The sequence below is a fragment of the Fluoribacter gormanii genome (genome assembly GCF_900156395.1).
GTDB classification, from domain to species: domain Bacteria; phylum Pseudomonadota; class Gammaproteobacteria; order Legionellales; family Legionellaceae; genus Legionella; species Legionella gormanii.
The window spans coordinates 1-57671 of the sequence record NZ_FTNL01000003.1 but is presented as its reverse complement, the minus strand read 5'-3'; the positions used below and the strand labels follow the sequence as shown (position 1 = coordinate 57671).

Below are 57671 nucleotides of genomic sequence, written 5' to 3'. Positions count from 1 at the left end.
TGAATGCAATTTGTTTAGGAGTAATACAATGGCTGTACAACAAAATAAAAAGTCACGCTCACGTCGTGACATGCGTCGTTCGCATGATGCTTTGACCAAGCCAACACTGTCTGTTGATGAAACTACTGGTGAAACTCATCTACGTCATCATATGACACCAGATGGTTATTACCGTGGTAAAAAAATTATTGACACTGACACTGTTTACGAACAAGAGTAATTTTCTTGAAAAATATCACCATTGCAATTGATGCGATGGGTGGGGATCATGGTTTGAATGTTGTGATTCCTGCCTGTATTCGCGCAGCAAAGAATGATCCTGATTTGAAACTTATTCTTGTCGGAGTTCACGACAAGATTAGTGCTATTCTAAAAAAACAGGGCGTAGCGTCTTCAAATCAATTTTCCATAGTTCATGCTTCTGAAGTAGTTACTATGGATGAGTTGCCTTCACATGCTTTGCGAAATAAAAAAGATTCTTCCATGCGTGTAGCCATTAATTTGGTGAAAGAAGGTATGGCCCAGGCTTGTGTTAGTGCTGGGAATACTGGTGCTTTAATGGCTACAGCACGTTATGTCTTAAAGACGCTGCCTGGAATCGATAGGCCCGCAATTGTTTCCGAACTACCAACTATGAAAGGTAGAACATGGGTGATTGACTTGGGTGCTAACGTTGATTCATGTGCAGAACATTTATTTCAGTTTGCAGTCATGGGATCTGCGCTAGTACAAGCGGTGGCGAATAAGCCTAAGCCTAAAATCGCCCTATTGAATATTGGCGTGGAAGAAATGAAGGGAAATGATCAGGTAAAACGCACAGCCCACATGCTTGCTGAATGCGAGATTATGAACTATGTAGGTTATGTGGAAGGTGATCATTTTTATACCGGAGATGTGGATCTGGTTGTTTGTGATGGTTTTGTGGGTAATGTCGCCTTAAAGGCGAGTGAAGGTCTTGCAAAGTTGTTTGTAAGTTTACTCATGGAGTCATTTAACAGAAACTGGTTTACCAAACTTTCTGCTTTAATTGCGCGTCCGGCATTAAAGCATCTTAAGAAGCGCTTTGATCCTTCTCGTTATAATGGCGCAAGTATGCTCGGTTTAAATGGCATTGTAGTAAAAAGCCATGGTGGCGCAAATGAATTAGGATTTCAACATGCTATTGAACAAGCAGTTCTTGAAGTTAAAAATAACGTAGTAGATTTAGTACGTGTCCAAATAAATGATTTTATAAATCAGGGATTGCTGTTATGAATAATGCTGTAATACGTGGTACCGGAAGTTATATTCCTGAAAAACAACTTACCAATCTTGAAATTGAGTCAATGTTGGACACTACCGATGAGTGGATTGTTACCAGAACCGGCATCAGCAGCCGTAGCATCGCGCAACCTCATGAAACAACCTCGTATATGGCTTCCAAGGCTGCTGAGCAGGCGTTGATTGCTTCAGGTTTGAATGCTGATGAAATCGATTTAATATTGGTTGCTACGTGTACTCCGGATCATTTTTTTCCCGGAGTGGCGTGTTATGTGCAGCATGCTTTAAAAATCAAACGACCTATACCTGCTTTTGATGTCGGTGCTGCATGTAGTGGTTTTGTTTACGTGATGGATATTGCAAAACAGTATATTACATCCGGTACAGCAAAAAATGTTCTTGTTATTGGTAGTGAAAGCATGTCCAGAGCAGTAGATTGGACTGATCGATCAACCTGTGTTTTATTTGGCGATGGTGCTGGAGCAGTGGTTTTAAGCGCCAGTGATAAACAAGGAATTATGGGAAGTGTGTTACATTCCTCTTATGATGCTGAAAAATTATTAAATCTTAGTAATGCAACATTTGATAATCAACGTGCAACGATCAGCATGCGTGGTAATGAAGTGTTTAAAATTGCTGTCAAAATTATGGGCGATGTTGTTGATGAGGTTCTACAGGCGAGCCATTTGAAAAAATCTGATATCCAATGGTTAATTCCTCATCAAGCAAATATGCGTATCATTCAGGCCATTGCTAAAAAGCTTGACCTTCCTATGTCACAAGTGATTGTTACTATCGGTAGCCAGGGTAATACTTCGGCTGCATCTATTCCCTTGGCTCTGGATCATTCTATTCGGACCAATCAGATTAAAAGAGATGAGTTATTATTGATTGAGTCCTTCGGTGGTGGAATGACTTGGGGAGCTATGGTAATTCGCTATTAATAATTTATTTGAGTCAACTTTTTGAATTAAATTCTTAGTTCGGAGCTATTTTTAAATGGTAAAAACAGCATTTGTATTTCCTGGGCAAGGTTCACAATCAGTTGGTATGTTGGCTGATTTTGAGTTGCAGTATCCTATTGTTGTAAAAACTTTTGCGGAGGCATCAGAAGCAGTAGGTTATGATTTATGGAAACTTGTGCAACATGGACCGGAAGAAAAACTAAATCAAACAGAGCATACACAAGTCGCAATGCTTACTGCCGATGTGGCCGTATATAGAGTATTGATGGAACAAGGTGTTGCCCAACCAATTATTATGGCTGGCCATAGTCTGGGTGAATACGCTGCATTAGTTTGCGCTGATGCATTGTCATTATTTGATGCCGCATGTTTAGTAGCTCGTCGAGGACAGGTAATGCAAAATGCAATACCTTTGGGTCTTGGTGCTATGGCTGCAATTGTGGGCTTAACCGATGAGCAAGTAAAATCTCTCTGCGAGCAAGCCAGTCAAGAAAATGAGGTTGTAACACCAGCTAATTATAACGCAATTGGACAAGTCGTTGTTGCGGGACATACACCAGCCGTTACGCGAATACTCGGATTAGCTGAGGAAGCTGGAGCTCGTCTGGCCAAAGTGATTCCAGTAAGTGTTCCATGTCATTGCCCCTTATTATCTGAAGCTGCCGCATCTTTTGCTGAATATTTGACTAAAATTGAATTTAAAAACACAAAGACTGATGTAGTAAGTAACGTTGATTTAAGCATCTACCATTCTGTACAACACATACGTGAAAAGTTAAAAGAACAATTATATAGCCCCGTTCGTTGGGTTGAAACAATCCAGCTCTTTAAAAATAATGGTATAGAACTTATTTTGGAGTGTGGCCCAGGAAAAGTGTTGGGCGGATTAATTAAAAGAATAGACAGAAGTTTAACTACTATTAGCGTTTACGATACTATTAGTCTGGATCAGGTTGAAGAGCAATTTGCATAGTTTGTCCAAAGATATAACCTATAAAAAATAAACATTTTCTATTGAGGAAATACATGATGAGTCTAGAGGGAAAGATTGCCTTGGTTACAGGTGCAAGCCGAGGAATAGGTCAGGCTATAGCCCTTAAATTGGCGCAGCAAGGTGCTTTTGTATTTGGTACAGCTACTACAGAGCAAGGTGCTCAATCGATTAATGCCTATTTTGAAAAGGAAAAACTATCTGGAAAAGGCTTGGTCCTTGACGTTACAAATTCGGAGCAAATAGAACAAGTAATCGGTGAGTTGTCTCATGAGAATCAATCTCCGTCGATATTAGTGAATAATGCAGGGATAACATCTGACAATTTATTACTGCGCATGGATGATGACGAGTGGTATAAGGTAATTGAAACGAATTTGAATTCAATATACAAAGTGTCTAAAATTTGTATAAAGCCCATGTTTAGAGCACGATGGGGACGTATAATTTCTATTGGATCAGTGGTTGGTTCAAGTGGAAATTCAGGTCAGGTGAACTATACTGCAGCAAAAGCAGGTATTGTTGGTTTCAGTAAGTCCTTAGCTCAAGAAGTTGGGAGTAGAGGGATCACTGTTAATGTTGTTGCACCTGGTTTTATTGATACAGATATGACTGCTGCATTGCCTGATATGGTAAAGGACGAAATGTTAAAGAGAATTCCTATGCGTAAGCTAGGAGAGCCCAAGGATATAGCTGAAGCAGTAGCATTTCTAGCATCAGACAGTGCTAAATATATCACAGGTGAAACAATTCATGTCAATGGCGGTATGTATATGGACTAAATGCACTTGCGTTATCTGTATAAATGAATAAACTATACCACTTCCATTTAACTTTGGTTGTTTGGGATTACTTAAAAATATAATTGATTGATTAGGCTAAAAATGTATTTTGGTTTATTGACCAAGTAAAAAAAATTAAGTGGAAGTAGTATGTTAAATAATCCGAAGTTTTTTTAAATTTCTATCAACCGAAAGAGGAAAATCAAGTTATGAGTACAGTTGAAGAGCGTGTTCGCAAAATTGTTGTTGAACAACTAGGTGTTAAAGAAGAAGAGCTAAAGAATGATGCATCATTTGTCGATGATTTAGGTGCTGATTCTTTAGATACTGTGGAATTGGTTATGGCTCTTGAAGAAGAATTTGAAACAGAAATTCCTGATGAGAAAGCTGAAAAAATCACCACGATTCAAGAAGCGATTGATTATATTGAATCTAATTTAAATAAAGAAGAAGCATAACTATTTGCTTTTATCTCGTTCTCTCCCTTATGTACGAGGGAGAGAAATGGGAGCGTTTTACGAGGAGCTTTCATTGAATAAGCGGCGTATAGTCATTACTGGTATGGGTATGATTACCCCTGTCGGTCTTAATGTAGAAGAAACTTGGCGAAATATATTAGCTGGTGTAAGTGGTGTTGTTTTGGCAGATGAGTTTGATGCCAACGAATACAGCTCTCGCATTTGGGCTAAGGTTAAGAATTTTAATATTGAGAACTACGTTGCGCTTAAAGATGCGCGTAAAATGGATGCATTTACCCAATATGGTATTGCTGCAGCTGATGAAGCAATGCTGGATTCGGGATTGAAGATTGACGCAAATCTTTCAAATCGTATTGGTGTAGCTGTGGGTGCAGGTATTGGTGGCATCCAGACAATTACCAATAACCAGGATAAATTGATGGCGGGTGGCCCTCGAAAAGTTTCTCCATTTTTTATTCCAGCAGGTATCATAAATATGGTTGCTGGACAGATTTCAATTAGGCATCAGCTTAAAGGTCCCAATATTTCTGTTGTTACTGCCTGTACTACAGGAACACATAATATTGGTCTAGCTGCACGAATGATTGCTTATGGCGATGCCGATGTTATGTTATGTGGTGGGGCTGAAATGACCTTAACCCCACTTTGCTTAGCTGGATTTTCTGCAGTGCGATCTCTATCTAAACGTAATGATGAACCTGAAAAAGCATCAAGACCATTTGATAAAGATAGGGATGGTTTTGTTATGGGTGAGGGGGCAGGTGTTCTTGTGTTGGAAGAATACGAACATGCCAAAGCTCGAGGCGCAAAAATTTATGCTGAACTAGTAGGGTTTGGTATGTCTGGTGATGCTTTTCATATCACTGCTCCTGATGATGATGCTGATGGTGCTGCTCGTGCAATGGAAGCAGCCATACATGATGCAGGTATTGACCCTGAACAAGTTGATTATATCAATGCACATGGTACTTCGACCTATCTTAATGATTTAAATGAAACAAAAGCGATTAAGCGCATATTTAAACAACATGCTTATGATTTAGCTGTCAGTTCTACAAAATCAATGACAGGTCATTTATTGGGTGCTGCTGGTGCTGTGGAAGCAATATTTAGTGTTTTAGCAATTAGAGATCAAATTGCTCCGCCAACTATTAATCTGGATAATCCAGATGAGGGATGTGATTTGAATTATGTACCCCATACGCCCCAAAAACGATCTATAAATTATGTTCTGAGTAACTCACTCGGTTTTGGTGGAACAAATGGTAGCTTAATATTTAAGCGTGTATAAATGACGTTACCAAGACATAAAAAACTGGTACTTTATGTTCTAATGTTTTTTATGTCTTTTTTTATTTTCTTTTTGTTTACCTATATTCAAATTACTAAACCTATTGTTCCCAAGCAGAATTCTCCGGTCATTATTACTCTTGACCGAACTGCTTCGGCTTCACAATTTGTAAAAATATTAAAAGATAAAAATTTAATCCGTTCAAGTACAGTGCTTCTAACGATGATTCGTTTTTCAGGCTTGTCTTCTCAACTCAAAGCTGGCGTGTACCAAATAAATCCAGGTGAAACTGCAATGCAGTTAGTGCATCGAGTTGTAGCAGGAGATGTTTTAACGCAAAATTTTACAATTATTGCAGGGACAACCCAGCAAAAAATATCCCAAGATTTACTAAAAGCATCTTATTTGAATTATCGTCCAGAGGATTGGAATTTCATTAAAGATAATCATCCTAATGCTGAAGGACTATTGCTTGCTGACACCTATCAATATCGCGGTGGTAGTACAGGTAAAAGTTTGTTAGAGCATGCTCATCGTAATTTAATTAATTATTTGACTATGAGTTGGGTCAATAGAGCACCGAACTTGCCCTATAAAAATCCGTATGAATTGCTAATAGCGGCTTCAATAATTGAAAAGGAAACCGCTATTCCACAAGAACGCAAGCTTATTTCTGGCGTCATGATCAACCGTTTAAATAAAAATATGCCTTTGCAGATGGATCCGACGGTAATCTATGGTTTAGGAGCTGCATATAAGGGAAAATTATCTCATAACGATTTACTAATCGATTCACCTTATAATTCATACCATCATAGAGGATTGCCTCCAACACCGATTGCTATGGTTGGCAAAGAGTCATTAGATGCCGCAGCCCACCCTCAATTATCTAATTATTTATATTTTGTTGCTAAAGGGGATGGAGCTCATCAGTTCTCAGAAACTTACCAGCAACAAAAACAAGCAATTAATCAATATAAACGGAAGGATTTCTAATGTTGTTTTCAACCGGGAAGTTAATTGTTATTGAAGGATTGGAGGGGGCTGGTAAGTCCACTGCAATAAAGACGGTTATAGAACTGCTTGAAAAAAGACATATTAAAACCCTAACAACTAGAGAGCCAGGTGGTACAGTAATAGGTGAGATTCTACGTGATCTAATTAAAAATCCAGAATATAGGGATATTTTGGATGATCGAAGCGAGTTGTTATTACTCTATACAGCCAGAATTCAGCTTCTCGAGGAAGTTATTAAGCCTTCATTGCGTCAGGGAATTTGGGTTATTGCAGACCGGTTTGAATTATCAACTATGGCATATCAAGGTGGTGGAAGGGGATTAGATCAAGAAGTGATTAATCAATTATCTTCTTTTGCACTGCGGGGATTTAAACCGGATTTGACTTTATATTTGGATATTGGCCCTGAAGAAGGAATGACTCGAGTTAAATCTAGAGGCGAGATTGACAGGATTGAGCAGCAATCGATTGATTTTTTTCATCGAGTCCATGAAAGCTATATTCGGCATGTTGAAATGAGCTCGAATACGGTAACTATCGATGCGCGACACTCATTACAGGAAGTGCAACAGGCTATTCGACATACAATGAATGAATTTATAGAGCAGCAGCAATGAGTGATAGCAAGGAGCTGCAGAACCTTTCCTCACTTGATGAAAAGAACAGGTATCAATCACAATGGGACCAGATTCAATCTGCGTGGGTAAATCATCGTATTCCTCAATCGATGTTATGTGTTGGAGCATTTGATTATGCCTTTAAAGATTTTGTCAGAAAGTTAACTCAATTGATTTTCTGTAAAAAGAAAGAAAAGGAACCTTGTTTTCAATGTGCCGATTGTCAAATGGTTGCTCGTGGCGAACATCCTGATGTGCAGTGGGTTAAACCAGAAAAAAGTGGTGGACCAATTAAAATCGATCAAATCAGAGAATTACAAAGTTATGCTTATTTAACTCCCCAGCGAGCCCAATATCGTCTGATTGTGATTGAATCTGCCGAACGAATGAACACCGCTGCTGCAAACTCATTACTAAAAATTTTGGAAGAACCTGCACAACAAACCATATTTTTACTTTTAGCTCAACAATTAAGTACTTTATTACCTACAGTTTTAAGTAGATGTCAGATCGTACGTTTTGCATCGCCTGATGATTTATTACGTACTAATTTTTTGCGATTGGCTGAGTATTTTCCCGAAGAGTCGGAGCAGGCGATGATTATTAAACAATCTGAATTTATTTTGGATGGAATAATAGCTGTAATGGAACAAAGGCAACATCCAAGTATGGTGGCAGCCAAATGGAGTCAGTTTGAGTTTGGTGCATTACTGTGGCTTCTTTATTTAGTGTATGCGCAAATACAGGTGATGCAAATTAATGGCGCAGTAGCAACGGGACCAGCTATTCACCAGTTAAACCATTTAATGTCTAAAATAGATTCCATAACGATTTTTTCTCAAATCGACAAAATAAATACATTACAACGAAAATTAAGCCATAATATGAATGTAAATCAAACTTTGGCATTAGAAGATTTATTACTGGGACTATATAGTGAATCAAAGGTTTTCCGATAAAAAACGGGATGAACATTTGCTCTGATTGGAAATCCAGGATGTTTAAAGGAGATCTGTGATGGAATCTATACAACAGATTAGTTGCTCGTTTATTAATGAATCAGCGCTGTATCTGGCTTATATGCCTTTTGTAAAAGGAGGCGGGCTATTTATCCGAACTAATTCGAATTATGAGTTTGGTTCAATAGTCAAGCTCTTGGTTAAATTAATGGATGAAGATGAGCTCTATGTAGTTGATGGTAAAGTGGTTTGGATTACACCTAAAGGAGCCCAAGGTAATAAAGTGCCAGGTGTTGGAGTGCAATTTATTGGGGAAAATAGCCGTTATTTGTGTAATAAAATAGAGACCTATCTAGCAGGCATGTTAAAATCTTCTCAGTTAACAGATACAATGTAAATTAATTCAGCGTAAAAAAATAATTCCTATTGTCTTATGTTTGAGTTGATCAATATTTTATGAGGTTACTCCATGTTAGTTGATTCGCATTGTCATTTAAATTTTCTTGATTTATCTGATTTTAAAAATGATATGGCTAATGTCCTAGCGCAAGCAAAAGAAAATGACGTGCAGCATTTTTTATGTGTTTGTGTTGAACTAAATGACTATCCCAAATTAGAACAACTTGCCGCTGAATACCCTGATATCAGTATTTCAGTGGGAGTTCATCCAAATACTGAAATGGAATTTCCAGTTACGTCGCAAATGTTATGTGATTTAGCAGCGAATCCAGCATGTATTGCGATAGGTGAAACAGGTTTGGATTATTATCGAACCCATACTGAAGAAGCACGAGAGGTGCAGCGCAACTTATTTAGAGAGCATATAAAGGCTGCTTTAAAATCTTCGAAGCCATTGATTATTCATACTCGGCAAGCGGCAGAAGATACAATAGCATTAATGGCAGAGGAAAATGCCCAAAAAATTGGCGGCGTAATGCATTGTTTTGCCGAGAGCTTAGACATAGCACATAAAGCCATGGATTTAAATTTTTATATTTCATTTTCAGGAATTGTTACCTTTAAAAACGCAATTGCACTTCAAGAGGTAGCTCGAAAAGTGCCTTTGGATAGAATACTTATTGAAACAGATGCACCTTATTTGGCCCCTGTCCCATATCGTGGCAAACAAAATCATCCTGCTCTTGTGAAGTATGTAGCCCAGGCTATAGCAGATCTTCGTAATATGACGTTTGATGAGATAGCTGAAATTACCACAAATAACTTTTATACTTGTTTCAGATTGTAGGATATTTTTAGTTTGGATGAGTTTGGGCCTGGGTGCTCGCGACGCGAAACCCGGGTTACTCTATCAAAAATTTTCTAGGTACCGCTTCACTGCGCCCAGGCTAAAATCTACTCGTTCTAATATAATTTAGTGATGATGTGAGGAGCAATTAATGTCTTTGTATATAGGTTTGATGTCTGGAACAAGTATGGATGGTATTGATACCGCGCTTGTCGATGTATCAAAAAATATTCTGCTTTGTGGAATCACTAAAAAATACAGTAAAGAAGTGAAAACTCGTATTGAGAGGCTGCTTTCTGGCTCAGATTTAAGTCTTGCTTCTATTTGCCAATTGAATACATTAATCGGAAAAGAGTTTGCATATGCAGTTAATGAACTGTTGCAAAAAGTAAAATTATCAGCCAATGATATTTGCGCCATTGGAAGTCATGGTCAAACTGTGTGTCATGATACCACTTGCGATATTCCATATACCCTACAGTTAGGATGTGCCCATACTATTTCTGAATTAACGGGAATCACTGTTGTAGCAGATTTTAGGACTCGTGATTTAGTGTTAGGAGGGCAAGGGGCACCATTCGCTCCTCTTTATCATCAGCAATTGTTTAAAGATGAAAATAACTATATTGCTGTAGTAAACATAGGTGGCATTGCCAATATTACTTTTATTAATGCGAGTGAACCAATTAAAGGCTGGGACATAGGACCTGGAAATTGTTTAATGGATGCATGGATTATGAAACACCAAGGATTAGCTTATGATGCAGAAGGGGCATGGGCACAGCAGGGCGAAGTGATTGAACCACTTCTTGAAACACTAATGTCTGATTCTTTTATTATTTCTTCAGCCCCCAAAAGTATAGGTAAAGAATATTTTTCTTTATCATGGCTAGAACGTTATTTAAAAGAAGGATATCGACCTGTAGATATACAAAAGACCCTGCTTGCATTTACTGCTAAAACAATTACAGTTGCAGTATTAAACGAAAAAGAACATGTCAAAAGAATGTACTTGTGTGGCGGAGGCGCCCACAATCTTGCTTTATTACAATTGATTGCTCAATTATTGCCGCAGACTAGTGTAATGAGCATTTCTGAAGTTGGTATTAGTCCCGATTATTTGGAAGCGATGATGTTTGCCTGGTTTGCTGCTCAAACGGTTAATCGAATTCCAGTGGATTTAAGTACTATTACTGGCTCACGACGCCCTGTGATTTTGGGTGCAATTTATCCAGTAACCAAATAATTTTAAAGAAAAAATTTGGGTGCGGTGCAGCAAAACCCGGGTTAAACATAAAACTTGCCCTATATTATCTTCTATATGTCTTTTATGTATTAAGAACGTATTGACAAAATTAATACGTATAGGCTTAAATGTGGAATTTCAAACGGAGTGACCTTAAATTGAGCGAAAACCATTCAGATAAAACACATCAAGGAGCGAGCACAAGTCTTGCAGCCGCTTATTTTATTTTCTTCCTTGCCGCATCTTTTTATTTATACGAGTTTATTTTGCAAGTAGCACCAAGTGTTATGGCTGAATCCATGATGAAAACTTTTGGGGTTACCGGTCAAGGGTTTGGGGTTATATCTGCTTTTTATTTTTACGCATATGCTCCAACGCAATTACCTGCAGGTGTGTTATATGATCGTTATGGTCCACGTAAATTAATGACTTTTGCTATTATCCTGTGTGCGCTTGGGTCCGCTTTTTTTGCATCAACAGACAGTGTGCTAACGGCATGTATTGGAAGGTTTCTTATTGGAATTGGCTCTGCATTTTCATTTATTGGTGTGCTGGTCCTTTTATCACGTTGGTTTCCTCCTTATTATTTTGCCATTTTGGCAGGGGTAGCCCAACTGATGAGTTCGGTAGGTGCTATCTTTGGCGAAATGCCTCTTGCCTATTTAATTCAAGCTGTAGGATGGCGTAATGCAAGTTTTATTCTTTCGATTATTGGCTTTATTTTAGCAGCATTTTTTTGGTTGTATATCAGAGATTACCCACACCAGAAGAGTCAATCAGTTCCTGAGCATTACCTAAGGGATGAATGGAAACGACTTCTTGCTGTATGCAAACATAGTTATACTTGGATAATAGGATCTTATGCTTTTACGATATGGGCTCCCATCGCAGTTTTTGCTGCACTCTGGGGTGTTCCATATTTACAAGAAAAATTGCAAATAAGCGTGGTAGCTGCTTCAGGATTATGCAGTATGATTTGGATTGGAATAGGTGTCGGGAGTCCTCTTTTAGGATGGTTCAGTGATAAGATTGAAAGTCGACGTATTGCTCTGATTATTAGTTCAGTTTTAGGCTTGTTTGCAACATTGGTTCTATTGTATTTGCCTGGATTATCTTATGGATGGACTCCCATTATTCTCTTTGTACTGGGATTAGGAGCAGGTGGACAAACGGTAAGTTTTGCAGTGGTCAAAGAAAATAACGCACCTGATTTGGTTGGTACTGCTTCAGGTTTTAATAATCTTTCTGTAGTGATAGGCGGTGCTATATTCCAGCCATTGGTAGGTTACATATTACAGCATACTAACTTATGGCATGTTGTGAATGGGGCACATGTATATAGTGTTGCAAGTTACCAAATTGCCTTAATGGTAATGCCAATATGTTTTTTAGCCAGTTTGTTGATTGCTACCTTCTTACTCAAAGAGTCTCATCCAGCTCATCGGTAGCATTAACCTTAATTGTCCCAACTCATCTTTTCAATAAAGGAAAAGATGAGTTGGTCTATTCTCAAGATCCTAACTTAAGGTCACATAAAGGAAGTAATAAGTCCGAGTTAGGCGTGTCCTTTTTATCTTTCGGTGTAAACCATAATAAAGCACATTTTTCTTTATAAAAAATATAACTTGCTTCATTCAATCTACTTAAATATTTTTGCTTAGCATATGCATCATAGCAGTTTTCATCATGCGCGATACGATTAAATTTTTCATCAAAAGCATTTAACTTTGTGGCTAAAAATTTTGCTGCGTCCGAAGTGTCCCAAGCGCTGGACAGGATCGTAGTAATATTATTAGGGTAAGTAAAAATATGATCCTCAAAAGAGTCAAACAGAATATCCCATAAACTTAATCCTTCAAAAGGGCCTTTAATTTGTGAGATTGTTTGCACAAATTGGCAAGTTGTCTGAGCATACAATTTCAAAATTCCTTCTTTTCGTGCTTCTTCTAAAAGAAAAAACTGAATGGAGTGAGCCCATTTTCCATGCTTGGGACCTGCACCCGCGTCAGCAGATAAATAACCATTTCTTAGTAGGATGTTATTAAACAGGTCAGCTGTCAACTCACCATACAGAACAGGAGTGTGTTTGGGATATTGGAACTGCGGGCTGGTTTTAAATTCTTTACTAATCTCAAAAGATTCCGGCATGTTAAAATGATTTTTGCTGCCCCATTCATCGAAAAATTGGCGTAACGTTTTCTTTTCATGCTGGGTAAATGCAAAATATGCTATAACAAATTTTTTCAAGCCTTTAAATACCAGGTCTTCATTGCAAAGAAAACTCCAGATGGCAATAATATCTTCTTTAAGATGATTGTCTAGCTCAGTGTAACCTAAGTCTCGTAAGTTTTGTTCGTAATCATTTGTATCTTCTTTTCCTGTTTGTATGAGTTCAACAGTCATAATTTTTACTCCCTTGTAAAATATAACCTAACGAGCCTTGGTCTATTGATACTTAGATTGTTGCACAATGAGAACAAACAAAAACGATTCTCTTTGTTAATTGAAACACAATACTAATCATTAATTTTTATTTATGTAAAATGATTGATCTTATAGTATTTAATTGTTTCCGTAAATTCAATGATTATACTGATTGATGCTTAATTAAAAGCAGTAGATTTTATGCCAGCACAATAGCGCGTACTGTTCCTGCGAACGCGGGGGGTAAATGATTATCCTGACCAGGGGAGGGAATGTATGAAAGTGCCGGTTCTAGGTAAACATTAGCCATTAATTTTGCCTGGTAATAAATTTGATACATTAACTCAGAGGAGCGGTTCGTGATTCTGTGATTGAGCCAAGCAAGAGAAAATCCTGCACCTAAAGAGTCGCCTTCACGGTTTGCAATAAGGCCAAATAGAGTAAAGCCTGCGCCAATGGATCGCTTCATTGATAAAACACTGGAATTATTGATACTCAATTGATAAAACGCAGAAATACCGCTTATGTCATATCCAGGGTGGCGATACCATAAACGTTGAGAACCAAATAAATAAGCACCAGTCGCTCCCATTTCGGATAGATTGTGTTGACGAATCAAACCTGTCTGATGCCATACTCCTATTCCTGCCGTACCAGGTCGATGGTTCTTACCTAGAGTCCAGGCCCCACCAGTTTCACTTACCTGGAAATAGTTCCCATTGAAAGTTGGGCCACTTAAACCTGTTTGTTTGCCACTGGCTAAATTGCCATCATATATTCCATAAGAAAGATACCATTGAGCAATTGGAGCCCAGGTCGCAGTAATGCCATATGCTGTATTCGTATAGCCAGGCATGACTCCATCTACTGCTGGATTAATAAAAATCGGAGTATAAATTAAGCTTGTTACCGCAGGAATATTAGGTTCATCGGAGCTAAGAGGGGCGGGTTTGATTACATTATTAAAATCAAGCGTAGTGATGGTTTTGCCAATTCGAACAAACATTTTCTTATCAAAAAGTTCTTGTCTATACCACAGAGCATAAAGCTCGGAACGATTAAAAGGGTAAACATCGGGTAATGAGTTATAACCTTGAATAATGCCTGCTTGGGCATTTGTATTTTGTGCATTTTGTTGCAGAAACTGGGCACTAAATAACCCGCCTTTCCATCCATTAAATTGCTCCGTGTCTACAGTAAGATCCAATAAAAACACGCTGTTTGATGTGACACGATCAGCATCGGGTATTCCTCCTGAAAATAATTTATTCGTGTCACCAATCCAGGCACCCTGGACCATAATCCCGTGATTATTTTCAATACCTAGTTTTTTCTGTAAGTAACGTTGAATTGCACCCGAACCAGTGGTTACGTTGACTGCAGCAGGGTTGGAGCTGATACTGGAGTTGTTAGTTACATATTTGGGTTTAGTTGATTTTGACGAAATGGACTCGGAGGTTTTTGCATTCACAATATCAATGCAATTTATCAGAATAAACAAGATAAAAAATAGAAATCGAATCATAATTTTTCTTTTAAAAGCATTGATATACACATGTTTTTTTACATCTTTTACCATATCGCTTTCTAAAACCAGATTCAATATCTTTAGGCTAAATCAGATCTTAAAACCATGGTACTTAGTACATATTAATGACTATTTATAAGCCTGCAGACTAAATAGTCCACAAGCTTAGATGAGTATTGATGGACTAACAGCCGGCTCCAGAAACCAGTACTGCTGATGCAAGTTGGTCCTGATTTAAAATATAGGTTTTATTGGGAACAATATTGACCCAGTTTGTAAGTAAGTCGGGCTCCTTTTGGTCTGTTGACCATACTACTACTCTAAAGTACTGTGCCTGATTAGGTAGATTGAGTTCGATTTGCCCTTTTTGAGAAAGAGTCTTTAGGGATCTAGAGTCCAATTTTGAACCATTGATGATGGATCTATTGCGCTCTTGAATGGCCTCTGCTGATGCTGCCCATTGTATTGCAATTTTTCCTTCATTATTTTTTGCAGGGTAATTTGTTTTATTATCAAGCACAATTGGGGTGGCTAAGGCAGCTGAAGCCATCAAATATAAGTATAAGTAAACTGAGATCTTATTCATTATTTCACCTAAATGTTACTCAACAATTTTGCCTTCTTGGGGCTCACAGGTTGCCTTTTCATTGACCTTGGGCACTGTTAGCGGGAACTTGCCTTCAGAGCTAAGCGTGGTTGTCTTCCCATAGCGTATGAAGGCTTCTTTAGGAATATGAACAGCTACGTTTTTAATGACATTAACCGCTTCGGGAATATTGAAATCTCCTACCATACTTAAAAATTGATAACTTTCTTGTGGAGTGAACCCTTGAGTGCGTACTAAAAAGTCAATTGCATTCCTGGAGGCAAGCTGCATCGCTTCAAACAGGTTTTCATGTAACCCCATTATTATCCATTCCTCAGCATTTTCGACAATAGGCCATGTGAATAAATTACTTCCATTTCGTTTGGTTTTATCAAATACTCCTTCGGCTTTTAAGTCTTTTCTTACAATAAATTGCAGGGTTATTCCTTCATAGGAGGTCTCCAGTGCTGTGACATCAATCTCTCCATTACTCTGCATCGCATGCGAATCACCTGTCCAAACCAACGCACCTTTTTGAAAAACGGGCAGATAAAGAATGGATCCAGCTTGCAGGCTTGGCTGATCGAGGTTTCCTCCAAAAGGACCTGGAGGGACTGAGTTAAATTGTCCTGGAACAGGTTGGCCCATATGAGTTTCTAAATTCACAGGCCATCCATCAGGCCAATCTCGAGGCGGGGCAACTGCAATAACTCCTGGAAAAGGCTTTAGGCGTAAGCATATGCCTTTGGTGAACTCGGTGGAGTTTTTTTCTTTGTTATATTTGAAGTACATAATTCTTGGTTTAGTAAACTCTGATAAAATTCCTTGTGTTGGGCTTAAAAAGTTGTATCCAAAATCATTTAATTTGATATCTAATACTCGAATCTCGAGTACATCCCCGGGCTCTGCTTCTTCAATATAAACAGGACCGGTTAAGCTATGCATACCTCGTCTTTTTTGAATGTCATGTTTTGTATAGAATTTTGCAATTTCAGCCGGTGTTGTTTTATTAAAGACCATTTCATGCAAACAACTATTCCAAGTTTCTAAAGACACAGAATCTCCAGAGTGAACTTTAACTACAGGTGTTTTATCCATTGTAAAAAGGCCGAGTGTTACAGTGTCTTTTGTGGCTGCAACTCTGTATGTTTCTGCCGAAACAGTGGAGATAAATGCAGTTGCAATGAATAAAGAGAATAGTTGGATTTTCTTTAGCATTTCTTGTCCTTAAGAATAAATGATGGCAATAAAGAGCATTGGATAACTTAATAGATTTAATATGAATTTAATAAAAATTCAAGTTAGAGTTATCGTTATTAAAACCATTATGAGTTGTCTTCATAATTTAAGCTTGTTTTGTTCTATTTAGCTTATATGGGAGTCTTTGTGCAGATACTTTAAGATCTTTAACTCTATAGTAAAGAGCAACATTAGGATACATAGTGTCTCGACTATGCGTTAAATTGTATCACCCAAATCGGCATTACTTTTATCTGCAACCGGATTTTTGGGTAAAAAAGTTAAACCTATAAATACCAGGAAGATAAACTCGATTGCATTACAATAAAGACCAAAATGAAGGTTATTATGCTGCTTATAAAATAAATTGGCTACTTCTGTTCCTATCGCACCAACAACCATGACACATAGGCTAACTAGTGCAGAGGCAGTACCCTTGCTTACCGGAGTTACAAAAAGGCAGTATCTGTTTAAAGGCGCACTAATAACACTCAGTGCAAAAAAGTAAATAATTGTTCCAGGAAGCAAATAATAATAGGCATTACCAAAAAGATAGGGAAGCAAAGAAGTTAAAACTGCTCCAACCATCAGGATAATACATCCTAGAAAAACTATTTGTTTAATTTTGTACTCATACGTTAATTTGTGTAAAAACCAATTGCCTAAAATGGTTGCACCAAATACTGGAAGTTGCCAAAGCCCATATTGAATTACTGTAAGTTTTGCCTCAACAATAAAAATAATAGGTGCTAATGCAATCCAGGCAATACAGGGAATGCCGACTGTACCTGCCGCTAAAGTTGCAAAACAAAATGTTCTATTGGTAAACAAGTCCTTATAGTTCCGTAGCACTTTATTTGCTGAGAATTTAGTTTTGGGCGTTAACTCACCATTTCTCTTCATTTGGCCTATCGGCTCAGGCATATATCGCCATAATCCCCATAATACAATAAGAGCGCCTAGTGCAATAGCCACAAAGATGTAACGCCATGAAGTATAATGAATGACCATCGCCCCAATAAGAGGTCCAAGTAATGGCGCAAGGATCGCAATATTAGCCATAATGGCTATTAAGCGAATCGCATCCATTTCTTCGAAAATCTCCTGAATGGTTGCATAGCCTATTACTCCAATAAAGCATAAGCCCATGCCTTGAAAAAAGCGCGCAATTAAAAATTGACTCATCGAATTCGAGCAAGCAATAAATAAAGTGAAAATAAAAAATAGAAATGCTCCAAGTATCATCATCGGTCTACGTCCATAACTATCGGATATAGGCCCTAAGAGAATCTGTAAGCTTGCGCCACCGAGAATATAAACGCTCAAAGAGGTAGCTACAGCCGATTCTGGTGCATGAAATGAACGAACTACTTGAACCATGCCAGGCATGATCATGTCGTTTGCTATATAAGTTAGAAACTCATACATGACAAAAAAGCAGGTAAATATAAGCGCCTGTTTTTTTGTTATAGGAATAAGGGGTTCAGTCATAGCAAGAGCCCTTTTTGTTTAATTTTTTCTTTAAGTGTGCTGTCTTGTAATTCTGTGTCTAAATTTTATATACTCGTTTGATGTTCAATTTTGCGAAAAAATCTTATGAAATGGCATTTTTTTGACGAAGATAGTGGCAAACCCAGAATCAATGAACATTTAATCATTTACATCCTTAGTCTACTTGATCCAACCTCGCAGTTCAAGGCGTCATTGGTAAATCACAAATGGAAAAATATGGTGGATTTAACTCAAAAGTATATGAGTTTATTGCCAACGATTCATCGTATTCCATTGCTTTCTAAAGTGGGACTCGATGTATTAAGATTAAAATTAATGTCAGGTGGAATGACAAATATTGTTTATAGAGTACAAACTGAACATAACTATTCTAAATTGCTCTCAAAAATTTCTGGGATCAACCCGGCCCTTATTGAAAGTAAAAAACCGTCACGGTGGGTATTACGAATTCCTGGAGATGTATCGTCATTTTCAGTATCGCGTAAGGATGAAGCAGATAACGCGCGTAAGGCATCCATATTAGGTCTTAATGTTCCTATAGAGCACATTGAACCAGATGGATTACAACTCACGAAATTTATAGAAGGGGTGCAGAATTTAGATAAGGAAACATTACAACGAGTTGATATATTGCACACCTTAGCTGGTATGGCAAAAAAGCTACATACCTCAGAACGCTTTGAGAATGACACTGCTGTATTCGATCGTAATGAGCAATTGCTTGAACAATTAAAAATTAAAAGTTTTGTTTTTCCTGAGAAAGTTGATTTTGTAATAGAGCAAATGTCTTATTTAAAGAAACTATTCTCTTCTTATAAAATTGAAATGTGCCCATGTCACAATGATTCGACGCCTTTAAACTATATGAGAGCACTTGATGGAACAAAGAAGCAAGAAATGTTCTATCAAATTGATTGGGAATACTCAAGTAATAACGATTTTATGTGGGACCTTGCTTATTTTGCTATAGAGGCGAAGCTCAGCAAAGAGCAAGAATTAGCTTATTTAAGCGCTTATTTCGGGAAAGAAAAGCTCTCGGATTCAATATGGGCATGGTATAACGCTTATAAACCTGTTGTTGAGTGGTGGATTACTCTTTGGTCATGGACCCAATTGGCAAATGAAGCAAAATCTGTAAGTATGGATGAGTATAGAAACTTAGGAATAGAGCGTTTTGCAAAGACTTTGGAGCATTTGCAAAGTAAAGAATATAAAGATGCACTGACTATTATTGAGGCAGACCGCTTAGAATCTACCTTTGAGGGGCATCGGCCTTTTTAAAAAATCAATGTAGCCTTGGCTTAGCGAAGTGGAACACGGGAATACAGTGTGTCTCATATCCCGGTTTGGCCATGCGGCACCCAGGCTATGAACACTCTCATCACGACAGTTTTATGCCATGTTATTTAAAAATTCTTGTAGGTGTTTTTTTTCTTGCTCGGATTTTAAATACATTTTAAGTAACTCGAGGGCATGGTTATATTCTTCATTTTGAAGCACACCACGCATTAGTTCAAATCGTAAAAAAACACAGTATGTATTGAGCACATCGGTCTCACAATAATCCCGAATACTTTTTAGTTGACCTAATGAATACTGTTCCCATACTTTAGAACCACTCATACCCATTTTCCCAGGGAATCCAAGCATGCTGGAGATTTCATCCAGGGGAGCAAAGGCTTTATTTTGATATCCTGCAATCACATCCATGAGATCAATATGTCGGTAATGAAATCGACTTAAATAATTGTTCCAACGAAAATTCTGTTGATTTTCACCGATTTCCCAATAGGTAGGTGCTGTAATTCCGTGTAACAAAGCGCGGTAATGCAGCACTGGTAAATCAAAGCCACTACCATTCCAGCTGACTAACGTTGGGGTATGTTTGTCAATTCCAGAAAAAAATCGGGTTATTAATTCTTTTTCATCAGAAAATTCATCACCTAAAGACCAAACTTTTATCTGTGAACCATGACTCATAACTAAAGAAATAGCGCAAATTTTTTGTAAATAGTGAGGTAAGAAATCGTTACCTACCTTAGCTCGACGCAATGCAAACATTGCTTCTGCAGTGTCCTTATCTGATAGTCCATGTAAGTCATATAAATTACGGCCAGCTTCAACATCAGGAATTGTTTCTATATCGAATACAAGAATGGTCATTGGTTTAGCTTAACTTATTTTGAATAAGCTCTATATTAGCATGGGGAAAAGCAGGGCAATAGTAGTTTGTTTTTAGAAACAAAAGCATATCCTGAGTTCATCATGCAAGCGTAGATTGTAGTTATCAAATTTGTTAAAATGATGTTTTTATTGTTTGGTTGCTCATGGACGCTTTATTACAATTTTTTAAGAAATTACGTATCGTTTTTTTGTTGTTTACTTTTTTTCTTACTGCTTGTGTTAGTCATCCCCCTGCAGATATAAACAACCTGTGTAGTATATTTAAGCAGCATCCCAAGTGGTATCGAGATGCTAAGGATGTTGAGCGCCGATGGCGGGTTCCTATTCCTGTACAAATGGCTATTATTCATCAGGAATCAAAATTTAATGCTCGAGCTCGGCCGCCACGTAAGAAACTCTTTTGTGTCATTCCCTGGAAAAGACCTTCGTCAGCTTATGGGTACACCCAAGCATTACATGGAACTTGGAGTCATTACAAACAAAATTGTGGTGGATGGTTTGCTTCACGTGATAATTTTGCTGATGGTGTGGATTTTATAGGTTGGTATGCAAATGAAGCGTATAAAAAAGCAAGAATTCCTCGAACTGATGCTTATGCGCTATATTTGGCCTATCATGAAGGTATAGGTGGTTATCAACGTAGAACTTATATGAGAAAGTCATGGTTAATGCCTGTTGCACGTAAAGTAAAAGCACGTTCACAACTTTATGCAATGCAACTCAATTCGTGTAAAAAATCATTAAAATCAGGATTTTGGTTTTAGAGTTTTAAAAGGTGGTAACCCTGGATTGATGAAATAGAATCCGGGTTGCATTTGAATTTATATAGTTTAATAAGTAATAATATATCAGTAATTAAAACTGATATAGATCACTAAGGAGTTTTTAATGCGATTAATGCTTTTGGGTGGGCCGGGCGCTGGAAAAGGAACCCAGGCTTTGCGTTTGATTGAACGTTATCAAATTCCGCAAATCTCCACTGGTGATATGCTGCGTGCAGCTATTGCGCAGGGAACGCCCTTAGGACTAAGTGCTAAAAAAATTATGGAAACAGGTGGTCTGGTATCCGACGAAATTATTATTGGATTAGTTAAAGAACGTTTAAAAAAGAGTGATTGTACTAAAGGGTTTCTGTTCGATGGTTTCCCCAGGACAATTGTTCAGGCAGATGCTCTGAAACAAGCTGGAATTTATTTGGATCATGTTATTGAAATTGCTGTGGATGATGAGGAAATTATCAAACGAATCAGCGGGCGACGAATCCATCAACCTTCAGGACGTGTTTATCATATCCAAAACCATCCTCCCAAGCGTGAGGGGCTAGATGATATTACTGGTGACCCTTTAATTCAACGTGAAGATGATAAAGAAGAAACGGTAAGAAAACGGCTCGAAGTTTATCGCAGTCAAACGGCTCCCTTAGTTAATTACTATAAGTCATGGGCAGAGAGTGGCGATCAAAGCGCTCCTGAGTTTCATAGTATTAGTGGTACTGGTGATGTAGATGATGTTTTTCAAAAAATTGTTAATTCAATCGAAATTAAGGAAGCAATATGACCAGTCTCAATGTATCCAGTGCGGAATTCCAATCTTTAATTGATGAAAATAGCATTGTATTCATTGATTTTTGGGCTGACTGGTGTGCTCCATGCAAACAATTTTCTAAGGTTTATGAGCAAGTAGCTGAGCAGTTTCCTAATATAAAATTTGCTAAAGTTAATATTGAAGCAGAACAACAATTGTCTGATTTTTTTGAAATACGCTCGATCCCGCATCTGATGGTGTTCAAAGAAGGAATTGTTATTTATTCGAATGCTGGCAGTATGCCAGCTTCTACATTAAAGGAACTGGTTGAGCAAGCAGTAGCAGTTGATGTTAGTGCAATAAAAGAGGAACTTCAACAGAAGGAAACGAAGTAACTCGTGATAAGTAATTTGCGAGTTCTTTCTTGCCTCGTTCATCAATTATTAAATCGAGCTTGGTTCGTCGTTTGAGTATATCATCACAATTTTGTGCCCATTCTTCCAAAATCAAATAATCTACTTCGACCTGATAAAGGTAAGTGCAGTATTTTTTCCCCAAGGACTCCTGACTAGTACAGTTGGCAAGAAATAGCTCCATGCAACTTCCATAAGTATATAGATAACGGTTAAGTAAGATTGGATCCATCCATCTGTATTTCTTTTCAGCATAATGCACATACTGCTCAAAATTCATTCCTTCAAAAATTGCCCCTGGTAGAGGAGTTGATGCGCTAATCGACGGACTAATTTTGGGAAAACATTGATTAAGCTGGTTTATAACTTCTTCAGCCAATTGGCGGTACGTTGTAATTTTGCCGCCATAAATTGTCACGATTGGTGCTGGTTTATGGTGGACTATATATGAATAGTCGCGACTTAAAGTCCTGGCCTCCTTATTCTCATCAGCAAGTAAGGCGCGGACGCCACTCCAAGTATAAATAATATCATCTTTGGATATCTTGCATGTAAAATATGAATTGACTAAATCAACTAAATATTGAATTTCTTGATTGCTAATACTCGCATCATCAGGTTTATCAGTTAATGGGATATCAGTTGTGCCTATCATACTAAATCCGTGATAAGGAATCACAAAGATGATGCGTCTGTCTTGGTGTTGTAATAAATAGGCGTGATTCCCTTCATAAATCTGGGGTACGATAATATGGCTTCCTTTAATTAAACTGACTTTTTGCCGATCTGGAATTTTCGTAAGTTCTTCAACTGATTTAACCCACGGACCTGCTGCATTAATTATTGATTTTGCGTAGAGCTTATAATTTGGACCAGTTTTAGGTTGTATTGTCAACTGCCACAAATTATTAACTACTTCCGTATGAATTACTGTTGATTGAGTTCGTATGCTTGCCCCATGATTTTTTGCTTGAAGTGCGTTAACAATAGTCAACCGAGCATCATCAGTAACTGCATCATAAAATAGAAAACCCATATTGAGTTTATCGATAAGGGAGTCAAAATAACCCTTTTTACTTTTCCTATAAATCATTTTGCATTTAGGTAGACGATTTTTTCCACTTAAATGATCGTAAATGAATAACCCAAAACGCAAAAACCATGCAGAACGCATGTGTTTTTCATAGGGAAGAACGAGAGCCTGGGGATGTACTAAATGTGGTGCCAGATCTAAAAGTCTTTGTCGTTCAATTATTGCCTTTTTAACCAGACTAAATTCATAATTTTCTAAATATCTTAATCCGCCATGAATAAGCTTGGTACTGCTTGAGGATGTTTTAGATGCTAAATCATCCTGTTCCAAGAGCACCACAGATAATCCTCTTAATGCTGCATCTGCAGCACAGCCACAGCCATTGATGCCGCCTCCAATAATTGCAACATCAAAAACCGAATTCATATTTTGGTCTCCAGAAAAAAGGTATACACTTATCAATATACACATAATAGCTGGGACAAGGAACTCTGCAACAATGAATTATTTACTTGCAATTGATCAAGGAACGAGTAGTACGCGTGCCATGATATATAGCGTATCGGGAGAGTTAGTTGCTAGTAGTCAATATCCACTCACTCAATATTATCCTCAAACCGGCTGGGTTGAGCATGACCCAGAAGAAATATGGCAAAAAACCATAACTGCCATGCGTGATGTGGTAGCTAAAATTCCAACAGATCAAATAGTCTGTTGTGGTGTAACAAACCAAAGAGAAACTACAGTAATTTGGGATAAAAGAACAGGAAAATGTCTTGCTCCGGCTATTGTATGGCAAGATCGCAGAACAGCCGAATATTGCCATAGCTTGGCAATTGATGAATCTATGATTCAAGAGAAAACCGGTTTAATTCCGGATCCTTATTTTTCTGCAACCAAACTAAAATGGCTTCTAGAAAATCATTCAGAAGCAAAAGAGCTCGCGGATAAAGGTGATTTAGCGTTTGGTACCATTGATAGCTTTCTGATTTGGCGCTTAACTACAGAGCATTTGCATTTAACCGATGTGACCAACGCCTCGAGAACCATGCTGTTTAATATCAAAAAAGAACAATGGGATTTCGATTTACTTGATTACTTTAAAATACCCGAATCGGTATTACCGAAGGTTTGCGCGAGTGATAGCTGTTTTGGGGTGATTGATAAACAGTGGCTTGGTACTGAGCTGCCGATTACAGGAGTTGCGGGTGATCAGCAAGCCGCTTTAATTGGCCAAGGCTGTTTTAAAACGGGAATGGTAAAAGCAACCTTTGGAACGGGTGCGTTTTTGTTACTTAATACAGGTAGCAAACCAGTATTATCACAACATAAACTTTTAACAACAATTGCTTATAAGATTCAAGGAAAAACAGTATATGGGTTAGAGGGGAGTATTTATCATGCAGGTACAACTGTACGATGGCTGCGTGATTCAATGAAGTTAATAACAAGCTCTGATGAAACTGAGGCCCTGGCAAGCTCATTAAAAGGAAATGAAGGGGTTTATTTAGTTTCAGCGTTTACAGGTTTAGGTGCTCCACATTGGTTATCATCACCTGGTGCATCTATGGTCGGTTTGAGTTTAACTACTAATAGAGCCCATTTCGCCCGCGCAGCATTAGAAGGTGTTTGTTATCAAACGCGCGAAGTATGTTTTTGTATGAGAGAGGATAGCCAACTGGATTTATCGCTATTGCGAGTTGATGGTGGAATGGTGGTTAATAGATGGTTTTTACAATTTTTAGCAGATCAATGTCAACTAGAGATACAAAAACCTAAAGATATCGAATCAACTGCAAAAGGAGCGGCAATATTAGCGGCTTTGGGCTACGGAATTTTTAATTCGTTGGATGAGCTTCATGCAATTTGGGATGTAGAGCAAGCATTTAAACCGCAAAGGTCTTTGGACCAAGTGGAACAGGACTATCGTGGTTGGGGGCAGGCTTTACAAAGAATAAAAGAGTAGACATGCCTAATAAATAGGATCCTACGAGTAGAACGACCCAGAGTTTCAGAACATTGTTTATAGAGAATAGTAGCTTGTAGCTGATGTGGCCAGAGGAAACCCGTTGATCCTTCTTAGGACCTGCATTCACTTCCGGAGTTTTGTCATTCCCCCGAAGGAGGGAATGACAGCTCTTTAACTTAACGACAGTAGGAACCTGAGTTCAGGATATACACCTAAATATCAAGGAACATTTCTAGTTTTTTCACCAGTATAAAGCTGGCGTGGTCTACCAATTCTTGATTTAGTGGCAACCATTTCCATCCAATGGCTCATCCAACCAACAGTACGAGCTAAAGCAAAGACTACTGTAAACATATTTGTTGGAATTCCTATAGCACTTAAAGTCAGACCTGAGTAGAAGTCAACATTGGGATAAAGTTTTTTCTCGATGAAATAATCATCTTCGAGGGCAATACGTTCAAGTTCCATAGCAAGCTTGAATAGTGGAGCATCTTTTGCACCTACAGCTTCCAATACATCATAGCAGGTTTGGCGCATCACTTTTGCTCTGGGGTCGTAGCTCTTATAGACACGATGACCAAATCCCATTAATCGGAATGGATCATCTTTATCTTTTGCGCGCTTGATATAATGTTGAATGCGATCAACGCTTCCAATTTCTTTGAGCATATTGAGGCAAGCTTCGTTTGCACCGCCATGAGCAGGTCCCCATAAGGCACCGATTCCTGCAGAAATACATGCAAAAGGATTCGCTCCCGTTGAACCAGCAAGACGAACAGTGGATGTAGAAGCATTTTGCTCGTGATCCGCATGTAAAATAAAGATGGTGTCCATAGCGCGCACCAGAACTGGATCAGGAGTTGATTCTTCTGTGGGAACGCTAAACATCATATGTAGGAAGTTCTCGGCATAAGACATTTTATTTTGCGGATATATATAGGGTAGTCCTATTGAGTATTTATAGCTCATTGCTGCAAAAGTCGGCATTTTTGCAACCATGCGTATCGCAGAAATAAAGCGATCTTCCGCATTATTTAAATCCATGGTGTCATGATAAAACGCAGATAAAGCACCAACCATTCCTACCATAATTGCCATAGGATGTGCATCACGACGGAAACCATTTAAAAATTGGTACATTTGCTGATGTACCATAGTGTGGTTGTTAATCAAATTAACAAATTTTTTCTTCTCTTCGGCGTTAGGCAGTTCGCCATTGAGCAAAAGATAACTTACATCAAGAAAATCTTTTTTCTCAGCTAACTGTTCGATTGGATAGCCTCGATAAAGTAATATCCCTTTATCACCATCTATGTAGGTTATTTTAGATTCACAGGAGGCAGTCGATAAGAAACCTTGATCAAAGGTAAAAACGCCACGCGCACCGAGTTGAGTGATATCAATTACATCATTCCCTAACGTAGGTGTATATACAGGTAATTCAAGTGGCTCTTGGCCTTCAATGCTAAGTTTAGCTGTTTTTTTTGTCATTGCTTCTCCTGATAAAGGATTCATTTGTTTGTGCCGGCACTATATACAAAATGAGCACTTACAGTCAATTTTATTATGGTTTAGAATTTCAAAGAATAACAGTAAAAAAATAACAAATTTATCTCTGTTATGGCGAGAATCCAAATTTAGCGTGTATTTTATCACTTGTCCCGGAAAAATACTGCTTGTTATGCAGTACTTGGGTTACATTTTAGTATAGATGATTTAATTAAATCCGTCTGTATGGTATCCTTTATCATTAAAATTTATCGTCAAGGATACGTCCAAACTATGGTTTATCTAGCTAAAGAAATCTTGCCAGTTAATATCGAAGATGAGTTAAAACAATCCTACCTAGATTATGCGATGAGTGTTATCGTAGGCAGAGCATTGCCTGATGTTCGCGATGGACTGAAACCGGTTCATCGACGCGTACTTTTCGCAATGAGTGAATTAGGCAATGACTGGAATAAACCCTATAAAAAATCTGCACGTGTCGTAGGGGATGTAATCGGTAAATACCATCCACATGGCGATACAGCAGTTTATGACACCATAGTTCGTATGGCACAACCTTTTTCGATGCGTTATCTTTTGGTTGATGGTCAGGGTAACTTCGGTTCTGTTGATGGCGATGCACCTGCGGCAATGCGATATACCGAAGTAAGAATGTCTAAGGTAGCTCATGCTTTATTAGCGGATCTTGAGAAAGAGACGGTAGATTTTAGCCCTAACTATGATGAGACCGAGTTTGCTCCTGTAGTTTTACCTTCACGAGTACCCAATTTGTTAGTTAATGGTTCTTCAGGTATTGCTGTAGGTATGGCGACGAATATCCCACCTCACAACCTCACTGAAGTAATTAATGCCTGTATTGCTCTTGTTGATGATCCTGAATTAAGTTTGGACGACATTATGGAAATTATCCCTGGTCCAGACTTTCCAACAGCCGCTATTATCAATGGCCGGGCCGGAATTATTCAGGGTTATCGAACAGGAAAAGGGCGTGCAATTATTCGTGCCCGAACAGAAATTGAAACAGATGAAGATACGGGTCGACAATCCATTATTATTACGGAGCTTCCTTATCAAGTAAATAAAGCTCGTCTGGTTGAGCGTATTGCTGAGTTAGTACGAGATAAAAAAATTGAAGGCATTTCTGGTCTTAGGGATGAGTCTGATAAGCAAGGCATGCGAGTCGTTATCGAGTTAAAACGTAATGAAGTAGCTGATGTCATCTTAAATAATTTATACGCTCATACTCAAATGCAAAATGTGTTTGGAATTAATATGGTTGCATTGGTTGATGGGCAACCACGCACATTGAACTTGAAACAAATTCTTGAATATTTCATTAAACACCGTCGTGAAGTCGTAACCAGAAGAACCTTGTTTGATCTGAAAAAAGCCCGTGCTCGAGCCCATTTATTAGAAGGCTTGGGGATTGCATTAGCAAATATTGATGAAATGATTGATTTGATTAAAAAATCACCAACCCCTCAAGACGCTAAAGAAGCATTGCTTGCCAAGCTATGGCAACCAGGCATGGTTAAAACGATGCTGGAAAGGGCAGGTTCTGATGCTTCTCGGCCTGATGATTTGGCGGCAGAATTTGGATTAGGGGCTGAAGGTTATAAGCTATCAGAAGCTCAGGCGCAAGCTATTCTTGAATTAAGACTCCATCGCTTAACAGCTTTGGAACAAGATAAAATTTTAGGTGAGTTTGAGGAATTACTGAAGCTAATTCGTGAGTTAATGGAAATATTGGCATCTCCGGAACGACTCATGCAGGTGATTCGTGATGAATTCCTTGAGATAAAAACTCAGTTTGGCGACGAACGTCGTACTGAAATTACTGCATCACAAGAAGATTTGACAATCGAAGATTTAATTACCGAAGAAAATGTAGTGGTTACTCTATCGCATCAAGGCTATGTAAAATACCAACCGCTAAGTGCATACCAGGCCCAACGTCGAGGTGGTAAGGGTAAATCCGCAACAAATGTTAAAGATGAAGATTTTGTTTCTCGGCTAGTTATTGCAAGCACGCATGACACATTGCTTTGCTTTTCTAACCTTGGAAAACTTTATTGGTTAAAAGCATATGAACTTCCTTTAGCCAGTCGTATTTCTCGTGGTCGTCCGATTATTAACATATTACCACTCGCTGACGGCGAAGAAATTAATGCCATGTTGCCCGTCCGAGAATATCAAGAAGGGTATTATGTCTTTATGGCTACTAAAAAAGGAACGGTTAAAAAAGTACCTTTAAATGCATTTAGCAGACGAAGATCTAACGGAATTATTGCTGTAGATCTGGATGAAGATGACAGTTTGGTTGGTGTTGATATTACCGATGGTAGTAAGGATATCATGCTATTTACCGATGCAGGTAAAGTGGTTCGTTTTGATGAAAATAAAGTTCGACCTATGGGGCGTACTGCTCGCGGTGTACGAGGTATTCGCATCGAAGAGGGGCAAGCAGTAATATCCCTAGTTGTAGCTCATCCAGATGGAACCATATTGACTGCAACAGAAAATGGATATGGAAAACGTACATCAATCGAAGAATATCGGGTTTCTGGCCGCGGTGGACAAGGAGTAATCTCCATTCAGGTAAGTGAACGTAATGGTAAAGTAGTGCGTTCAGTACAAGTTACCGATGCAGATGAAGCAATGCTAATTACGGATAAAGGAACGTTAGTACGATTTAAGGTTGATGAATTGTCTGTAATTGGTCGAAATACTCAAGGTGTCCGATTGATTAACGTTAGCCCAGGTGAAAAAGTAGTGGGCATGCAAAAAATTGAGGATTTAGGCGACGATTCTAACGAGCCCGATGATGTAATTGAACCTGATGATGTAATTGAACCTGAAGAAAATGGCGATGACAACTAGAGTCTATAATTTTGGTGCGGGACCTTCAATGCTTCCTGAGGATATTCTTAAGGAAGCTCAAGAAGAGTTTCTTGATTGGCAAAATCTTGGCGTTTCTGTTCTTGAGGTTGGGCATCGTAGCCCAGAGTTTTCAGCTCTTTTAAATCATGCAGAGCAGTCCTTAAGAGAATTACTCTTTATACCCTCAAATTATCATGTTTTATTTTTGGGAGGAGCTGCCCGTACTCAATTTGCCATGATCCCAATGAATCTCTTAAGTCCAGAGGAGCAGGCAGGCTATCTGGTCACAGGAGTATGGTCACATATGGCTTTATTGGAGGCTCAGCACTTAAAAAAGGCCTATTGTATTGCCAGTGATGGAGACAATGGCTATAAAACAATACCTGAACCCAGAAATTGGGACATAAAAGAAAATACATCCTATGTTTATTACACTCCAAACGAAACCGTTAACGGAGTTCGATTTCCTTATGTTCCTAAAACAAAGGAAATTCCTTTAATTGCTGATATGACATCTGCTTTGCTTAGCGAACCCGTAGACGTCAGAAATTTTGGTTTAATTTTTGCTGGAGCACAGAAAAATATAGCGAACGCTGGGTTAACAATAGTAATTATTAGGGATGATTTATTAGAAAAAGTACCCACCCCTCAAGTGCCAACAATGTTAAATTATAAAATTCAAGCTGAGCATCATTCGCTTTATGCTACTTCACCAGTGTTTAATTGCTATTTAGCTGACAAAATGTTTGATTGGTTAAAAGCTCAAGGCGGGGTTGAAGAAATATACCGTCTTAATTGTCAGAAGGCAGCCAAATTATATCAATATTTAGATAACACAGATTTTTATACAACTCATGTAGATCCTGAAGTTCGTTCTATAGTTAATGTCTGTTTCTCACTTAAGAATGATAAATTAGAGAATGAATTCCTACAATTAGCCCAGCTACGAGGTTTGTACGGTTTAAAGGGGCATCGACTCGTGGGTGGCATTCGCGCCAGTCTTTATAATGCAATGCCCATGAGTGGAGTTGATGCGCTCATAGACTTCATGTCTGAATTTGCAAAGGAAAATAGTTAGTGAGAATACATAATTTTATAAGTAAACCTGCTCGGTCTATAAAAGGTGAAATCACTGTACCTGGTGATAAATCGATTTCACATCGTTCTATTATTTTTGGTTCTTTAGCTAAGGGAACTACCATTATTAATGGATTTCTTGATGGTGATGATTGCATGGCAACCTTAAAAGCATTTCAAGCAATGGGAGTCAACATAGAGGGACCTGATGAACAGCAAGTAGTAATATATGGTGTTGGCAAGTATGGATTAGAAAAACCAGAACAGGTTATTGATTGTGGAAACTCTGGAACCAGTATACGTCTGTTAGCTGGATTGTTAGCTGCACAATCTTTTGATAGTCAGTTAACAGGGGATGAGAGCTTATTAAAACGACCTATGATGCGGATCAGTAAACCATTAACACAAATGGGTGCTGATATCACTACTGTAGATGGCAAACCTCCTATCACAATCAGAGGAGGCCAAAAACTTAAAGGTATTGATTATACAATGCCTGAAGCGAGTGCTCAGGTTAAATCATGTATTTTATTGGCAGGCCTCTATGCTGAAGGTGAGACACGAATTACAGAAGCAGGTGTGAGTCGTGATCATACAGAACTTATGCTCAAAAATTTTTCATACCCTGTTCACCGCTCAGGTAATACTTTGATTGTTAACTCTGAAAGTGAATGTATTGGCACTGAGATAGATATTCCTGGAGATATTTCCTCCGCGGCATTTTTTATTGTTGCGGCCACTATTATTCCTGACTCTGATATTCTTATTCGTAATGTAGGAATTAATCCAACACGTACTGGAATATTGCATATTTTATTGGAAATGGGGGCTAAAATTACCCTTTTAAACCAGAGACAATTGGGAGAAGAGTGGGTTGCTGATTTGCGAGTTCAGTATGCACCATTGAAAGGTATTGATATTGATCCAAATATGGTACCACTAGCAATTGATGAGTTCCCTGTTATTTTTATTGCTGCAGCTTGTGCACAAGGACAAACTACGCTGCATGGTGCAAGCGAACTACGCTTTAAAGAAAGTGATCGAATTGCTGCTATGGTTGATGGTCTAAAAGAATTAGGTATTCATGCGAATGCACTAGACGATGGTGTGCTGATCGAAGGAGGGACCTTACACGGAGGTATTGTTGAGAGCAGAGGCGATCATCGAATTGCCATGTCCTTTGCAATCGCTGGGGCTGTAGCTAAAGAACCTGTTACTATTAAAAATTGTGTCAATGTAGCTACCTCATTTCCTTTGTTTGTAGAAACGGCAAAGGAGCTTCAATTACAAATAGAGGAAACCGTTTATAATGTACAATGACACGGTACCAGTTATAACCCTGGATGGTCCAAGTGGCACTGGTAAGGGCACTTTATGCCAATTACTTGCAAAACATCTTAAATGGAATATGCTTGATAGCGGTGCTATTTATCGTGTTCTCGCTTATGCCGCTAGAAAAAATAAGATTGACTTTCATGATGTGGATAAATTAACCACATTAGCACGATCGCTAAATTTACGTTTTGAATCTTCTGATGATTATGCAGTGCAAGTCATTTTGGATGATATGAATATCAGCTCGGAAATCCGAAGCGAGCAATGTGGTCAGGATGCGTCTCAAATTGCTGCAATTCAGGATGTAAGACATGCTTTACTAGAGCGTCAACGTAATTTTGCTCAACCTCCCGGGCTTGTTACAGATGGTCGAGATATGGGTACTGTGGTCTTCCCTGAGGCTGTTTTAAAGATTTTTTTATATGCCAACGAAGAAGAAAGAGCAAATAGACGTTATTTACAGTTGAAAGAAAAGGGAATTAATGTTAGCCTCGCGCAGGTTGTAGAAGAATTGGCTAAACGTGATGTAAGGGATACAGCTCGTACGCATGCGCCATTAAAGCCTGCAGATGATGCAGTGCAAATTGATACAACCAGATTATCCATTGTACAAGTGTTTAATATTGTATTAAAATTAATAAATGAACGTTTGTATCGTGCGTAAATATTTGTTGGGGGAAAGATGAGTGGAACTCATTCTTTCATTTTTTTACTAAAGAGTTTATTAACATGTCTGAAAGTTTCAAAGAATTGTTTGAGCAAAGTATTGCCGGCGCTCAATTTTATCCTGGTGCTATTATTAATGCCAAAGTTATTGGTATCGATAGTGACTATGTCATTTTAAATGCAGGTCTAAAATCGGAAGGTATTGTACCCAAAGAAGAATTTTATGACAAAGATGGTGCCTTGGAAGTTAGCCTGGGTGATACTGTAGAAGTAGCACTGGATTCTGTGGAAGACGGCTACGGCGAAACGCTCCTTTCAAGAGAAAAAGCAAAACGTCAGGAAGCTTGGCGTAAATTATCTAAATCACATGAAAACAATGAAACAGTTACTGGTCTTATCTCCGGAAAAGTTAAAGGAGGCTTTACTGTTGAAATTGGTACTATACGCGCCTTCTTACCTGGTTCATTAGTAGACGTCAGACCTGTAAGAGATCCTTCTTATCTAGAAGGAAAAGAGCTTGAATTCAAAGTTATAAAAATGGATTTAAAGCGTAACAACATCGTTGTATCGCGCCGGGCAGTTGTTGAAGAAGAAAGTAGTGCTGATAGACAAGCATTGCTTGAGTCCCTGCATGAAGGTCAAGAGCTCCATGGTATTGTTAAAAACCTTACCGATTATGGTGCGTTCATTGATTTGGGCGGCATAGATGGCTTGTTGCACATCACTGATATTTCATGGAAACGTGTAAAACATCCAAGTGAAGTATTGTCAGTTGGCCAAGACGTAAAAGTAAAAGTATTGAGCTTTGATAGCGAAAGAAACCGTGTTTCTCTAGGTATGAAACAATTAGGTAACGATCCTTGGGTTGACCTGGTAGAACGTTATCCAATAGGCAAAAAATTACAAGGTAAAGTAACTAATATTACCGATTATGGTTGCTTTGTTGAAATCGAAGAAGGTGTTGAAGGCTTAGTCCATATGTCTGAAATGGATTGGACCAACAAAAACGTACATCCAAGTAAAGTAGTTTCTCTGGGTGATGTAGTTGATGTTATGGTTCTTGAAATTGATGAGGAACGACGCCGTATTTCTTTAGGCATGAAACAATGTGTTGGTAATCCATGGCAACAGTTTGCTGCCTCTCACAATAAAGGCCAAAAAGTAAGTGGTAAGATTCGTTCAATCACTGATTTTGGAATATTTATTGGCTTGGATGGAGATATTGACGGGTTGGTTCATTTGTCTGATATTTCCTGGACTGTTCCTGGTGAAGAAGCAGTAAAACAGTTTAAGAAAGGACAAGAGTTGGAAGCTGTTATTCTTGCTATAGATCCTGAGCGGGAACGTATTTCTTTAGGTATTAAACAACTTGAAGGCGATAACTTCGCAAGTTTTGTTGATGAATACACTAAAGGTGCCATAGTTAAAGGTACAGTTGTTGCTGTAGATCCTAAAACAGTTACTGTAGCTTTGGCAGATGACATTACTGGTACGATTCGTGCAAGTGAATTGTCTGATGAGCGTGTTGATGATGCGACTACTCTTGTCAAAGAAGGTGATGAGATTGAAGCAAAAATCATAAATGTTGATCGTAAAAACAGGTCAATTACGCTTTCGGTAAAAGCGAAAGATGCTCAAGATGAAGCTGATGCCATCAAGAAATATTCTAGAACCGAAGGTGCTTCAACAACAACCTTAGGTGATTTGCTGAAAGAAAAAATGGCAAGTAAAGAAAGTGATTAATTTCTTTATTGTCAATTAGTTAAAAAAGCGTAGATTTTTCTACGCTTTTTTGTTTGTATATTTTAATACCTTGAGTGGGCGAAGTGGCGCTCAGGTTTATGATAAAGTATCATCCTGGATCGATCCCGGGTTCCGCTTCTAATTGCCCAGTAAACACAAAAGGAAGAATTTATGCGCATATTAATGCTGGTTATTTATATAGCCCTTATCATTATTGGCGTTAGTTTTGCTGCTTTAAATGCAACTTCAGTGGATGTTAATTTATATTTTAAAACGATAACAATGCCTATCTCTGTTCTCATGACAATCATGTTAGGTATTGGAATTTTAGTAGGCTTTATACTTTTTATTGGTCGATACTGGCGTTTAAAAGCTGAATACCACAAAATTAAAAACCAATTAAAATTAACAGAAAAAGAAATTAAAAACTTACGGTCAATTCCATTGCAAGATCAACACTAATTTTTTTATTATTAAGAAGTATAACATGCAGAGAGGAGGGTAATAATGATTGATTTATGGCCATTACTATTGCCTGCTGCTGCGTGGTCTGGATGGTGGATGGCAAATCGTAGTAAACCTAAGGAAGATCCTACTCTTAATAATCGTTTATCTCGTGAGTATGTTGTCGGACTTAATTATCTTTTAAATGAACAACCCGATAAAGCTGTTGATATATTTATTAAATTATTAGAAGTTGACAGTGATACGGTAGAAACTCATCTTGCGTTAGGAAGTTTATTTCGACGTCGCGGAGAGGTTGATAGAGCAATACGCATTCATCAAAATTTAATCGCAAGACCTCAATTAAGTATTTTACAAAGAAAAGAATCATTAATGGCCTTAGGCCAGGATTATATGAGTGCTGGTTTATTCGATCGTGCAGAACGAATTTTTTTGGAGGTTGTGGAGTTAGGTGGTTCGAAAGAAACCAGCAGTTTGCATGGTTTATTAGCGATTTATCAACAAGAAAAAGCATGGGAAAAAGCTTTGGATGTTATTAAAAAATTAGAAATTTCAACGGGGACAAGTTTTCATAACCAAGCTGCCCATTATTATTGTGAAATGGCCAATCAAGCTTTAAAAAGCAATGCGATTGATAGAGCTACATATTGTATTAAACAAGCCATAAGTGTTGATAATGAATCAGTTAGAGCCAGTTTAATGAATGCAAGTCTAGAAATGAAAGAAGGGCGTTACAAACATGCAATTCGTTCGTTAAAACGTGTGCCTCAGCAAGATGCAGATTTTTTAACAGAAATTATTGAACCTCTAGTTGTATGCCATAAAGAATTAAATACAATGGATGAGTGTATCAAGTATCTTGAAGAGACATTAGAGAAGAATCCCAGAGCTTCAGTAATTTTTGTAATAGCGGAATATTTAAGACAACAAAAAAATATGGATGCTGCTATAGATTTCGTAGCGGATAACTTGAGCAAGCATCCATCAATTCGAGGTTTAAATCAGTTAATCTATTGGCATCTTGAGTCTGCTCATGGGAAGGTACGTGACAAGTTGCAAATGCTTTATGATATAACGAGTAAATTTTTAGACAATAAGCCAGTTTATCGATGCGTTCACTGTGGTTTTGGTGGAAAGCATCTCCATTGGCATTGTCCCAGCTGCAAAAACTGGGGAAGAATGAAACCTGTCCATGGACTGGAAGGATATTAATTAATTTTTTTAGAGATTATGATGCAATTTATCGATTTAAAAAGACAATATTCAATAATAGAAAACGAAATTTTAGCCAGTATTAAAAACGTTTTGGATCATGGTCAGTATATTATGGGGCCTGAAATAGCGCAGCTTGAAAGGCAATTAGCTGATTTTATAGGAGTTAAACATGCCATTGTTAATTCAAGTGGAACAGATGCTTTATTAATGGCATTAATGGCTTTGGAAATTCAGCCAGGAGATGAAATAATAACTACTCCTTTCAGTTTTTTTGCTACTGCTGAGGTGATTAGTCTTTGTCAAGCCAAACCTGTTTTTGTAGATATTGATCCACTGACCTATAATATGGATCCTAATAAGTTAGAGGCTGCAATTACCAGTAAAACCAAGGCGATAATGCCGGTTGGATTGTATGGTCAATGTGCTGATCATGATGAAATTAATGCCATTGCGGCTCATTTTGGTATCCCGGTTATTGAGGATGCAGCACAAAGTTTTGGTGCCACTTATAAAGGTAAATATTCCTGTGCTTTATCAACGATTGGATGTACTAGTTTCTTCCCATCTAAACCTTTGGGGGGATATGGAGATTCTGGAGCCTGTTTTACTAATGATGATATTTTAGCCCAAAAGCTTCTTGAAATAAGAATTCATGGCCAAAATGCGCGTTATTGCCATAACCGTATAGGAATTAATGGACGAATGGATACTATTCAGGCTGCTGTTTTAATTGAAAAATTGAAACTTTTCCCTGATGAAATTATTATGCGCCAAAGAGTCGCCAAAGCGTATGATCAGATTCTTTCTCCTTTGGTAAAAACACCTTTTGTTCATAGTTATAATACAAGTGTTTATGCACAATATACTATTGAAGTGAATAATCGAGATGCTTTTCAAAAGGCAATGCAAGAATCAGGAATTCCAACGGCAGTACACTATCCAGTCCCCCTGCACCAACAAGCTGCTATGGCTTATCTTGGTTATAAAATCGGTGATTTTCCTCATGCAGAATATGCAAGCAGCCGTGTTATAAGTTTACCCATGCATCCTTATTTGCAAGAAGCAGAACAAATTAAAATAGTTACAGCAGTTAAAAGTGCTCTAAAAATTCATGAAGAAGAGGCTATGGTATAAATGATGCCCAAATTAATTGTTGCACTGGATTTTGATAATGAGCATGATGCTTTAAATTTGGTTGAAAAGCTTGACCCTAAAAGTTGCGCTTTAAAAGTAGGAAGTGAACTTTTTACATTGCTTGGCACAGATTTTGTGAGTCAATTAGTTAAAAGACAATTTAAGGTTTTTTTAGACTTAAAATTTCATGATATTCCTAATACTGTTGCAAAAGCGTGCAAGGCAGGTGCTGAACTCGGTGTGTGGATGATGAATGTCCATGCTTCTGGGGGGATGAGTATGATGCAATCAGCAAGGAACGCCATTGATTCATATGGTGCTAGTAGACCAATCTTAATTGCAGTAACTGTTTTAACCAGTTTTAATCAAATCGAATTAACTTCAGTTGGTATCAACACTCCTGTTATTGACCATGTAAAAAAGTTAGCTATTTTGACTAAGGAATCAGGTTTGGATGGAGTGGTCTGTTCTGCTCAAGAAGTGCAAGCAATTAAGAATACTTGTGGTCAGCAATTTATCACAGTTACTCCAGGTATCAGAATGCCAAATAACGCCAAGGATGATCAATCTCGAGTAATGACACCGAAACAGGCTATCGAAGAAGGTAGTGATTACTTGGTGGTAGGTCGTCCAATCACACAAGCAGTTAATCCTGAGCAAGTTGTCGCTGAAATTTTAAAAAATATTCAAGATAATTAATCCTATTAATGCCCTGGCTACATTCTAAAATGTGGCTAGGCTAATCATGAAAGCCCAAATACAATCAAATCATCATAATACAATAAGAACGTGAATTTGGAATAATTTAATCTATTTAATTTATGATAAATTTGTGTTAATTATATTTGTGATGGTTAAAAATAATAAATAAAATGGAATCTAATCTTAATCGTATTATTTGAACAAAAGGTGATGGAAACCAGCAAGACTCGAGTTAAGTATAGCAAGATCCATTCAGCAATAAATTAACGGAAGTAGGGAATGCTTCGATTATTTTGCTGAATGAGTTAATGGATTATCATAACTTAAGGATAAGTGATGACACCACAACACGTAATAAGTCAGCTGCTTGAATCTGACGCACACCCATATGCTCAAAATCTTGATTTATTAAAAAAAATTATTATGACGGCCTATTTGGGGCGATTACAAATTAATGGTTTCCCTCCTGATAATAAGATTGCTTTTGGTAGTTATCTATTTGATAACGAACAAATAATGTTCGATTTTACTCGGGTGAGTGATGAAAAAAGAGCATTGTTTAAGCAATGGCTTTTGGATCCCCATCAAAAGGATAAAAATAAAGCATTTTTAAGCGGCGTAACTGTAAACGAGTATCGTGGTTTTACAGCTGAGGTTGCTTTAACCTGGTGGGGAAGAATAGTAAGCTGGTTTCAGGGACAATATCTAGAGCATTGGAAAATAAGTGATTTAGATTTATCACTGAAAAATATATCTCATTATCAATTGACTGGTATTCAAATGTGCCATGGTCACCATGGGATATTAATTGGTTTTAATCAATTTTTAGTTCCAGGAACCGGGACAAAATACAAAGATCCTAATGACTCACAGCAAGAACCTTTAGGAAATACAAAACGAGTCTTTATTACCGATAAATTGGTCGATCAGCTTATCTCGCTTAATATAAAAAATATTAACTTTGAATCAATATGCAAAAGTGCTCATCCTCAATCAATAGAGGTGTCCGATCCACAAGAACGCCTGGATAAAATGCATGATTATCGAAAGATGCAGCGATTTATGTCCTTAAAACCTTGGTATGTTCGAATTTGGAGTTGGTTTTTTCCCTGGATAAACGAAGAAAACGTTAAAAGTAAATCTATTAAAGAAAAACATGTGGTGCCTTTATATCAAACAAAAAAAATAGAGATATTTCGGTTTTTAAAATCACATGAGATTCTAGTACGGGAAAGAAAACCTAATATTGAAAATATAGTTCTTTGTGGTGGTGGTGCAAAAATTTTTGCTCATATTGGTGTCTGGAAAGCATTAAATGAAGCCAAAATATGCCCTGAAAAATTCGCAGGTAGTTCTGCAGGAGCCATTATGGCTTTAATGTGCTATTTAGGGTATACAGCGGCCGAAATTGAAGCACTATTTAAACATTTTAAACATGAGCATTTAGTTCATTTTGATATAAATATCAATGGAATTTCTGAAGCACACTCATTAAAAACGGCTCTTGATTATGCTATTGCCTATAAATTAGATCAAATTGTCTCCAAATATCAAATACCATATCCCCACGGAACAATTACGTTTGCTACCTTAGAGGAAATTCGGCAAAAATGCCCAGGTTGTGGAATTGGAAAGGAATTGGTAGTTACAGCAACGAATAAGAGACAAGGGAAAACTCGATATTTCTCCTATTTTCGCTCACCAAATTTTGAAGTGAGCGAAGCAGTTAAAACATCCGCCAGTTTTCCTGTAGTTTATAGATCAACCCTTATTGATGGTGAAGAACATAATGATGGAGGTATACTAAATAATTTTCCTACAGAGGCGTTTTTTGATGATCACTCTACATTACTGGAATCAGAATACGGCAATAACTTAAAAGTATTAGCCGTTAAGTTTGATGATGGTCCAGAAAGAAAGGCTATCGACCGGGTGATGGATAGAGTTTATAGAGAAAATGTTGTATTAAACTGGATATATAGATTATTAACTGGTGTTAGTGATCCAGCCAGCGGTTGGGAAAAAGATCGCTTGAAATTGAGAAAATATGCATGTCAATCCATTATTATTAACGTCGATAATGTATCTACATCATCTTTTACCGTGGGAGAGGAAACCAGAAAACAAATGATTGATTCTGGATATCAAGAGACTATCAATTATTTAGATATGCGTTATCAAAAAAACGACTCTCAAGAATATGAAAATGAAGAGTTTATGTATACAACATTTAGTTCCCTGGGTGAGTTACTTTCTTATTGTTGTTATCGAGGAGATAGGCCCTGGTTTGAAATAGTGTATCGACTGATTGAAGAGTCTAGTGCTCCTAATCAAGGCGAATTAATGCAACAAGCGCAGGAGTTGCAAAGACTTTATTTCAGTACCAAAACTACCTCCCCCAAAAGCCCTTCACCTAAAACGCCTAAACAAGATGACAATCAGTTGACCTTTTTTGGCCATGAAATGCCTCATGCCTCATCTTCCTCTATTAGAAAAGACCATCACAAGATCCTGCTTGCTATATACCCTGTGTTTTTAAAATTATCGCAAGATTTATTAAAGGATAGTACGGACAAAAAGATTTTTGATTATGCGCGTCATGCTTTTTCGTTAAAAGCACCTTTTGATTGTTTGAGACATTTTGCAAAAATACGTAATGAAACACACATAGTTTTTCATATTGCAATTAATTTATTAAGAGAGCTTAAAAGAAATCCTAGTGAGAAAGTATATGGTGCGATGAGTCAATTGCTTGATTTGCTTAACAGCAATAATAATTTATGTAGAGAAGAGTATTTTTCACGTTGGGATTTATCTTTCTCTCAATGTTCACGCATATTAGGATTATTGAGTAAGAACTCTGAGATTAATCCTCGGATGCTTCGTTCATTAAGCAGAAAATATGAGCCCATGCAAACAGTGATTTCTGGCGTTTATTATGAAGATGATTACGGCGATTTGGAGTCTGATGATTCATTTTCTTTTAGTATGTAATATATTCATCGAACTATGGTATTTTATTAGGTAACTCGCAAATCAAGAAATGGAAACGGGATAATTTTTTATTTATGAAAATAAAGGGTTTTACGCTGCTTGAGTTACTTATAACTATGTCTGTGTTTATAGGTTTATCAATAATAGGGATTGGTTCATATACTTATTTTGTGAAAAAAAATGAGGAGAAGACAATAATTGATGAACTTCGAACAGCAGTACAATATGCCAAGATGCAGGCTATTATTCTTGGCAATCCTGTATATCTTTCTCCTCAAGATACGACATCGAATTGGTCAAAGGGCATTGTTTTAAACTTTTTAAATAAAAAAACGAATCAAATGGAATTGATTTATCAATGGCAATGGAGTCATCCTCGTTGGGACTTGCATTGGGATGGAGCAAGTTCAACAAAGAAGATCACCTTTTCAACGTATCCTGGACAAGCGATTAGCAATGGACGTTTTATTCTAATGAATTTAGATACCCATGAACAGATTGTTATTATTTTGAATCGACTGGGAAGAATAAGAGTTAGCAATAACTTGTCGCTGATGCGTTAATTTTGTAAGATCATTCTGAAATATATTTTGTAATAAGTAGCTAAAATACATGTCTATTAATACCCATTCGATTTTCACAATTAATGAACAAAGTTCGGAACAACTTACAAAATGGCTTAATTATAACGCTTCATTAACTGATAAACTGCAGCAAATTAAAGGCGAGGCATACATTCAGCTTATTTCTCAAGGTTGGACAAATACAGACTGGTGGGGTAGAAGCCTTCTAAAAATTCAAGATAACCTCGTTTTTCAGCGTGAAATCATGATGAAAAGTCATGATGTTGTCTATTGGTATGCACGCAGTATTATTCCTAAGAGATGTTATGATCTTGATCCTGCTTTTTTTGGACGATTAGAAAATGAATCAATAAAGAATTTAATTTTTAATGAAGATCGAGTGCATCGTGTTCAGTGTACAAGCTATCCGGTGGATCAACAATGCTTGGAGTATTATTGGGTTAAAAGAAATCTGCACTCAATTAATGGCGTGCTTTGGGTTCGGCTCACTGAATTTTCATTTCAACAGAAAGAATCATTTTATTTGGCGGAAATTATGTTACCTGAGCTTGAGAATATTAATTCATGAAATGGAATGCATACTGGCGATTAATGCGTTTTGATAAGCCCGTGGGTATTCTATTGCTCTGGTACCCGACGGCATGGGCTTTATGGTTGGCAAATAAAGGGATGCCATCACCTCGACTGTTACTCTTTTTTTTATGCGGTACTATACTGATGCGTTCCGCGGGCTGTGTGATCAATGATATTGCTGATCGAAATATCGATAAACATGTTGCACGCACTAGATTAAGACCTCTAACTGCTGGCGAAGTGAGTTTGCCAGAGTGCTTCCTTTTATTATTGACATTACTGTTAATTGCATTATTTATATTAATTCAGCTTCCTCGAGAGTGTTTTTATCTTGGATTAATCGCATTGGTTATTTCTCTTTTATATCCCTTTTGTAAGCGCTTTCTCGATGCACCCCAATTTGTTCTTGGTTTGGCATTTTCTATGGGAATACCTATGGCTTATGTTGCATCCGATCAATTTTTAAATAGTGAATGTTTCTTATTGTTTTTAATAAATTTTTCCTGGATTATCACTTATGACACAATGTATGCAATGGCTGATAAAGCGGATGATTTACGGATTGGGGTAAAATCGACCGCAATTTATTTTGCTAGTTATGATCGAGTGATTATTGGTTTGTTACAGGGTTTATTTCATGGCTTGTGGCTATTTTTGGCATTTATGAATCAAATAAATTTATCGTTTTATATTTTTTGGTTTATAGCTGGTGCTGTTTTGATTTACCAACAAAAACTGATTAATAAAAGAATACCTCAAGATTGCTTTAAAGCCTTTATTGTGAGTGCGTATTATGGTGCATTAATGTGGTTCGCTGTCATTGGTACTGGTCTATGATGATCGTTCTGGAGATGTAAGACAATGTTCTTAAATTGATATCAAAGTATAATTAGCCTGGGTTATGTAAAGCTTCACCCAGGCGCACATATAGCTTGGATTTAGAAGGCCTCACTACCGTTATCTGCAACAACTCGAGTATGTTTTCCATAAATTACAAGTATTTTTTGCTTTGTTTTCAGTTTGAGATCTTCCGCTTGCACTACAGAAATAATTCCTCCTGAATTTAACTTAATGACATATTCAACACCACGTGATTGGTTATAGCCATTGTCTTCAAAACTATTGTTTGTACTTTTGGTTACATTGCTCATGTTTCGATGTAAATTCACAGGACGTTTGGAAATAATTGTACCTGGAATTACTTTTTTAATCTTACCCACCTCATTTGAATCATATTCACCAGGGGGCAATGCTTTATTACAGCTTGATAAAATAAGACCAAAAAATAGGACTAAAATAGGTTTAAATAAGTTTTTTCGATTCATAGATACTTAAACTCCAGTAAGGAACATGATTAAGATAATAGCCCCATATCGAATGCAACTGTGAGCTAATCTTGAAGCAAATAGGGAATTATCTATGTCACGTACAAATTAATTTTGCGGCGGTATGAAGTATAACCGAGAATTAATTTATTTTTAACAGTTCCTCTAATAAACTGCTTGCTCCAATGCGAAACCAATTTTTATTAATTTGTTTGCCAATCATCAACTCTGCGAGTATTGCATAATTATATGCTTGCTGTGGCTTTCTAATGCCGCCTGAAACCTTAATCCCACAGGACGTACCTGTATCTCGAATAGCACTTAAAATAGCAAATGCTGCAGATAATGATGCACCTGTAGATATTTTACCTGTTGATGTTTTAATAAAATCGCAGCCTGATTCAATTAACTCATTGCTCGCATTGTAAATAGTTTTGATATCAGGAAAAGAGCCAGTTTCTAAAATAATCTTTAAAATAAGCTCATTCTTTTTACATAATTGTGCAATAGCATGGCATTGATTTAACGCTTTTTGCTTTTGTCCCTGCAGAAACATTTGGTAAGGGAATACATAGTCAATTTCGCTAGCCCCTAGCTCAATTGCTTTTTCTATAGATTCAAGTGAAATAGTTAGTTCTTCACTTCCATGGGGGAAGTTAATAACCGTAGCCAAATCAATACTATTTTGTGAAAAAAATTGATCCAGATGCTGTATATAAACGCATAGCGCAGCAACCTGACTCTGATTTGCATTGTGTTTTAATTGTAGCAATGATTCAGAAGTCGCATGCTCATCCAATAAAGTAAGATCAATGGTTTGCATAAGTTGCTTGGCGGGAATGATCCTTTTGGAATAGTCACCAAGCAACGCTGCCATGACCTCATCAAAATGAGTCTCTAAAGTCACTTTATACTCGCAATGTATTGTTTTAGAATTAAATTAAGTTTTTCTGCAGCACTTTCTGCCATCGCGACTACCGAATCATGGCTGTGTGCTGTTTTTGAAAGTCCCGTTGCGTAGTTAGTAATCATAGCAATGACTGCAACGCGCATCCCACAGTGATTTGCAACTAATACTTCCGGTACTGTAGACATGCCTACGGCATCTGCCCCCCAAACTTTAAATGCTCTGATTTCGGCAGCTGTTTCGTAATGTGGGCCTAATACGGAAATGTAAACTCCTTCAGTAAGCTTAATTGAATTTTTTGCAGAAATAGATAATAGGTCAAAACGCATTTGTTTGTCGTAAGCATTATCTAAAGGATAAAATCTTGGCCCAAATTCATCATCGTTGGATCCAATCAAAGGATTGCTGGGTTGTAAATTTATATGATCCGAGATAAGCATTAATTCTCCGGGCCCAACATCTTCTCTTAATGAGCCTGAGGCATTAGTAGCAATAAAATAATCGCATCCTAACAATTTTAAAGTACGAATATAGGTTTTAACTGTTTCATAGTTCTCTAAACCTTCGTATGTATGTGCTCGACCCTGTAAACATACAACACCCACATTATTCCAATATCCTAAAATGAAATTACCACCATGCCCTTGCACGGTTATTTTAGGGAATCCTGGTAGCTCTTCGTAACTGATTTTTATTGAATCTTGTAACTCATCAGCAAACTTCCCTAATCCTGATCCCAAAACCACACCAATAGTCGGTTTAAATGAAGGATATAATTTTTTAATATAGTTTGCTGCTAAATGGGCATAGCTCTGCTTTGGTGCAGTATCTGTCATACAAATTTTCCTATTAATTAAGGGTTAACATCAAAATTAAATGCCAATGGCAGGAGTTCATTAATCTTTAAGCTACGTAATATTGAATCTTTATTACATAGATGAATCATAGTATCAGCTGTTGAGAATTCATGGATCCTTTGTCTGCATGCTCCACAAGGTGGACACAATAAATTTGTCCCAGCAAGTATAACCATACTTTTAATGTGTTGTTCGCCTGCAGAAACCATTGCGGAAATAGCAGACGTTTCAGCACATACAGCTAAGCCATAAGAGCCGTTTTCTACATTGACACCTGTATATAAATTGTCTTTATCTGTGCAGATACAGCAAGCCACACTAAATTTGGAATAGGGCGAGTATGAATGAGAGAGCGCCTTATGTGCATTTGAAATCATTTTCGCAATTGTTTGATCCATAATAAATCTCAATTAAAACTGGCGGTGTTTAAGTATAAAAGAGTATTGTCTTTAAGACTATCTTCTTCTTTATGTTCTAGGCCAATAGTAACAGATGATTCAGTGGATTCAGAGGATTGTTGCCTCGGATTTGAAAATAAACAGTTGAAGCAACTTGGTTCTTGTTCGGGTGACTTTGAGTGTTCTACAGAAACTGAAGGCCTTAATATGTCACTCATTTCATAATAACTTTCAGGCGGTTGGTCGGGTTCATGTTGTCCGAAATTGCAATTTAACCAGAATTCAAATGCAAAAGCACCAAGCCCCACGCAAACGAGCAGTGAAAAAATAGTAATCGGTATTGCCATCGGCGGAAAGAAAAAGATCAAAGTTGCTGCAGTTGCAGCAACAAGGCTTATGGCAGTAGATGTTATAGCGTAAGATACATAAGCCTTTTGACGTGTCGAAGAAAAACTTTCATCACCAGGAGGGGGATTTTTAAATTTATGATACTCCCCAATTGACCATATTATATTACCAAGAAGGAACAACCATGCTGCAGGAGGAAATAAAGCCGGTACAAAAACGGCGGCAACACTGATTATTGTTGCTGTAAATCCTATAATTGAGGAAAAAAGAAATTGCTCTTTAATTTGTGCAAATCCATACCATTTGCGATAGTGTTCTGGATGATCTGGATGAAGATGGCATGCTATAAACCAAGAGAGATAAGCTAATGAATAGACGCCCAATGAAATAAATCGAAAAATAGCTGATACGAGTGGAAAAGGAATATACTGGAGCTTTGAAAGCAAAAAGCCAGCAAAGAAAAAGATGCCACTTGCTTTATCTAATTTCTGGGCTACGGTCATATAAAAGTAATCCTGAAGATTTTTAACCCTGCAAATTGTAACTTAATTAAACAGAAAAAAATAGTTTATTTAATATATTTAAGAGCATAAGAATGAATAAATAGCAGCATCAATATATATTTACTTTTATAAATACAATTTTATGTATTTATATCTGGGCTTGATTCAGTTTGGGGCGTTTTTATATCTGGTCTTGAATGAAGAATAATGCGTATAAGCAATCCTCCTCCAGGATTATTTAGAGCCATAATTTCACCATGGTGTAATTGAATTGCGCGATAGGCGATGGCTAACCCTAAACCGTATCCACCAGTTTTTTTTGTTCTTGACGTATCAACACGATAAAATGGACTAAATATTCTGTTTAACTGATCTTCTGGTACACCTGGTCCCTTATCACTAATATCAATGTAGACATGTTCTTTAGTTTCATCATGTTTTAATGAAACAACCACTTGTTCTGTAGCAGGCGAATAATGCAGCGCATTGCGAACTACATTTTCTATTGCTCTATGAATTAATCGTTCATCAATGAACAAATAACACGGTTCAATTACACCCGCATTGACTCGCGGCGTTTCTTCTCTAGCCTCATAATTAGCATCTCTAATTATATTGGATAAAAGAGCGGCAAGATCAATTTTATTTAAATTGAGATCAGTTGTTGATTTTTCCAAACGAGCAAAATCCAGTACCTCAGTAATTAAAGCATTTAACCTGGAACATTCAAGTTCCATACGATTAAATTCTGTGTCTGCTAAATGTTGCGTTTTATTGCGACCTAATTCAATGGCAATTTGTAGTCGAGCAAGAGGAGAGCGTAATTCATGTGAAATATCTTGTAACAATCGTTCCTTTGAATTGACTATTGTTTCCAGTTGTTCTGCCATACGATCAAACTCATTGCTCAATTGAGCTATTTCATCATTATAATGTCCTCTTAAATGCCCAACCCTTGTATTTAACTTTCCAGTAGCAATTGATTTAGCTGCCATTCCCAAAGATCGTAATGGTTGGGTTAAGTAGCGCGATAATAAATAACAAATAAGACCACTAATAAATGTTGCCAAAATGAGGCGAATCGCAAGACCAGCCCAAGGGACGCCAACAAAATGATAGATTGGTTTTTCACTTACAGCAGCAAGTCGATAAAATTTTCCTGAAGTGGATAAAATTTCATGACTCACGATGAGTTTTCCTGATTTTAAAATACCTTCACTTAGCTGATCTTGAAGTAAGTTTTCTGCAACTTTTTTTACATTTTCTGGTGCAGCTTGCGTTCCAATAATTTCACCAGTGCTCGATAATAAATAAATTGACATATGGCGTGAAATACCAATTTTATTAAGCCATTTTAATAATGCAGTTTGTCGACCTGATTCGTACGTTGCTACGGCCGCATTTGCATAACTATCCATAAATAGCTGTTCTTGGGCAGGCAATGATGATTTTTGTACAATATGACTAATTACCCAAGCTGTAGTGAAAATAATAAGTATTGTGGCGAGCCAAAATGAAATGAAAATTTTCCAATACAAACTACGCATTAAACATGTATCCAAATCCACGAACAGTTTTAACTATGGGTTCGCCTTGAGGATTGTCTCCTAACTTATTTCTTAGGTTACTAATATGAACATCGATACTTCGATCATATGCAGTGTATTTTCTGCCTAGAGCATATTCAGTAAGTTCTTCCTTAGAAAATACTTGTCCTGGAGATTTTATAAGCATTTCTAAAATATTGAATTCAGCATTAGTCAGCTCAAGATAATTTCCACCCATAGTTACATGGCGTTTGGAACAGTCAACCACTATATTATGTTGTTCAATGATAGGCCTTGATGTGGGAATTTTTTGGGTACGTCTTAAAATAGCGCGTAAGCGAGCTACTAATTCGCGAGGATTGCATGGTTTAGGCAGATAATCATCAGCACCAATTTCAAGGCCCACAATACGGTCGATATCATCACCGCGAGCTGTAAGCATGAGAACAGGGGTTTCCAAATGTTCGCGAATCGCTTTTAATACTTCAAAACCATTCAGTTTGGGTAACATGACATCGAGGATAATTGCATCAAAAGTCTGATTTAAGGCTTTTTTTACGCCGTTTTCACCGTCATGAACACAAATCGCATGGAATCCCTCGGGTTCCAAATATTGGGCTAATAAATCTGTCAGTTCTATATCGTCATCAATTATGAGAATATTACCATTCATTCTTCATTATGCCTTACGTTTATCAATACATTCCATCAACTTGATTCTTCTAGCATCTGCATTAATAATTTTAAATTCAAAAGAATCGATCGTAATCGTTTCCCCTCGTGAAGGTAAATGACCAAAACTATTCATTACAATACCACCTATTGTATCATAAGTTTCATCACTAAAATCTGCTTTAAGTTGTTCATTAAATTCATCAATAGGCATATGGGCTTTGACAATATAGTGTCCGTCTTCATGTGCCTTAAGGTAGGCATCTTCATCGATATCGAACTCATCTTCAATATCACCAATTATCTGTTCGATAATGTCTTCAATGGTTACAAAGCCTGAAACTTCGCCATATTCATCTACAACTATAGCCATGTGATTTTTGTTGCTGCGAAATTCGCTGAGTAAGCTATCCAAGCGTCTGCTTTCAGGAACAAACGTTGCCTGACGACAAATATCTAGTAAATCAAAGGAGTCGAGATTAGCAGATTGATAGCGTAATAAGTCCTTTGCATGTAATACCCCAACGATTTCGTCTGAGTCTGCGCCAATCACTGGAAATCTTGAGTGTCCAGTTTGAGTGACTGTATTTATGATATCGCAGAATTGATCATCTTGCTTAATGCAAATCATTTGGTTTTTGGGCAACATGATGTCTCGTACACGCATTTTAGAGAATGAAATAGCTCCTTCTATCATTGCCAACGTTTCAGCGCTAATAAGAGAGCGAATCTGTGCGTCCCTTAATAAACTAACAAGTTCCTCTTGATTCTGTGGTTCTCCCTGTAAAAACTGCTTAAAACGAGCAAACCATGTGGTGCTATCTTCCTCTCTATTCAAGTTCATTACCCTCTGCATCGTAAGGATTAGGAAATCCAAGCTCAGCTAATAATTTAATCTCAATAGCCTGCATTATGGCTGCCTCATCATCCTTAATATGATCATAGCCTAATAAATGCAATATTCCATGGATCAAAATCAATGCCCAATGTGATTCTAAAGTTTTTTTAAGTTGCTTGCTTTCTTCTAATAAAACCTGTGGGCAAATGATAACATCGCCTAATAATGGGCATTCCAACTGTATTTCTGGAGGTAATTCACTCGGAAATGCCAAAACATTCGTGGTTTTATTTTGCTTTCTGTATGTATGATTTAAATGAATCATTTCTTCTGGAGTAACCAGGCGAACGGTGAGCTCCGCTTCTTGTTGATAATCTCTTAAAGCCAGAGATGCCAAGCGGATTATTTCGTCTTCGCGGACGGGTAGTGATTCATTAGTTGCGTTTTGAATATCGATATAATAACTCATTTATTTTTTTCCTGTTGATGCATGATCATAGCAGTCAACAATTTTAGATACTAGCGGATGTCTTACTACTTCACGACTTGTAAATGTATGAATACTAATTTCAGGTATTTTTTTGAATAATCCTACTGCATGCGCAAGCCCGGAATCAATACCTTTTGGTAAATCAACTTGAGTCATATCTCCAGTTACTACCGCTTTTGAGCCAAAACCAATACGAGTCAAGAACATTTTCATCTGCATAATGGTTGTATTTTGTGCTTCATCAAGAATGATAAATGATTCGTTTAACGTTCGACCACGCATAAATGCTAAAGGTAAAACCTCGATAATATCCGATTGAATAAGTTTTTGTGTTTCCTTAAAACCTATCATTTCATATAGTGCGTCATAGATAGGTCTTAAATAGGGTAGTACTTTTTCTACTAAATCTCCTGGAAGAAATCCTAATTTTTCACCTGCTTCAACTGCCGGTCTTACAAAAATCAATCTTTGTACTTCACCTTTTTCAAAACATTGTATGGCTTTAGAAACAGCTAAATAAGTTTTGCCAGTTCCTGCAGGACCAACAGCAAAAGTTACATCAAAGCGGTCTATTGCATCGAGAAAGTCAGCTTGTTTGTTATTTCGAGCAACAATTGATTTTCTACATAATTTAACATGATGAACATTGTGAATCATTATTTTTTGGTTTTCCTTAATAAAGTAATATATTATCAGTATAGTATTTATTATACTTTTTGGTCTTATATAGTATAGGCTTACAAGAATAGTGCAGAACGCTCATCTTCTGCAAGATTTATGCTACAATCATTCTTTTTGATATAACACTAATTCATGATCGATCTTCATTGTCATAGCAGTTTTTCTGATGGAACCTTAAGTCCAAAAGAATTAATACAAAGAGCACAAAGCCAACAGATTCAGTGTTTGTCGCTTACAGATCATGATACAGTCGCAGGTTACCCCGAATTATTGCAAGCGGCTTCTACAACATCAATTAAAATAATCAATGGTATAGAGTTTAGTGTCCGATGGAAAAAGCACGAATTACACATTCTAGGTTATCAAATTAATCATTCTGCGGGTTTCCTTGAACTGATTCAACGACAAAATTTCAGTAGAATAGAGCGTGCGCAACAAATTGGCACGGCATTAGGTTTGTTTGGTATATCGGACGCATATTTAAAGGCATGCGAATTAGCAGGACATGAGCGAGTGGGGAGACCTCATTTTGCACAACTTCTTGTTAATGAAGGTAAAGTGCAAGACCTCGCTACTGCATTTAAGCGATTTTTGGGGAGAGGTAAAGGAGCCTATGTTCCGACTCCTTGGATTAGCATTCACGAAGCGGTTGAGGGAATTATCACAGCTGGTGGCCAAGCAGTTATCGCTCATCCACTTAAATACGGATTGACGCGCTCTAAATTGCATGAGTTAATTAACGAATTTAAAGAAGCTGGTGGCGTAGGAATAGAAGTGGTTTCTGGTGAGATGACCGTAACTGAAATTAATGAAATGGCAGCGATATGCCTACGGTTCCATTTATTAGCTTCTTCTGGTTCTGACTATCATAGTGATATTTCTTCGCGAGTTAAGCTTGGCGGTCAGAGGCAGCTACCAGTAAACTGTACACCTATTTGGCATGAATGGAACATTTAACAGGGGACTTTATGAGTCAGTTTTTTGCATTACATCCTGATAATCCACAGGCTCGTTTATTGAGAAAGGCGGTTAATATTATTGAGGACGGCGGACTAATTGTTTATCCTACGGACTCAGGTTACGCATTAGGTTGTAGTTTAGGTAATAAGGGCGCACTCGAACGCATTAGAAAATTACGCCAATTGGATAAAAATCACAACATGACTCTTGTATGTCGTGATTTATCTCAACTTGGTACTTATGCCCGTGTATCAAATCCAATATTCAGATTATTGAAAGCTTTTACGCCAGGTTCCTATACTTTTATTCTTAATGCAACACAAGAGGTTCCTCGCTTAATGCTGCATCCCAAAAGAAAAACTCTGGGATTACGCGTTCCTGATAATATGATTACACTTGCTCTATTGGAGTGTCTTGAAGCACCTTTAATGAGTACTACGTTGATTCTTCCAGGTGCTAAGGCCCCATTGAGTGAACCTGAAGCAATTCATGATCTGTTAGGGCATCAAATTGATTTAGTTATTGATGGCGGTAACTGCGGGCAAGAGCCCACAACCGTAGTTGATTTAACTGGTGATTATCCAGTGATAATAAGAGAGGGTAAGGGTGATCCCGAACCTTTTAAGTAATTAATTAACATTATAAAGAGGATATTGATGTCAGCATTATTTAGTTCCAATAAACGAGTTGTTTCTGGAATGCGAGTCAGTGGAAGATTACATCTTGGGCACTACCATGGTGTAATAAAAAATTGGATTAAATTACAACATCAATATGATTGCTTCTTTTTTGCAGCTGATTGGCATGGTTTAACCACGCAATATGATCAACCAGGTTTTATAGAAAACCATTTATGGGATATGATTGTGGATTGGCTGGCTTGTGGAGTAAATCCAGGATTATCACGAATATTTATCCAATCTTGGGTTCCTGAGCATGCTGAATTGCACTTACTTTTATCTATGATTACTCCTTTGGGATGGTTGGAACGAGTACCGAGCTTTAAAGATCAGCAAGAAAAATTAAAGGAAAAAGACTTATCAACATATGGCTTTTTAGGTTATCCCTTATTACAAAGTGCGGATGTTCTTATTTATCATGCTGATTATGTACCTGTGGGCGAAGATCAAGTATCGCATATTGAACTTACCAGAGAAATTGCGCGCCGTTTTAATCATATATATGGCAAAGAACCAAATTTTGAAGAATTAGCAGCCGAAGCAATTAAAAAAATGGGGAAAAAGAACAGCAAGTATTATACTGAGTTGCGTCGGCAATTTCAGGAGCATGGAAATCATGAAGCAATTAAAACAGCTCAAGCTTTGTTAGAAGATCAACCTAATCTGTCTATTGGTGATAAAGAGCGCCTCTTAGGTTATTTAGAGGGTAGTGGTAAAATTATTCTGCCAGAGCCTCATCCATTACTTACCGAAACGGCCAAAATGCCTGGTACTGATGGACAAAAAATGTCTAAATCCTATCACAATACAATTATGTTAAGGGAACCGCCTGAGCAAGTTGAGAAAAAGATACTGACTATGCCAACTGATCCGGCACGAGTCAAACGAACCGATCCGGGTGAGCCAGAAAAATGCCCAGTTTGGCAATTTCATAAAATTTACTCAAATAATGAAGTAAAAGATTGGGTGCAAAAAGGCTGTCGCTCAGCAGGAATTGGGTGTATTGAATGCAAACGACCGGTTGTTGACGCGGTTAATAAAGAGTTAAAACCTATTCAGGAAGCAATTACAGAATATGAGTCTGATTTGAGTTCAGTAAAACGAATTGTTTCTGAAGGAAGTGAGGCTGCACGAGAAGTAGCTTGCAAAAATTTGAGTACTGTACGCGAAGTTATGGGGCTTGATTATTGATGTTTGGACGTTATATAGGTACTTTTGATAAACAATCCTGGACGAATATAATAGCGTCCAGGTTCCACGTTACCTCATCTATTTTTACATGCACCGATTTATGTCGATCTTTGAGAGTGTTTCTGTGAAGAGCCTCATAAGAATGAGATATTAGCATGGATACTGAATTAGCAAGCAAACCAGAAGTAAAAGCAATTATTGATGGTAAGGAGCTTACGGAACTCCCGGATGATTTATTTATTCCTCCTGATGCCCTCGAGGTTCTGTTAGATTCTTTTAGTGGGCCTCTGGATTTGCTTTTATATCTTATCCGCAAACAGAATATAGATATATTGGATATTCCAATTGTAAGTATTACAAAGCAATATTTGCATTATATCCAACTGATGGAATGTAGACGCTTGGAATTAGCTGCTGATTATTTACTGATGGCTGCAATGCTTGCAGAAATTAAGTCACGACTGTTACTACCGGCCCCTCCTGCTAGTGATGATGAGGAGGAAGAAGATCCTCGTATGAGCCTGGTACGAAAACTCCAAGCCTATGAACAAATAAAACTTGCTGCAGAATTGCTTGATGCACTTCCTCGACAAGAGAGAGAGCATTTTCTAGTTCAAATAGCTCCTTCTGAGCTTGAACGAGTAATAGTTCATCCTGATGTGCATTTGGAAGATTTAATTGAGGCAATGAAATCACTATTACAAAGAGAAGAGCAGACAAGCCATCACCAAATTTCACGAGAAGTGTTATCGGTACGTGAGCGGATGAGCCACGTCTTGTCACTACTCCAGGAGCACAATGTTTTGGAATTTAGTCAATTATTCTCGATTGAAGAGGGACGAATTGGATTGGTTGTTTCTTTGTTAGCTATCTTAGAGTTAGCGAGACAATCACTCGTTGTGATTACACAAAACGAAGCATTTTCTCCAATACATTTACAGGCAGCATAAGATGGATGAAAAGGAATTAAAAAACATAGTTGAAGCATTACTTTTAAGCTCTAATGAACCAATCTCTACAGATAAACTGTTAGAAGTTTTTGATGAATGGCAAAGACCTACTAAGGAACATTTAACAGTTATTATTAATGACTTAAAAGAAGACTACACATCACGATCTTTTGAGCTTGTTCAAGTTGCTAGTGGTTTTATCATCCAAACCAGAAAAGAATATAGCAACTGGGTTGCTCGCATGCAAATTGAAAAGCCTAGTAAATATTCTCGTGCTTTGCTTGAAACTTTAGCCATTATTGCTTATAAGCAACCTGTTACCCGAGCTGATATTGAGGAGCTACGTGGTGTTGCAGTGAGTAGTCAAATAATAAAAACATTATTGGAAAGAGAATGGATTCGCGTTTCTGGCTATAAAAATGTTGCGGGTAAGCCCGCTGTATATACGACTACAAGAGAGTTTTTAAATTATTTTAATTTAAAATATTTAAAGGAACTTCCAACCTTACCCGAGGTTACGGAGGCCTTAACTTTACATAATCCTAATGAAGAGTATATTACCGAATGAGCAGCGAAAGGTTACAAAAAATATTAAGTCAAGCTGGCCTTGGATCTCGACGAGAAATGGAGCGTTGGATAGAAAATGGCTGGGTTCAGGTTAATGGCAAACCAGTGAAATTGGGTGACTCAGCAAGTGCCGAAGATAAGATCACTGTAAAAGGAAAGTTAATTCCTAATCCACTTAAAGTAAGACAAAACACACGCATTCTGCTTTATAATAAACCTGTAGGTGAGATATCTAGCCGTCATGATCCTAAATTTGAGAAGACAGTTTTTGATCATTTACCTCATTTGCGACAGGGGCGTTGGGTTCAGGTAGGTCGTTTGGATTTAAATACTTCTGGTTTACTCATTTTTACCAATAATGGTGATTTAGCAAATCAATTAATGCATCCTAAATATGGACTCGAAAGAGAGTACGCAGTTAGAGTTCATGGTCAGGTTAGTCCTGAGGCGTTAAATAATCTTCAAAAGGGTGTTGAGCTAGAAGATGGAATAGCTAAATTTACCCGCTTGGAATTTCGAGGTGGGGAAGGTTCGAACTCCTGGTATCATGTGACATTAAATGAAGGACGCAATAGGGAAGTGCGGCGATTATGGGAATCGCAAGGTGTGGAAGTAAGCCGATTGATACGCATTCGCTATGGTGTATTAACTATGCCAAGATATTTGTCACGGGGACAATGTTATGAATTAACACCTAAAGAGGTTACTGATTTTTTAGCTTCTTTGCCCAAAGAGTGATGGTGCTTTTTGTAGCCCTAGATTAGCGCAGCGTAATTGCGTGTGCTCCCCGGATTACGCTGCGCTAACCCGGGCTACGAGTTTCGATGCTACATTAGATTTTAAGCAGTATAATTTTTTTCCTTATCAAAAGGTTTTAATGATTCTGCAATTTGCTTATATAACTCAGGAAGCCATCTCGGTTGTGCAAATGTAGTGGTAGACGGCTTGCCCTTACGTAAATCGTTAGGCGCGATAATTACCTGAATATTATTTAAACCAACGCGTCGTGCCAAGATAAAAAGCTGATCTATGGCTAGATCACCTACAGCTAAACAACCCACAGATAAGTTTTTCCCGTGAATAAAAATATTATTGCCTAAATTTCTTCTTCCATCTTGATAACCTTTTTGTTTATCAAAATTATTGGGATAATTAATCATCATAGACAAATGCATGCTACTGAATGGATTAAAATTGACTAATTTATAGACCCCCTCAGGAATTTGTTTATCATTTTCACGTAACTTGGGGCCTAGACGACCACTGAATCCGGTTAAAGGGTAGTCATGAATATGTTTCCATGATTGGTTAGAGTTTTTAGCCCAGAGTTCCACTTTTCTTTCTGATTTAAAAGCAAGTAAAGCAATATTACTTGGCGGGTAACTTACCTTTGCTTTGGAGAAATAAGATTTAAGTTGCGGTTCAACACGCAAGCCATATCGTTTTATTGCTCGGTCTACTGCTTGATCCCAATTAAGCTTAGGAGCCATAGCATAGCAATTAAGGCTAAATATCATTATGACAAATGCAAATAACCGTTTCATAGAAATACTAAAGTGATGGATTGTTGGCATGTTATCAAATATTAATACAAAGAACAATTTAACCTCCCAGACTTCTCGCTTAAATAGGATTATGTAGCGCCTATTCTATTCTATTTTATTGACTTTCTACTTTGAACGTATCAATACGTTTAACTTTTATTTTTTTGCTTTAGTAGCATTTGTTTTTTTATTGGCAATGATAATTGTGTTGCAATGAAATCTGGGCTCGTTGCTAAATGTCCAATGGAGGGTAATAAGCCATAATGATTCGGACAAAGGTATGCGACTGAGTTGTCATGATCAATTTTATAGAATACATACTTACTATCGCAATACCCAGGTTTGTCAAAGAGGGCCACTTGCATTATGGGCGTTCCTTCCATCTTATTTTCTATAAAAAAAGCATTAATCCACAGGTTACTAATAACAACAAATGCTCCTACAACTAAAAGTGCATTAATCAAGGTATATGTGTATTTAAAAGTAGTGGTATTTATACTTAAATGCGATATGACTACTATTAAGGCAAGTAGCAATATAATTAAATTAAACGAATATATTCCCGAGTTAAGATAGTTAAAATAGGTTCCGAAAATTTGATTTCCAGAGAACTGAAAATGAATGAGGAGCGCAATAAGACTAAGCCAAAGAGATGAAATGATGTAATAAATAGCTTTTCTTTTAATTCCAATAATAAAGAGTATTAGAGCAATTAATGGAAAAAGACTTTGTATTAATTTTCCCAGCGTATACATTTGAGCCATACTCTTAAAATTAAGTGATATTTACTTTAAAACTATATAGTTATAACAGTATTTTTAGAATATGTATAGATAATGAGAGGCTTAAGGTTTGGTTTTATAAGCTATAGCCACATTGTGCATGCTATCGTTTTTAATCAATATATCGTGATAAAACAACAAGACGCTGAAACATATCCGGACAAAGTGTTCTAATAAGTAACTTTAATGAGTTTAGCCGTAACTCCACACGTCATCCCGAACCCGATCGCAGCGAGGGTGAGGGATCTCCTGCGGTGTATCTCGGATACAGTCATGTAAAAAAACATTT

58 protein-coding genes are annotated in these 57671 nt (G+C 37.5%); 38 read left to right on the top strand and 20 right to left on the bottom strand.

The features are described from left to right. Positions 1 to 28: 28 nt before the first annotated feature. From rpmF to BW930_RS02895, 14 genes are all read left to right on the top strand, one after another. Positions 29 to 220, top strand: coding sequence for a 50S ribosomal protein L32 (rpmF, locus tag BW930_RS02960; protein WP_058469054.1), 192 nt, complete (start codon positions 29 to 31; stop codon positions 218 to 220). A gap of 5 nt (positions 221 to 225) precedes the next feature. Next, the gene (plsX, locus tag BW930_RS02955; protein ID WP_058469053.1) at positions 226 to 1254 is read left to right on the top strand and encodes a phosphate acyltransferase PlsX; all 1029 of its coding nucleotides are present in this window, start codon (positions 226 to 228) and stop codon (positions 1252 to 1254) included. Next, a complete protein-coding gene (locus BW930_RS02950) occupies positions 1251 to 2204 on the top strand; it encodes a beta-ketoacyl-ACP synthase III (protein ID WP_058469052.1) in 954 nt (317 codons plus the stop codon). Before plsX ends, BW930_RS02950 begins: the two co-directional genes overlap by 4 nt. A 55-nt stretch (positions 2205 to 2259) precedes the next feature. Beyond that, positions 2260 to 3198, top strand: coding sequence for an ACP S-malonyltransferase (gene fabD / locus BW930_RS02945; protein ID WP_058469051.1), 939 nt, complete (start codon positions 2260 to 2262; stop codon positions 3196 to 3198). A 53-nt stretch (positions 3199 to 3251) separates the two neighbouring features. Next, positions 3252 to 3998, top strand: a complete 747-nt coding sequence (gene fabG, locus BW930_RS02940) for a 3-oxoacyl-ACP reductase FabG (RefSeq protein WP_058469050.1) — start codon at positions 3252 to 3254, stop codon at positions 3996 to 3998. Between the two features lie 209 nt (positions 3999 to 4207). Then, a complete protein-coding gene (gene acpP, locus BW930_RS02935) occupies positions 4208 to 4456 on the top strand; it encodes an acyl carrier protein (protein WP_003631752.1) in 249 nt (82 codons plus the stop codon). A 73-nt stretch (positions 4457 to 4529) separates the two neighbouring features. Beyond that, positions 4530 to 5768 carry a beta-ketoacyl-ACP synthase II gene (gene fabF, locus BW930_RS02930; RefSeq protein WP_058469198.1) on the top strand — a complete coding sequence of 413 codons (1239 nt, stop codon included), beginning with the start codon at positions 4530 to 4532 and terminating at the stop codon, positions 5766 to 5768. Further along, a complete protein-coding gene (mltG, locus tag BW930_RS02925; RefSeq protein WP_058469049.1) occupies positions 5769 to 6764 on the top strand; it encodes an endolytic transglycosylase MltG in 996 nt (331 codons plus the stop codon). It begins immediately after the preceding gene. Next, positions 6764 to 7402: a dTMP kinase gene (gene tmk, locus BW930_RS02920; RefSeq protein ID WP_058469048.1), complete on the top strand. Its 639-nt coding sequence runs from the start codon at positions 6764 to 6766 to the stop codon at positions 7400 to 7402. Before mltG ends, tmk begins: the two co-directional genes overlap by 1 nt. Next, positions 7399 to 8361, top strand: coding sequence for a DNA polymerase III subunit delta' C-terminal domain-containing protein (locus tag BW930_RS02915; RefSeq protein ID WP_058469047.1), 963 nt, complete (start codon positions 7399 to 7401; stop codon positions 8359 to 8361). Before tmk ends, BW930_RS02915 begins: the two co-directional genes overlap by 4 nt. 58 nt (positions 8362 to 8419) lie before the next feature. Continuing rightward, on the top strand, positions 8420 to 8758 hold the full coding sequence (locus tag BW930_RS02910) for a PilZ domain-containing protein (RefSeq protein ID WP_058469046.1): 339 nt from the start codon (positions 8420 to 8422) through the stop codon (positions 8756 to 8758). Between the two features lie 72 nt (positions 8759 to 8830). Next, positions 8831 to 9607: a TatD family hydrolase gene (locus BW930_RS02905; RefSeq protein WP_058469045.1), complete on the top strand. Its 777-nt coding sequence runs from the start codon at positions 8831 to 8833 to the stop codon at positions 9605 to 9607. A 151-nt stretch (positions 9608 to 9758) separates the two neighbouring features. Beyond that, positions 9759 to 10853, top strand: coding sequence for an anhydro-N-acetylmuramic acid kinase (locus BW930_RS02900; RefSeq protein WP_058469044.1), 1095 nt, complete (start codon positions 9759 to 9761; stop codon positions 10851 to 10853). A 158-nt stretch (positions 10854 to 11011) separates the two neighbouring features. After that, a complete protein-coding gene (locus BW930_RS02895) occupies positions 11012 to 12301 on the top strand; it encodes an MFS transporter (protein WP_058469197.1) in 1290 nt (429 codons plus the stop codon). Positions 12302 to 12362: 61 nt separating this feature from the next. On the opposite strand, the gene BW930_RS02890 is transcribed toward BW930_RS02895, so the two are convergent. From BW930_RS02890 to BW930_RS02870, 5 genes are all read right to left on the bottom strand, one after another. Then, positions 12363 to 13256, bottom strand: a complete 894-nt coding sequence (locus tag BW930_RS02890; RefSeq protein ID WP_058469043.1) for a LirA/MavJ family T4SS effector — start codon at positions 13254 to 13256, stop codon at positions 12363 to 12365. 220 nt (positions 13257 to 13476) lie between these two features. After that, positions 13477 to 14802: a carbohydrate porin gene (locus tag BW930_RS02885; RefSeq protein WP_058469196.1), complete on the bottom strand. Its 1326-nt coding sequence runs from the start codon at positions 14800 to 14802 to the stop codon at positions 13477 to 13479. A 187-nt stretch (positions 14803 to 14989) separates the two neighbouring features. Then, positions 14990 to 15391, bottom strand: coding sequence for a hypothetical protein (locus BW930_RS02880; RefSeq protein WP_058469042.1), 402 nt, complete (start codon positions 15389 to 15391; stop codon positions 14990 to 14992). Between the two features lie 15 nt (positions 15392 to 15406). Further along, a complete protein-coding gene (locus tag BW930_RS02875; protein WP_058469041.1) occupies positions 15407 to 16609 on the bottom strand; it encodes an acetamidase/formamidase family protein in 1203 nt (400 codons plus the stop codon). 240 nt (positions 16610 to 16849) lie between these two features. Beyond that, complete coding sequence (locus BW930_RS02870) at positions 16850 to 18121, bottom strand: MFS transporter (protein WP_058469040.1); 1272 nt, start codon at positions 18119 to 18121, stop codon at positions 16850 to 16852. A gap of 105 nt (positions 18122 to 18226) precedes the next feature. Between BW930_RS02870 and BW930_RS02865 the strand changes: the two genes are divergently transcribed. Beyond that, positions 18227 to 19423: a phosphotransferase gene (locus BW930_RS02865; RefSeq protein ID WP_058469039.1), complete on the top strand. Its 1197-nt coding sequence runs from the start codon at positions 18227 to 18229 to the stop codon at positions 19421 to 19423. A 111-nt stretch (positions 19424 to 19534) separates the two neighbouring features. Here the strand turns inward: BW930_RS02865 and BW930_RS02860 are convergent, their stop codons facing one another. Continuing rightward, on the bottom strand, positions 19535 to 20305 hold the full coding sequence (locus BW930_RS02860) for a 3'-5' exonuclease (RefSeq protein WP_058469038.1): 771 nt from the start codon (positions 20303 to 20305) through the stop codon (positions 19535 to 19537). Positions 20306 to 20469: 164 nt separating this feature from the next. Here BW930_RS02860 and BW930_RS02855 point away from each other — a divergent pair, with 164 nt between their 5' ends. The 3 genes from BW930_RS02855 to BW930_RS02845 all read left to right on the top strand — a co-directional run bounded on the left by BW930_RS02855 (position 20470) and on the right by BW930_RS02845 (position 22245). Beyond that, positions 20470 to 21090, top strand: coding sequence for a transglycosylase SLT domain-containing protein (locus BW930_RS02855; protein ID WP_058469037.1), 621 nt, complete (start codon positions 20470 to 20472; stop codon positions 21088 to 21090). Positions 21091 to 21214: 124 nt separating this feature from the next. Then, positions 21215 to 21883 carry an adenylate kinase gene (gene adk / locus BW930_RS02850; RefSeq protein ID WP_058469036.1) on the top strand — a complete coding sequence of 223 codons (669 nt, stop codon included), beginning with the start codon at positions 21215 to 21217 and terminating at the stop codon, positions 21881 to 21883. Continuing rightward, positions 21880 to 22245 (top strand): thioredoxin family protein, encoded by a 366-nt coding sequence (locus BW930_RS02845; RefSeq protein ID WP_058469035.1) that lies wholly within the window; start codon positions 21880 to 21882, stop codon positions 22243 to 22245. The genes adk and BW930_RS02845 overlap by 4 nt, the downstream gene beginning before the upstream one ends. Here the strand turns inward: BW930_RS02845 and glpD are convergent. Further along, entirely contained in the window at positions 22202 to 23722 is a 1521-nt protein-coding gene (glpD, locus tag BW930_RS02840; protein ID WP_058469034.1) for a glycerol-3-phosphate dehydrogenase, read from the bottom strand. The genes BW930_RS02845 and glpD overlap by 44 nt on opposite strands. Before the next feature lie 73 nt (positions 23723 to 23795). On the opposite strand from glpD, the gene glpK reads away from it, so the two are divergent. Next, entirely contained in the window at positions 23796 to 25262 is a 1467-nt protein-coding gene (glpK, locus tag BW930_RS02835; protein WP_058469033.1) for a glycerol kinase GlpK, read from the top strand. 222 nt (positions 25263 to 25484) lie between these two features. Here glpK and gltA read toward each other — a convergent pair whose 3' ends face one another. Continuing rightward, positions 25485 to 26756 carry a citrate synthase gene (gene gltA / locus BW930_RS02830; protein ID WP_058469032.1) on the bottom strand — a complete coding sequence of 424 codons (1272 nt, stop codon included), beginning with the start codon at positions 26754 to 26756 and terminating at the stop codon, positions 25485 to 25487. Between the two features lie 291 nt (positions 26757 to 27047). On the opposite strand from gltA, the gene gyrA reads away from it, so the two are divergent. From gyrA to ubiA, 13 genes are all read left to right on the top strand, one after another. Next, on the top strand, positions 27048 to 29654 hold the full coding sequence (gyrA, locus tag BW930_RS02825) for a DNA gyrase subunit A (RefSeq protein ID WP_058469031.1): 2607 nt from the start codon (positions 27048 to 27050) through the stop codon (positions 29652 to 29654). Continuing rightward, positions 29644 to 30732 carry a 3-phosphoserine/phosphohydroxythreonine transaminase gene (gene serC / locus BW930_RS02820; RefSeq protein WP_058469030.1) on the top strand — a complete coding sequence of 363 codons (1089 nt, stop codon included), beginning with the start codon at positions 29644 to 29646 and terminating at the stop codon, positions 30730 to 30732. The genes gyrA and serC overlap by 11 nt, the downstream gene beginning before the upstream one ends. After that, entirely contained in the window at positions 30732 to 32051 is a 1320-nt protein-coding gene (aroA, locus tag BW930_RS02815; RefSeq protein WP_058469029.1) for a 3-phosphoshikimate 1-carboxyvinyltransferase, read from the top strand. Before serC ends, aroA begins: the two co-directional genes overlap by 1 nt. Then, positions 32041 to 32730 carry a (d)CMP kinase gene (gene cmk / locus BW930_RS02810; protein WP_058469028.1) on the top strand — a complete coding sequence of 230 codons (690 nt, stop codon included), beginning with the start codon at positions 32041 to 32043 and terminating at the stop codon, positions 32728 to 32730. Before aroA ends, cmk begins: the two co-directional genes overlap by 11 nt. A gap of 65 nt (positions 32731 to 32795) precedes the next feature. Then, positions 32796 to 34475: a 30S ribosomal protein S1 gene (rpsA, locus tag BW930_RS02805; RefSeq protein ID WP_058469027.1), complete on the top strand. Its 1680-nt coding sequence runs from the start codon at positions 32796 to 32798 to the stop codon at positions 34473 to 34475. A 171-nt stretch (positions 34476 to 34646) separates the two neighbouring features. Continuing rightward, positions 34647 to 34937, top strand: coding sequence for a LapA family protein (locus BW930_RS02800; RefSeq protein ID WP_058469026.1), 291 nt, complete (start codon positions 34647 to 34649; stop codon positions 34935 to 34937). A 45-nt stretch (positions 34938 to 34982) separates the two neighbouring features. Next, a complete protein-coding gene (lapB, locus tag BW930_RS02795) occupies positions 34983 to 36152 on the top strand; it encodes a lipopolysaccharide assembly protein LapB (protein ID WP_058469025.1) in 1170 nt (389 codons plus the stop codon). 21 nt (positions 36153 to 36173) lie between these two features. After that, on the top strand, positions 36174 to 37289 hold the full coding sequence (locus BW930_RS02790) for a DegT/DnrJ/EryC1/StrS family aminotransferase (protein WP_058469195.1): 1116 nt from the start codon (positions 36174 to 36176) through the stop codon (positions 37287 to 37289). Then, complete coding sequence (gene pyrF / locus BW930_RS02785) at positions 37290 to 37988, top strand: orotidine-5'-phosphate decarboxylase (RefSeq protein WP_058469024.1); 699 nt, start codon at positions 37290 to 37292, stop codon at positions 37986 to 37988. It begins immediately after the preceding gene. A gap of 339 nt (positions 37989 to 38327) precedes the next feature. Next, a complete protein-coding gene (vpdC, locus tag BW930_RS02780; RefSeq protein ID WP_058469023.1) occupies positions 38328 to 40985 on the top strand; it encodes a Dot/Icm T4SS effector VpdC in 2658 nt (885 codons plus the stop codon). Positions 40986 to 41059: 74 nt separating this feature from the next. Beyond that, positions 41060 to 41548 (top strand): GspH/FimT family pseudopilin, encoded by a 489-nt coding sequence (locus BW930_RS02775; RefSeq protein WP_058469022.1) that lies wholly within the window; start codon positions 41060 to 41062, stop codon positions 41546 to 41548. Positions 41549 to 41597: 49 nt separating this feature from the next. Further along, a complete protein-coding gene (locus BW930_RS02770) occupies positions 41598 to 42137 on the top strand; it encodes a chorismate--pyruvate lyase family protein (protein ID WP_058469021.1) in 540 nt (179 codons plus the stop codon). Next, positions 42134 to 42979: a 4-hydroxybenzoate octaprenyltransferase gene (ubiA, locus tag BW930_RS02765; RefSeq protein ID WP_076547468.1), complete on the top strand. Its 846-nt coding sequence runs from the start codon at positions 42134 to 42136 to the stop codon at positions 42977 to 42979. Before BW930_RS02770 ends, ubiA begins: the two co-directional genes overlap by 4 nt. A 101-nt stretch (positions 42980 to 43080) precedes the next feature. On the opposite strand, the gene BW930_RS02760 is transcribed toward ubiA, so the two are convergent. The 10 genes from BW930_RS02760 to BW930_RS02715 all read right to left on the bottom strand — a co-directional run bounded on the left by BW930_RS02760 (position 43081) and on the right by BW930_RS02715 (position 50684). Further along, positions 43081 to 43467, bottom strand: a complete 387-nt coding sequence (locus BW930_RS02760) for a hypothetical protein (protein ID WP_058469020.1) — start codon at positions 43465 to 43467, stop codon at positions 43081 to 43083. Between the two features lie 142 nt (positions 43468 to 43609). Next, positions 43610 to 44374, bottom strand: a complete 765-nt coding sequence (gene deoC / locus BW930_RS02755; protein WP_058469019.1) for a deoxyribose-phosphate aldolase — start codon at positions 44372 to 44374, stop codon at positions 43610 to 43612. Further along, complete coding sequence (locus BW930_RS02750) at positions 44371 to 45210, bottom strand: purine-nucleoside phosphorylase (protein WP_058469018.1); 840 nt, start codon at positions 45208 to 45210, stop codon at positions 44371 to 44373. The genes deoC and BW930_RS02750 overlap by 4 nt, the downstream gene beginning before the upstream one ends. 17 nt (positions 45211 to 45227) lie before the next feature. Then, entirely contained in the window at positions 45228 to 45629 is a 402-nt protein-coding gene (gene cdd, locus BW930_RS02745) for a cytidine deaminase (RefSeq protein WP_058469017.1), read from the bottom strand. A gap of 8 nt (positions 45630 to 45637) precedes the next feature. Continuing rightward, positions 45638 to 46480, bottom strand: coding sequence for a hypothetical protein (locus BW930_RS02740; protein ID WP_058469016.1), 843 nt, complete (start codon positions 46478 to 46480; stop codon positions 45638 to 45640). Positions 46481 to 46620: 140 nt separating this feature from the next. Next, on the bottom strand, positions 46621 to 48027 hold the full coding sequence (cpxA, locus tag BW930_RS02735; RefSeq protein ID WP_058469015.1) for a two-component system sensor histidine kinase CpxA: 1407 nt from the start codon (positions 48025 to 48027) through the stop codon (positions 46621 to 46623). Continuing rightward, positions 48020 to 48700: a two-component system response regulator CpxR gene (cpxR, locus tag BW930_RS02730; RefSeq protein WP_064276560.1), complete on the bottom strand. Its 681-nt coding sequence runs from the start codon at positions 48698 to 48700 to the stop codon at positions 48020 to 48022. The genes cpxA and cpxR overlap by 8 nt, the downstream gene beginning before the upstream one ends. Before the next feature lie 6 nt (positions 48701 to 48706). Continuing rightward, positions 48707 to 49543 carry a CorC family transporter gene (locus BW930_RS02725; protein WP_172461586.1) on the bottom strand — a complete coding sequence of 279 codons (837 nt, stop codon included), beginning with the start codon at positions 49541 to 49543 and terminating at the stop codon, positions 48707 to 48709. Continuing rightward, positions 49530 to 50006, bottom strand: a complete 477-nt coding sequence (gene ybeY, locus BW930_RS02720) for an rRNA maturation RNase YbeY (protein WP_058469013.1) — start codon at positions 50004 to 50006, stop codon at positions 49530 to 49532. Before ybeY ends, BW930_RS02725 begins: the two co-directional genes overlap by 14 nt. Then, positions 50007 to 50684: a PhoH family protein gene (locus tag BW930_RS02715; RefSeq protein WP_076547466.1), complete on the bottom strand. Its 678-nt coding sequence runs from the start codon at positions 50682 to 50684 to the stop codon at positions 50007 to 50009. A 156-nt stretch (positions 50685 to 50840) separates the two neighbouring features. Between BW930_RS02715 and BW930_RS02710 the strand changes: the two genes are divergently transcribed. From BW930_RS02710 to rluB, 6 genes are all read left to right on the top strand, one after another. Next, positions 50841 to 51665, top strand: coding sequence for a PHP domain-containing protein (locus tag BW930_RS02710; protein ID WP_058469012.1), 825 nt, complete (start codon positions 50841 to 50843; stop codon positions 51663 to 51665). A gap of 11 nt (positions 51666 to 51676) precedes the next feature. Next, complete coding sequence (locus BW930_RS02705; protein WP_058469192.1) at positions 51677 to 52297, top strand: L-threonylcarbamoyladenylate synthase; 621 nt, start codon at positions 51677 to 51679, stop codon at positions 52295 to 52297. A gap of 27 nt (positions 52298 to 52324) precedes the next feature. Beyond that, positions 52325 to 53539: a tryptophan--tRNA ligase gene (locus BW930_RS02700; protein ID WP_058469011.1), complete on the top strand. Its 1215-nt coding sequence runs from the start codon at positions 52325 to 52327 to the stop codon at positions 53537 to 53539. A gap of 155 nt (positions 53540 to 53694) precedes the next feature. Then, the gene (locus tag BW930_RS02695; RefSeq protein WP_058469010.1) at positions 53695 to 54489 is read left to right on the top strand and encodes a segregation and condensation protein A; all 795 of its coding nucleotides are present in this window, start codon (positions 53695 to 53697) and stop codon (positions 54487 to 54489) included. A 1-nt stretch (position 54490) separates the two neighbouring features. Continuing rightward, on the top strand, positions 54491 to 55057 hold the full coding sequence (gene scpB, locus BW930_RS02690) for an SMC-Scp complex subunit ScpB (protein WP_058469009.1): 567 nt from the start codon (positions 54491 to 54493) through the stop codon (positions 55055 to 55057). After that, entirely contained in the window at positions 55054 to 55794 is a 741-nt protein-coding gene (rluB, locus tag BW930_RS02685) for a 23S rRNA pseudouridine(2605) synthase RluB (protein WP_058469008.1), read from the top strand. The genes scpB and rluB overlap by 4 nt, the downstream gene beginning before the upstream one ends. Before the next feature lie 101 nt (positions 55795 to 55895). Here rluB and BW930_RS02680 read toward each other — a convergent pair whose 3' ends face one another. Next, complete coding sequence (locus BW930_RS02680; protein WP_172461619.1) at positions 55896 to 56600, bottom strand: L,D-transpeptidase family protein; 705 nt, start codon at positions 56598 to 56600, stop codon at positions 55896 to 55898. Between the two features lie 149 nt (positions 56601 to 56749). Next, on the bottom strand, positions 56750 to 57355 hold the full coding sequence (locus tag BW930_RS02675) for a hypothetical protein (protein WP_058469190.1): 606 nt from the start codon (positions 57353 to 57355) through the stop codon (positions 56750 to 56752). Positions 57356 to 57671 lie beyond the last annotated feature (316 nt).

What these genes read in the sequence shown, in the direction of transcription:
- rpmF (WP_058469054.1), top strand. Translation starts at nt 29, where the DNA reads ATGGCTGTACAACAAAATAAAAAGTCACGCTCACGTCGTGACATGCGT.
- BW930_RS02950 (WP_058469052.1), top strand. Translation starts at nt 1,251, where the DNA reads ATGAATAATGCTGTAATACGTGGTACCGGAAGTTATATTCCTGAAAAA.
- fabD (WP_058469051.1), top strand. Translation starts at nt 2,260, where the DNA reads ATGGTAAAAACAGCATTTGTATTTCCTGGGCAAGGTTCACAATCAGTT.
- fabG (WP_058469050.1), top strand. Translation starts at nt 3,252, where the DNA reads ATGATGAGTCTAGAGGGAAAGATTGCCTTGGTTACAGGTGCAAGCCGA.
- acpP (WP_003631752.1), top strand. Translation starts at nt 4,208, where the DNA reads ATGAGTACAGTTGAAGAGCGTGTTCGCAAAATTGTTGTTGAACAACTA.
- mltG (WP_058469049.1), top strand. Translation starts at nt 5,769, where the DNA reads ATGACGTTACCAAGACATAAAAAACTGGTACTTTATGTTCTAATGTTT.
- tmk (WP_058469048.1), top strand. Translation starts at nt 6,764, where the DNA reads ATGTTGTTTTCAACCGGGAAGTTAATTGTTATTGAAGGATTGGAGGGG.
- BW930_RS02915 (WP_058469047.1), top strand. Translation starts at nt 7,399, where the DNA reads ATGAGTGATAGCAAGGAGCTGCAGAACCTTTCCTCACTTGATGAAAAG.
- BW930_RS02910 (WP_058469046.1), top strand. Translation starts at nt 8,420, where the DNA reads ATGGAATCTATACAACAGATTAGTTGCTCGTTTATTAATGAATCAGCG.
- BW930_RS02905 (WP_058469045.1), top strand. Translation starts at nt 8,831, where the DNA reads ATGTTAGTTGATTCGCATTGTCATTTAAATTTTCTTGATTTATCTGAT.
- BW930_RS02900 (WP_058469044.1), top strand. Translation starts at nt 9,759, where the DNA reads ATGTCTTTGTATATAGGTTTGATGTCTGGAACAAGTATGGATGGTATT.
- BW930_RS02890 (WP_058469043.1), bottom strand. Translation starts at nt 13,256, where the DNA reads ATGACTGTTGAACTCATACAAACAGGAAAAGAAGATACAAATGATTAC.
- BW930_RS02885 (WP_058469196.1), bottom strand. Translation starts at nt 14,802, where the DNA reads ATGATTCGATTTCTATTTTTTATCTTGTTTATTCTGATAAATTGCATT.
- BW930_RS02880 (WP_058469042.1), bottom strand. Translation starts at nt 15,391, where the DNA reads ATGAATAAGATCTCAGTTTACTTATACTTATATTTGATGGCTTCAGCT.
- BW930_RS02875 (WP_058469041.1), bottom strand. Translation starts at nt 16,609, where the DNA reads ATGCTAAAGAAAATCCAACTATTCTCTTTATTCATTGCAACTGCATTT.
- BW930_RS02870 (WP_058469040.1), bottom strand. Translation starts at nt 18,121, where the DNA reads ATGACTGAACCCCTTATTCCTATAACAAAAAAACAGGCGCTTATATTT.
- BW930_RS02865 (WP_058469039.1), top strand. Translation starts at nt 18,227, where the DNA reads ATGAAATGGCATTTTTTTGACGAAGATAGTGGCAAACCCAGAATCAAT.
- BW930_RS02860 (WP_058469038.1), bottom strand. Translation starts at nt 20,305, where the DNA reads ATGACCATTCTTGTATTCGATATAGAAACAATTCCTGATGTTGAAGCT.
- BW930_RS02855 (WP_058469037.1), top strand. Translation starts at nt 20,470, where the DNA reads ATGGACGCTTTATTACAATTTTTTAAGAAATTACGTATCGTTTTTTTG.
- adk (WP_058469036.1), top strand. Translation starts at nt 21,215, where the DNA reads ATGCGATTAATGCTTTTGGGTGGGCCGGGCGCTGGAAAAGGAACCCAG.
- BW930_RS02845 (WP_058469035.1), top strand. Translation starts at nt 21,880, where the DNA reads ATGACCAGTCTCAATGTATCCAGTGCGGAATTCCAATCTTTAATTGAT.
- glpD (WP_058469034.1), bottom strand. Translation starts at nt 23,722, where the DNA reads ATGAATTCGGTTTTTGATGTTGCAATTATTGGAGGCGGCATCAATGGC.
- glpK (WP_058469033.1), top strand. Translation starts at nt 23,796, where the DNA reads ATGAATTATTTACTTGCAATTGATCAAGGAACGAGTAGTACGCGTGCC.
- gltA (WP_058469032.1), bottom strand. Translation starts at nt 26,756, where the DNA reads ATGACAAAAAAAACAGCTAAACTTAGCATTGAAGGCCAAGAGCCACTT.
- gyrA (WP_058469031.1), top strand. Translation starts at nt 27,048, where the DNA reads ATGGTTTATCTAGCTAAAGAAATCTTGCCAGTTAATATCGAAGATGAG.
- serC (WP_058469030.1), top strand. Translation starts at nt 29,644, where the DNA reads ATGACAACTAGAGTCTATAATTTTGGTGCGGGACCTTCAATGCTTCCT.
- cmk (WP_058469028.1), top strand. Translation starts at nt 32,041, where the DNA reads ATGTACAATGACACGGTACCAGTTATAACCCTGGATGGTCCAAGTGGC.
- rpsA (WP_058469027.1), top strand. Translation starts at nt 32,796, where the DNA reads ATGTCTGAAAGTTTCAAAGAATTGTTTGAGCAAAGTATTGCCGGCGCT.
- BW930_RS02800 (WP_058469026.1), top strand. Translation starts at nt 34,647, where the DNA reads ATGCGCATATTAATGCTGGTTATTTATATAGCCCTTATCATTATTGGC.
- lapB (WP_058469025.1), top strand. Translation starts at nt 34,983, where the DNA reads ATGATTGATTTATGGCCATTACTATTGCCTGCTGCTGCGTGGTCTGGA.
- BW930_RS02790 (WP_058469195.1), top strand. Translation starts at nt 36,174, where the DNA reads ATGCAATTTATCGATTTAAAAAGACAATATTCAATAATAGAAAACGAA.
- pyrF (WP_058469024.1), top strand. Translation starts at nt 37,290, where the DNA reads ATGATGCCCAAATTAATTGTTGCACTGGATTTTGATAATGAGCATGAT.
- vpdC (WP_058469023.1), top strand. Translation starts at nt 38,328, where the DNA reads ATGACACCACAACACGTAATAAGTCAGCTGCTTGAATCTGACGCACAC.
- BW930_RS02775 (WP_058469022.1), top strand. Translation starts at nt 41,060, where the DNA reads ATGAAAATAAAGGGTTTTACGCTGCTTGAGTTACTTATAACTATGTCT.
- BW930_RS02770 (WP_058469021.1), top strand. Translation starts at nt 41,598, where the DNA reads ATGTCTATTAATACCCATTCGATTTTCACAATTAATGAACAAAGTTCG.
- ubiA (WP_076547468.1), top strand. Translation starts at nt 42,134, where the DNA reads ATGAAATGGAATGCATACTGGCGATTAATGCGTTTTGATAAGCCCGTG.
- BW930_RS02760 (WP_058469020.1), bottom strand. Translation starts at nt 43,467, where the DNA reads ATGAATCGAAAAAACTTATTTAAACCTATTTTAGTCCTATTTTTTGGT.
- BW930_RS02750 (WP_058469018.1), bottom strand. Translation starts at nt 45,210, where the DNA reads ATGACAGATACTGCACCAAAGCAGAGCTATGCCCATTTAGCAGCAAAC.
- cdd (WP_058469017.1), bottom strand. Translation starts at nt 45,629, where the DNA reads ATGGATCAAACAATTGCGAAAATGATTTCAAATGCACATAAGGCGCTC.
- BW930_RS02740 (WP_058469016.1), bottom strand. Translation starts at nt 46,480, where the DNA reads ATGACCGTAGCCCAGAAATTAGATAAAGCAAGTGGCATCTTTTTCTTT.
- cpxA (WP_058469015.1), bottom strand. Translation starts at nt 48,027, where the DNA reads ATGCGTAGTTTGTATTGGAAAATTTTCATTTCATTTTGGCTCGCCACA.
- cpxR (WP_064276560.1), bottom strand. Translation starts at nt 48,700, where the DNA reads ATGAATGGTAATATTCTCATAATTGATGACGATATAGAACTGACAGAT.
- BW930_RS02725 (WP_172461586.1), bottom strand. Translation starts at nt 49,543, where the DNA reads ATGAACTTGAATAGAGAGGAAGATAGCACCACATGGTTTGCTCGTTTT.
- ybeY (WP_058469013.1), bottom strand. Translation starts at nt 50,006, where the DNA reads ATGAGTTATTATATCGATATTCAAAACGCAACTAATGAATCACTACCC.
- BW930_RS02715 (WP_076547466.1), bottom strand. Translation starts at nt 50,684, where the DNA reads ATGATTCACAATGTTCATCATGTTAAATTATGTAGAAAATCAATTGTT.
- BW930_RS02710 (WP_058469012.1), top strand. Translation starts at nt 50,841, where the DNA reads ATGATCGATCTTCATTGTCATAGCAGTTTTTCTGATGGAACCTTAAGT.
- BW930_RS02705 (WP_058469192.1), top strand. Translation starts at nt 51,677, where the DNA reads ATGAGTCAGTTTTTTGCATTACATCCTGATAATCCACAGGCTCGTTTA.
- BW930_RS02700 (WP_058469011.1), top strand. Translation starts at nt 52,325, where the DNA reads ATGTCAGCATTATTTAGTTCCAATAAACGAGTTGTTTCTGGAATGCGA.
- BW930_RS02695 (WP_058469010.1), top strand. Translation starts at nt 53,695, where the DNA reads ATGGATACTGAATTAGCAAGCAAACCAGAAGTAAAAGCAATTATTGAT.
- scpB (WP_058469009.1), top strand. Translation starts at nt 54,491, where the DNA reads ATGGATGAAAAGGAATTAAAAAACATAGTTGAAGCATTACTTTTAAGC.
- rluB (WP_058469008.1), top strand. Translation starts at nt 55,054, where the DNA reads ATGAGCAGCGAAAGGTTACAAAAAATATTAAGTCAAGCTGGCCTTGGA.
- BW930_RS02680 (WP_172461619.1), bottom strand. Translation starts at nt 56,600, where the DNA reads ATGAAACGGTTATTTGCATTTGTCATAATGATATTTAGCCTTAATTGC.
- BW930_RS02675 (WP_058469190.1), bottom strand. Translation starts at nt 57,355, where the DNA reads ATGTATACGCTGGGAAAATTAATACAAAGTCTTTTTCCATTAATTGCT.